This is a genomic window from Gilliamella apicola, assembly GCF_003202655.1.
Classification (GTDB): Bacteria; Pseudomonadota; Gammaproteobacteria; order Enterobacterales; family Orbaceae; genus Gilliamella; species Gilliamella apicola_R.
The window spans coordinates 57,672-115,342 of sequence record NZ_QGLR01000006.1 but is presented as its reverse complement, the minus strand read 5'-3'; the positions used below and the strand labels follow the sequence as shown (position 1 = coordinate 115,342).

Here is a 57,671-nt window from a genome sequence, read left to right as displayed (position 1 = left end):
TCTGCCCAAAAGATAGAAATATTGATATTAACTTAATTGAGGTTGAAAAAAGTAATGATAATTTTTATCTGTGTTTGCTATTACTGTTTAGCTATAATTGGATGCTTTTTCCGTTATTATTTTTCTAAATTTACCCGTGAAGATTTTATTTATAATAAATCTTTAAATCGTAAAAGAGTATATTGTATTGCATATAATTATTTTGTTTTAGCTGTCAATCTATTTATATACATGTTAGTGGATGACGGAGTTATAGAGAGTGCGTTTATTGCATGGTCTACAATTTTCATAGGAGCTTTGTATATATTTATAGAAGATCCTTTAAGTAGCAGAAAAAAGAAGAGAAAATAAACTTTATCATAATAATGTCTTGTTATAGAGGAAAATTAAAAACAATGATTATTCAATGGATTCTTTTTATTTTTTTAATTATATTTAACTTTTTTGTGTGGATTTATTTTTACTTTTTTGCTCCTATAAATTATCACAATAAGATATCGTTAACTCTTGTACGTATAGGTGCTGCCCTTTATTACTTTTTTACATTTGGTTATCAGTTTTATATGGCGCGGCTGCGTGCGATACATTTTGATCCACATCAAAATAAAATCTTATCTACGTTCATTAATTGGGTATTTGTAGTTAATTCTATTTTAATTATTTTCTTTCTTGTTTGCCTGATCCCGCCTCCTAAAAGATAGAAAATCAGATTTAATGGATTATTGAGCTATATACTTTATCAATTTTAGATACTCTTGTTTCAATGTATGGGAAAGTCAAATTTATTCCTAAACTAAATGGATTTGATAACTCAGTATTTAAACTGTTTTATTATAGATTAATAACTAAAAATTTAATAATTTTAACAAGTAAAAAATAATTATCTAATTAGTATATATCAAACAAATCCATAATTAACAATAATTTGTAACATGTTTAAATATATGGTACCGTATGTAATTAATTGTTGTAAAAGAAGTATAATTATTATTTTTATGCGTTCAATACGTAGCCATTTTAATTGTATATAGAAATTGTTTTGATTGAATCAGTGATATAAATTAGTAAAAAGTAACAATAATTTAACCTCACTTAAACGCTACATTGCAATTATAAAAAATGCTACCTATTTGATTATTAGATCATTTAATTATGAATAGGACTATATATTTATGTTAACTACTTTATTTTTAATTTTTATAGCAATTTTAGTGTGGTTATTTTTTGCATATAATAAACTTAGACGTTTAGCTGAAAATGTTAAACAAAAACAATCGAATATATATGCTACCGTCAAAAAAAGACATGATATCGCTCAACGACTTTCAGATATAGCTTCTAGCTATGGTGATCATGAAAAGTTGACTCATTTAACTATTACTGAAAGCGATAGTATCGATAAAGCCAATATCGCTGTCTCAGAGGCATCACATTTAATAGGCAATGTGCAGATGCTTGCTAATAGATTTCCTGATTTAAAAGCTAACACAACATATCAACAATTAATGGTTCAATTAGATGAGATTGAAACGACAATTCTTGAAAGACGTGAAGCATATAATGCTGCTGTACAACTCTATAATTCTACTCGTGGTAGTATTCCTCATCTATTTTACGCCTCTAAATTAGGTTTTGTTGAAGCCACCTATTTTGAGATGGATGAAAATGGTATGGATCAATTAGTATTTTTTAAAACTGATGATGGAAAAATTTTAAGAGATACCATGGGTAGAATGGCATCAGCGGCTAGCGAAAATGTAAAAAGAATAAAAAACAAAATCAATGATAATACAGAAAAAGATTCACCAGATAATCAGCAGTAATTAATTTAACAACGATGGGCATCTTTCTTATAAAAAAAGATGCTCTTTTTTTGATGGTTAATTGACAGAAATTTTATCCCTCCTCCCCACCCTTTCCTCCAAGTTTCATCTATTTTATTCATAAATATTTTATCTATTAGTTAATCTTCTAATTAATTTTAAATGACAATTATCTTGATTTATTGTTTTTGTAAAGATAATTGAGAAGTTTATACCATCTTACCCACAAATTGATATCTAGAATGGTTTAACCATTTTATTTTCTAGAGCTCCTCTAATAGAGAAGATATTTTCAGTTGATTATCTTGCTGATTAGTTTTGTTATTTATGTAGTATCTCTTTTATCCGCTGATAAACCTCTTTACTTGTTTTGGCGGTTTTTATCTTATCAATGTTACTGAAAGCTTCGCCTAATTTAATGAGCTCTTTAAAAAGTTCCAGATACTCAATATCAGATTTTTGCGAAAAAAAGAACAATAAATTCACTTGCTCACCTTCGTCAAAAAAAATGCCATCCTTAGCTACTAATAAGCTAATACCATCTCGATACACTTCAGATGTTTTGCCGGCGTGGGCTAAAGCTACACCGTGACTGATTATGATATAAGCGCCATATTCTTTTACATTATCAATGGCTTCAGTAAGATAATTCTGATCAAAATATCCATCTTTAATTAATTCTTCGGCGGCTTTTTTCATCGCTAGCTTCCAATGGAGTTTTTGATCAGAAGTATAGATATATTTTAGTTTTAACATATCAAGCAATACTGGAGAAGGCGAACTATTAGAATTAATATTTGATTTTTCAAGTAATAATTCTATATTTTCATTAAGATAGGCAATTTTGTGACTGTTTGCCGATTTATAGACGGAATAAAGTTTTGCCAATATTGGATATGCATTCCAAGGCTCTATTTCATTCTGTTTCTTTTTAATATTTAATCGTTGGATTTTATTGATATCGTCAATGGTTATCCAAGGACTAACCACAACTACAGGTAAATTACACTGAGGAATTTTGACAGTTGAAATAATAAAATCCACATTATTAAATTGTCCTTTGGCTCTTTCAATTTGTTTAGTCGTCATTGTATCAACCACATTAAAATTGAAATAGTTCTTAATTTGGACTTCAAGATATTTACTGGTCGCCATACTACCTGGACATGAAATAATTACATTGAAAGGATCCATATTTTGTCGGTTTCGCAAAATAGCCGCACAAATATGAATAATAATGCTATTTTTCATATTGGTATTGAGTGAATATTGTAAATATTTTTCTAATATCAGATATTTATTCTCAGCGATATTTTTTAATCTAAATATTTCTGCTACGCCATAATCTTCATTGATGTCAAAATCAATATCGGTATCATTCCAATTATGCATACTTTTTATATGCGATATTAATGACTTAATTAATAAATCATCCGATTTTAAATCGATATCAATTTCGCTGCTGATTGCTAATAAAAAATGGCAAATAACGCCATAGAGTTCAAAATCATTAATACTTTGGATCTGTGGGGACAGTTGGCTGGCCAGAATAATTCGTTCAATATTAATAATCTTGTCATCGGTAATATCTTTATAATCAAGTTTATTCATTACATATTGAACAATTAATCCTACCGTATCTAGTTGCAACTCTTTTTGCTGTTTGTTGGTTTTAACGGCATAAGGCACCTGAATCATCCTATTTATCAAAACAAATATACAAATTGCAACATAATGAAAGCTTTCTTTGGCAAAAATCATATTATTATCTTTTGCATAGGACTCCATATAAAATGCGACATCAGCAAGCGAATACTTAAATCCGGTTAAGTTAATAATCAATTGTGGAAAAAACGTTTTTTCAAAAGTAAGAGATGGAATTAAATTATTAAAAATATCGATTAAAAGAAGTGTGATGTTTTCTTGGTTATCAACAACAATTTTTATTCCTTTTTTACTTTTTGATTCGAATATAATGTGATGTCTTTTTAAATATTCATCTACATTTTTACAATCATCTACAATAGTGTTGCGTGTCACACACATATCATCAGCTAACTGCTGCATAGCAAAATAATCTTGTTGGTAAAGTAATTTAACGATGATATAAATTTTCCGTTCATCTAAGGACATACGGTAATAGTAGGTATTGAGTTGCTTAAAAATATCTTGCATAGAATGGATGCTTGAATGACCAATAAATTTCAATGTCTGACCATCAAACTCTATAGTAGATTTTAATTTAATAATTTTGATGTAATCTAATATTTCTTGAATATCATTCCTTAACGTTTTTTCCGATTTATGCCAACCTTCCATCAATTTGTGAATAGTTAATTCTTGATGAGGATGCTCAATAAGTTTCTGTAGTATTTCCATACTGCGTTTTTTCATATCATCACCAGCCTAAGAAAAAAACGATCCTTGATTTAAAACGTTGATGGCCAATATTTCATTGGCCTAATTATTTATGATTACTCAAGGCTTGCATGTTTATTAGCCATATGCTCATTGGCATTTGATTGCTTGTCGCTGATGATTAAAATAATCGTATCAAACATAATTAATAGCATTTGTTCAAATAAACTACCCAATGGTTGCACACTTACTTGAGAAGTCGTGAATTTTGTTCCTGACTCTACCACCAGATCAGGAGATTGTAATTTGCCGAGTGTTGAACTAGGTGTGGATGTAATAGAAGCAACAGCGACCCCTTGCTTTAATGCCGATTCAACCGTCAGATTGACTGTGCCAGTTTCACCTGAAGCGGAAGCGACGATCAATAAATCACCTTTTTGAACGGCAGGTGTTGTTGTTTCGCCAACCACGTAAGCAATAAAACCCAGTTGCATTAATCTCATAGCAAAAGCTTTCAGCATTAATCCGGATCTTCCCATACCATAAACAAAAATACGTTTATGACTTTCAACTTTTTTAACAAAATTGTCGATGTCTTGTTGATTTAAACAATTAATAGAACGATTAAGTTCATTAACAATGATTTGTGCTTGCATATCTTCATCCCACCTTTAACTAAGCAATTGTCCTGCCACCATCTAATAATATGGTTTGCCCTTGGATATAGGAGTTATCTTTATTCGCTAGAAATAACGTTAAATTAGCCACATCCTCGATGGTACCTAAGCGACGTACAGGAATTTTCTCTAATACTGCATCTAAGCTAGCTTGAGTGGGATAATTAACACGCATCATTTTTCCAGAATCGATAAGTCGCGGAGCAATAATATTTACATTTACCCCTTTGGGACCAAGCTCTTTTGCCAGCCCACGCATTAAACCTTCCCCGCCGGCTTTAGAGGCTGGATAAGATACCCCTCCTCCAGTGCCACTAAGTGCAGAACCTGAACTTATATAAACTATTGACCCTTTATTGGTTAGAAAGTCTTCATAGAAAGCTTTGACAGTATAAAACAAGCCACTTAAATTAATATTTATGGTTTTTAACCACTCCTCAACAGAAATATTGTCGACTTTATTTGCATAAGCAACGCCGGCATTTAAGACTAAAATATCAATTCGGCCAAAAGCTTTAAAAGTTTCTTCCCTTACTTTTAGCATTGCATCACTATTTGATACATCCGCTTGGACAAAAATAGATTTAACATATTTTTGCGATAGCTGTTCAGCTGTTGCTTTTCCTTGGGTAGAATCAAAATCAACAATGACAGTATGTGCGCCTGCTGAGGCAAATTTTTCCGCAATACCTTTGCCTATTCCATTAGCTGCACCTGTGACTAACACCACTTTATTTTTAAAGTTTTCCATTTGTAATGCCCTCAAAATTTATTTCGCCAACGCTTGTCGTAAACTGGCAATATTTTCACTAATATTTCCGTTAAATAGATAACCACCAGAAACATATACATTGGCACCGGCCTCATGACAAAGTTTGATGGTTTTATTATCAATGCTACCGTCAACTTCCAGATCTATAGCTCTATTACCTATTAGATTGTGAACTCGTTTGATTTTTTCTAACACCGAGGTCAAGAAATGTTGTCCACCTTCTCCTGGGTTGACTGTCATTAGTAAAATCATATCGATATCATCTAAAAGATATTTAATCGAATCTTCGCAAGTACCGGGATTTAAAACTATACCTGCCTTAATTCCGGCTTTTCTAATTTTCTGTAAACAACTTAAGTGTCTTGTTGTGGCTTCTTGATGAAAGGTTATAATATCGGCACCTGCCGCGATTATGGCATCAAGATGAACTTCAGGATTTTGTACCATCAAATGAACATCCAAAGGCAGTTTAGTCATTTTTTTTAAGGCGCGAATATGATCAGCGCCAAAAGCTATTCGTTCAACAAAATGCCCATCCATTACATCAACATGTAACAATTCAATATGGCTATTTTCCAGTTCAGCTAGTTGTATTTTCAGAGATCCAAGATCTGCTGCAAAAACTGATGGCGAGATTTTGTATTCTCTCCTCATTTATCATTCCCTCCTGCATCAAAATATAATTCAAGTAATGTTGGCACATTTTTAATCTCCTCTTTTTCAAGCCGTAATATAAATTCGGCTTTGGAGAAACATTCCATCATTGCACTAAGCATCGCTAAATGGTCATCACCATTTTTAATAGCTAAATTAAAAATATGGCGTGTTACTATTGACTGGGTATCATCATCTAATCGATGGAATTTCACCGGTTGATCCAACCTTAAATAACAGACACCACTGGTATTAATTAGATCAGATTGACAATGCGGTATCGCGACAGGGATCTTGGTATCAAGACCTGTTGGATATTCATTCTCACGATTGATGCAATCGATATAGAAATCCTTTTCAACAAAACCTGCTTGATAAAGCGCGTCTCCACAGAGTTTAATCGCTTCGTCTCGTGATGTTGTGTTCCCTTCAATAGCAATATATTTTTTTAATTTTGGCATCGTTTAAATACTCTTTAATTGTTTATCCAATATATTTGCGGTTTAGGCAAAAAGTTCCATAAATCTGTGAATTAATGAAACTAAAATACTACCCGGATTCCATCCAAAATGACCGCCATCAGTAACCATAGCATTGGGATTATGAGTAAACAGATCTAAACCGGCATACTTCATCATTTGGGTTGCTTCCGGCGCAAATAAATTGGCGAAATAGCAAACAAAGAACATGCAAATAATTGAACAGACCGTACTTCTAAAAACATTGCCTTTACTGGCAAGTACGATCATTGGCGTTAGGTAACAAACCTGAGCTAATAAACCTAGAGGGAAAAACGTCATATTGGGAATAATAAAAGCAAAAGCGATAACAAAAGGAATTGTCATTGCGGTAACTGTAATGCAAGCAGGATCACCTAAACCTAATGCGATATCCATTCCAATATAAAACTTACTATCTTTATCAATATGTTTTTTTATGAAAGCTGTGGCTGCATTACCAATTGGCGTCACGCCCTCCATCATAATTCCTACCATACGAGGAATTAAGATCATTACGGCGGCAAATCCCATACAAATAATTAAAATTGTCGAAATATTTTGACCCGTCAAGATACCTAAAAATGCACCGACGAAAATACCAATAAAAGTCGGATCGCCGAAGATACCTAATTTGCTTTCAATTTTACTCATATTGATTTCAAGTTTGTTAAGACCTGGAATGCAATCAATGACTTTATTAATAAATAGACCAAGAGGATAAATAAATGAAACAAATGCTAGTGTGGTACAGGTAGTCCCTTCCAGTCCAAAATATTCTTCCCATTTAGGCGCAACCCATTGGGCACAAAATAAGGTGATAATAGAGAGTGATATCGTGACAATTACACCAATTAGAATACTATCGAATAAGGCTATAGCTAATGCCCCAGGAATCATAAAGTGAATAAAATTCCAAACATCAATATTGATCACTTTAACTATTTTCAATTTAATCAATAAGATATTTATTAGAATAATAACAGGTATACAAAATACTACCACTGGGATTGACCAAGCCGCACCACCTATAGCGGCAAAGCCGACATCAATTGTGGTAAATCCAGATCCCATTGCTTCATAGTGAGCAATAATTGGACTAATGGTGGACATCAACAAATTAAGTGCTAACACTAAACCCTGAAAACCAATACCAACCATCAATCCTGATTTAATTGCTGGCCCTATTTTCATTCGAAAAAAAAGCCCTAATAACGCTATCACAATAGGGAGTAGTACTACTGCCCCCAATTCAGAAATGGTATGAAAAAAACTGACAAAGAAATCAACCATGATTTTATCTCCTTACTCGTTATTTAATAACTCAGTACAAATTTGAATCAATTTTTCTTTGGTTGTTTCGACATTAACCCCAGAAACTAGATTAAAAACATTTAAGTGATGAGTTTTCAGCGGTTTCTTATAATTTGCAGTAGTTAAAATCAAATCGACATCATTCTGTTTTGTTTCTAATTCACCTAAACTGCATTTGAAAAGTTTTGCTGCTATATTGGTTTCTTTTAAAATCTCCTTAATTGCGTTAACAGCAATGGTTGAAGTTGCAACGCCACTACCACAAGCAACCAAAATATTTAATTCTTTCGCCATACTTTGCCTCCAATTCCTAATTAAAATTTAAATCGGTAATGATTTAAAAAGTGCTCTAGTTCCGTTGTTAAAAACTATCCCATAGATGAAAAAATGGGTAAAGCCAACTTTATTTCCTCAAGTTGGAAAGAAATTGTGCTAATTATTGAAAGGAAAATAATGAGATGAATGTTGGATGTTTGAAGAAAAGCCGTTGATGGAACTATCTAACATATTGACTTTAAACAAATTTTTATTAGCAATAAGACGAATAAGGTTAATCAAAAACCCCATTGCTCAACTTTTTGTTAATTAAAACTGCTTACTGTTTTTTTAGTTGATGAGCTGTCTTATAATACTGTTTTTTAAACCGCAATAACGCTAATTGTTCGTTTAATAACGTAATAGTATCCATTAACGTCTTTTCTTGTTGATTGATGATAGCTAAACGTTCATCTAACGTTTCGTCACCTTGTAAGCAGAGCTTAACATAGTGTTGCACATCTTTAATTGACATATTGGCGTTACGTAAACATTCAATCAATTTTGCCCATTGTAAATCGGCATCAGAAAATAACCGTTTTTCATTTTGATCGCGTTGTAAAAATGGAAATAGATTAAGTGAGTCATAATACCTAAGCGTGTGGGCTGACAAGCCTAATAGTTTTGCAGCTTTAGTCACCGAGTATTTAGGTGTTTGGTTTAGTTCACCATTTTGGGCTATTGATAAAATACAATCATTAATATTTACCATATTTATCCTTATATAGTTATAAATCAATTAAATAGAGTGTTAATTATGATGTGTCTCTAAACTTGACTTAGAGTTACTCTAACCATTATAGTTCACGCCAATTGTTAAGAAAAGTATGGGAGAAATGAACGTGAACCCAAACAGTATAAGAAATTTTTGTATTATTGCCCATATCGATCACGGTAAATCAACACTGGCAGATAGATTAATTGAGATGACCAATACTGTCTCTGAACGTGATATGAAAGAGCAATTATTAGATAACATGGATCTTGAAAGAGAACGTGGAATTACTATTAAGTTGCAAACTGTACGTATGTATTATAAAGCATCCGATGGTATTGAATATGAATTAAACCTAATTGATACCCCAGGTCATACTGATTTTAATTATGAAGTCTCACGCAGTTTAGCCGCTTGTGAAGGTGCGTTATTGCTTGTCGATGCAACACAAGGCGTGCAAGCACAAACCATTGCTAATTTAAAATTGGCTCAGGAGCAAAATTTAACAATTATTCCGGTAATCAATAAAATCGATATGCCTAATGCCGATGCTCAAAGTGTAATGCAAGAACTTGAAGAACTTGACGGCATAAATTTAGATAAGGTGATTTTAGCCTCTGCTAAAAGTGGGGTTGGGGTTGATAATATTTTGGCATCAATCATTGAAAATATTCCTGCACCCAAAGGTGATCAAGAAAAACCGTTGCAGGCATTAATATTCGATTCTCACTATGATGTCTATCGAGGTGTTGTATTACATGTGCGCATTTTTAACGGCTCAATCCATACCGGCATGAAAATTAAAATGCTCAAAAGTGATCTTGAGTTCGAAGCATTGCAAGTTGGGGTATTTTTACCCGCGATGAAATCGGTTGATGCACTTATGGCAGGTGAAGTCGGATTTATTTCAACGAATATTAAAATTGTATCCAATGTAAAAGTTGGTGACACTTTAATCGATCCTAATCAACCGGATACCGAAGCCGTACCCGGCTATAAAGAAGTTAAACCAATGGTTTATGCTGGGTTGTTTCCTATAAAAAATGAAGACCAAGAAAAATTGAAAGATGCGGTGGAAAAATTATCGCTTAATGATTCGGCTTTCATTTATAAACAAGAAAATTCCATGGCATTAGGGGCTGGTTTTAGGTGTGGTTTTCTCGGTATTTTACATATGGAAATTATTCAAGAAAGGCTTGAACGAGAATATGGTATCGAAATTCTCTCTACCTTTCCGAGTGTTGAGTATCGGGTAACGTTAAAAAATGGTGAGATGCTTAGCGTTAATAATCCTATGTTACTGCCAAGTTTTGAAAAGATTGCCTACATTGAAGAGCCTTTTATTGATGCTGCCATTATCATTCCAATGGAAAATATTGGTGAAATAATGGAACTTTGTCAGGAAAAACGGGGCATTTATGTGGATATGGTTTATCTGAATAATAAAATGGCAGAGTTAACCTTTAAATTGCCTATTTCGGAAATTGCCTACAACTTTTATGATTCTCTCAAATCGATTACCCATGGTTATGCATCAATAGATTATCGTGATCGAAGCTATATTGTCTCTGATTTGGTAAAAATGGATATCTGGTTGAATGATGAGATTGTCGATGCGTTTTCTTTTATTTTGCCACGCGATAAAAGCTTTGAACGAGGCAAGCAAATTGTGCAGAAGATGAAACATGTCATTCCACGTAAACTCTACCCAATGCCGGTGCAATCGGTAGTTGAGAATAAAGTTATTGCACGCGAAGATATTCCACCATTACGCAAAAGTGTTACCGGGCGCGGCTATTCCGGCTCAGCATCGAAAAAGAAAAAGATAGCTAAAAATATTAAGGAAAATAAAATTAGACAACGTAAATTTGGCGGTGTTGATATTCCTCAAGAGGCCTTTCATGCCGTGTTGGATATTCATTAATGATGTAGGCTAGTTGAAATTAACCATTGCTTACATAATTAATCAACATTAAATAACAATTTCGCCGGCATTTGCCGGCGAAACTGTTTTTAGTCAGTAATGACTAAGCAAAGCCTTTCAAGCCAACAACATGTACGTGTTCTTGGTTGTTGATCACTTTACGCACTAATTTATAGGTGGTACCTTTTTCCGGGCTGATATTTTCTGGAGCGGCGATAATAAGTTGCATTTCTAATCGTTCACAAAGCTCAAAGAGCGTCGCAATCGATTTAGCATCCAGACGTGCCGCTTCATCTAAGAATAATAAGCGACATGGCGAAATATCCTTATTGCGCAGACGTTTAGACTCTTCTTCCCAACTTTGAATAACCATTAATAGAATGGACATCCCCGTACCAATCGCTTCACCGGTTGATAATGCACCACTTTCAGCGCGTAACCAACCATCAGCGCCACGATTAACCTCAACATCCATCTCTAAATAGTTTCGATAATCGAGCAACTCTTCACCAATATTTTGCGCTGTGCGTTGTCCCATATCGATATGTGGATTTAAGCGCTGATAGAGTTTAGCTAATGCTTCTGAGAAGGTAATACGATTATTACTAAACAGATCTTGATGCTCATTTTGTTCCTCAGCTAAGGCTGCGAGTAATGAAGAGTGAGCTTCTCGGATACTAACATTTAAACGCACCCCATTAACCTGACCAAATGCCACCTGCTGTAGGCCTTGGTTGAGCATACGGATACGGTTTTGCTCACGTTGAATGGTTTTACGAATAATGTTGGCCACACTTTTTGAGCTAATTGCCAATTGCTGTTCGCGTGCAGTGAGTTCCTCAGTTAATCGAGATAACTCAATTTCCATTTGCTCAATAGCCTCAATTGGATCATCAGTTTTAACAATATCCTGACGGATTCGTTCACGAAGATGTTTATAAACCGCAATATAAAATTGAACTTTACTTTCTGGTCGCTTAGGATCTTCTGATAAGCGTAACGCATCACGTAAATGTTCATTATCATTTACCGCTAAACGTAATGAACCGAGCGCCTTATCTGACATTGAGCGCAATTCATCAGCGCTTAAATAAGCTAATTCGCGACGATGTAATCTTCGTTCAACACTATTTTCTTTGACTAATCGTAAAACTAAGCACCACGCAGCTTTCGCGTCCACAACTTGTTCACGTAACTGTTTATAATCACGTAGTGTTTGTGTTAAACGTTTTTGCATTTGGGTCATTTCGCTTTCACACATAATCAATTGTTTTTCAAATGATGTACATTGCTGACGATTAGTATTAAGTTTTTGATGAATTTCATCTCGGCGAATGCGCGCGCGCTCTTCGGTCACGGCATCGGCTTTAACACCAATTTGTTCAATCTCTTTGTGTAGCTCATTAAGCATATCGCGTTTAGTTTCATATGCACTTTTAAGCGATGCTAGCGTTTGGTTATATTGATTATATTTATCTTGGTACTGCTGCATCTGACTACGTGCTTCATTGCGTTGTGCTTCCACCACTTCGAGCCGAGAACGTAGTTTTTCATTTAGATCACTATTTTCATTTAGCATACCTGCCGAATCTTCATAACTAAAATGTGCACGGCGTTGCATGACTTCAGTTAAAGCAAAAACTTGTTGACGAATAGTCTGCTGTTGATTCTTGATGGTACTATATTGCTCACGCAGTGACTCATTTTGCTCTGGGTCACTTTGCAACACAGCAATAAGCGGTTCTAATTCTGAAATAGTATCACGATTACGGTTAACATATTGCGCAGCTTCTTGCGCTTCAATGACTTGTTCGCGTAAATCATCAACCCGATCAGCTAAGTCATCATCAGCTAATAGATGCATCTGAGCAACCAATCGATTGACCGTAGCTAACTGCTCTTTACAATTTGCCACCTGTTGTTGGTTTTGTTTATCAATGCTTTCTTGCGACAATAATTGCCGTTCGATTTCATTGCGTCTGGTTGTTAGTTTTTGCGCTTCAGCTTCGGGATCAATATCAAACGCTACTGATAGGTATTCACCAATAAACTGGCCAACATTTTGCTCAATACGTTGCAATTTTTGCAGATCAAACGAAATCGTTGCATAATTTTCATGTAGTTCATCACGTTCAGCTGATAATTTTTCCAGATGAATTTCACGGGCAGCGCGTCCAAATAATGGCACTTTAGGGAAACTTGAGAAGCGCCATTGGCGATCACCGGTTTTAACCAGAACAGATTTATCCATCTCTTCACAATCAAATACGCTATCATCAAATGAGGATGGATCGCCTTCGATAAAATAGATATCTTCCGGATAGTCTTCTTCACTACTGGTCAGGCTTTCAAGTTGTGCTTTAACTAACGATAAATCCGGTACCACAATAGCTTGTCTTGATGGACCATATAATGCGGAAAAGTAAGGTGCATCATCAATGGTGACATCTTCATAAATTTCAGAAAGTAATACACCATTGAATCGTTCGGCTAAAGCGGATAAACGACTATCATCAACTCCACTTGGTTGATTAAGTTGCTCTATTTGTGTATCAAGTTGATTGCGTTTGAAATTTATTTGGTCACGTTGAGTAACAAGCGTGCGCTCTTGTTCAAGCAGTTGTTGTAAATGCTGAGTAACAGATTGACTATTAGTAAAGGTCTGTTCTGTCTGCTCTTGTAATGCAATAAGAGCATCTTGAGCTTTTAACCATAATGGTGCTTTTTGCCGATATTCACTAATTTTAGTTTGGATTTGCTCAAGTTCTTGTCTAAATTCAATCCGTTTTTCACTTGATTCATTAGCAAGTTCAGCATTTTGATCCAATTGAACTTCAAGTTCTTGTTTAAATTCATCAAGTTCATCATAATTGAGTTGACGACCAAGGCGCTTACAGAATTGAGTTAGTAATGATTCAGCTTCTTTTTGTTCAAAAAAGCGTTGCTCTAATTCTTCTAATTGTTGTTGTAGATGTTCAGCTTGCTCAGCTTGGTAACATTGAGAAGGCCACTGCTTTAAGGCTTCTCTTGCGGCATGCCATGCATCGCTTCGCAGCACATCACCAACCAATTTAACCACCAGTTTATAGGCTCTATCGAATTGACTAATTGCCGCATCAGAAACACTAACTCTTTGTTCCAACTCTAATAATTGTTCAGTAATCTCTTTTTGTTTTTCTTCAAAAACTTCATAATGATCTTCAACATTATTGATAGTTAAGTTAGGTAATTGACATAATTGTTGGGCATTTTTTAACGCTTGAATTGCTTGCTGATATTGAATAGCGCGTGTTTGTTGTACATCCAAAGCTTGTTGATAATCAGCTAATTGCGTTTTTATCTCATCAACTTCTTGTTCAGTTTGCTCAACCCGATCGCGATAGGTTTGATGCTGTTCATTTGCTTCAATTACGACTTCATTTTGCTCTTCAAGTTTAACGTTGAGCTCATCTAAATCTGCTTGATAGCGGTCAATTTTTTCTTGTTGACGTAGAGCAGTTTGCACCAAATTAAGATGATCATTCGCCGCTTGAAGATCGGTCTCTAAATCCCCTTGCACATCTTGATATTCTTTCAGCTCTTTGGCCATTTCAACTTGGCGGTACTGATTACTGATAAGCTGTTCTTGGGTTTTAAACATATCGCGACGTAGCCCTAAGACCGATTCGATATGTACCCGACGCTCATTAGCATGACGCATATAATCAGCCGCAACATAGTTGGTCGATTCAGTAATTAGGTGTTTGAATAGATCACGATCGGATTGTGTGACACGAATAGCTTCCAGTGTCATGCGATTTTCACGTAGGGCGGCTTCCATATCTTGGAATGCTTTTCTAACGCCACTATTTTCTGGTAATAGATAATCACGTAATGAACGCGTAATGGCGCTGGAAATCCCACCGTAAAGTGAAGCCTCAATCAGACGATAATATTTACTGCGATCTGATGAAGAACGCAAACGTTTAGGTAATACGCCAAAATCAAACATCACTGAATGGTAATCAGTGATAGAGTTAAATTGTTTAAAAATAGCGCCTTCGGTTTTTTCAATTTTATCTTTTAACTCTGGTAAAGACAAAATTCGAGCTTGTTTGTCATTTAAGCGTTCAGTCACTAATTCAGTCGGGCGAATACTGACAGGTAAGCCTTGAATTAAGAAAGGTTTAATATCAACCTTTTTATCACGACCGGCAACTTGCTGTAAACGCACACCACAAATAATCCGTTGATTTCGAGAGTTAATGACATCAAGCATGGAGTAACACACCCCTGGTTTTAACTTACCGTGTAAACCTTTATCGCGTGAACCCGAGGTTGCTCCTGCTTCTGTAGTATTTCTAAAATGTAATAAAGTTAAATCTGGAATTAATGCTGTGACAAATGCGGCCATAGTGGTTGATTTACCCGCACCATTACCACCCGATAGGGTAGTTACCAGCTGATCGAGCTCAAACGTTCGAGCAAAAAAACCATTCCAGTTAATTAAGGTTAATGAGTGAAATTTACCGTGTCTCATCATTATTCAATCTCCTCATTAACATCTTCATCTTGTTCTTCACCATTATCATCATTTAACATCAGTGATGATTCAATTTTAATCGCTTCACCATCGCGAATCAGGCGTAATTGCGCCTCTTGAGCATCATCACTGCTACGCACATCAGCGCCAAAGCGGAAAATTGATTCATTAATCCGGAAACGACTACTATCATTACCGACGATAAAAAAGATCATACCGAGGCGACGTAGTCGATTGAGTGAGGTTTTGACTTTATCAAATAATTTTTGGCGATCTAAGTCAGAACCTGTAGAGCGCTGATTGACTATTTTCAATAATTTACTTTCATCAGCTAATGACACAAGTTCTTCAAAGAGTTCTTGTAAGGTAAATATACCCTCATGAACTAATCGTTCTGGACTTAGGTAGAGATAACATAATACTTTACCGACTAACATATCCAGTTCAGATAATACCGAACGTGGAATTAGCGTGGTTGAGCGCGGACGAAGATAGAAAAATCCTTCTGGCGCACGAATAAGTTCAACATTGTAACGTTGATAAAATTGCTCAAGCTCTAGTTGAAAATCCATTAAAAAAGCATGATTATCAAGCTCATCGATGCCAATATGACGACCGGATCTTAGTTGACTATCAAGCTCAGGAAAGAGCCGGTTAGCGATAGCTTGAGCCAATTTAACAGGCATATATTTATCAATTGACGCTTGAGAACTGCTTGCAATACGTCCCATAACTTCATCAAGATGATGAGCGGTTTGTTCTATTTCTAAATCTTTAGTATCTGTTGATGACATGTGCTTGTACCTTAGCTCCATAATCGTTAATAGGTTTCCATTCGGCAGGAATACCAAGTAAATCACTTTCGGCAACACCTAATCGAATAGCCTGATCAATAAACAATCTAGCAATATCAAAATGTTGTTCTTGTGGGAATTGAGCTAAATAACTATGAATAGCAATACTCATATCAAGTGGTTTGTTTTCCTGTTTGAAGACTGATAAATTTTGTTCAATGTGTGCAATAATATGTTCTTGAATTTCTTGAATCATTTCAAATTCAAGCTCAGATGGTAATTCACCCGTCACTTCTGCTTCATGCAGTGCTAATTCCTCATCACGCATATCAAGCAAACGTTCAGCGTTTGCAAAAGTCAGTGCCCATGGTGAGTCAAAATAACCTTGAATCGATTTGCGTAAGCGTTGTGAGAACACGCGATTCTTATCTAAGTCAATTGCGGTACGGATAAACTTATGAATATGTCTATCATAACCTATCCATAGATCGATTGCTTTTTGTCCCCAGCCAATAATTCGATCGAGCTTTCCTTGCAGATCAAGCACTATATTGTTAATTTTATCCAGATCAGGATTATCTAATGTGGCATCTTGTATCAAAAGCAAACTTGCTTGTAATTTATCACCCGCAGCTGCCAATGTGTCTTGCAATTCACGCAATGTTTGCGATGTTTCCGTAAGTAAACCTTCACAACTACTAATGGCTGCTTGCCAATCTTGGCTTAATAACGCGGAGATATTCTGTTTTACTTCAGTTTGTTGCTCATCCATCACTCGTTGTGTGATATCGATACTGTCAAAGATTTCAGCAACTGAATATTTTAATGGGGCAAAAACATTACGATGCCAATGTAAATCATCACCACCTTCAAGCGCTGCATCTGCTGCTCGTTTTAACTCTTGAGCAACAATAGAAAGCTGGATTGATAAGCGTAAGGTTGAAAATTCTCGTTGACGAATATAGTAATCAGAAATACCGATTCCCAGAGGTGTCAGCCGATAAATGGAATAACCATCCGTCATTTCGCTAGCAAAGCGAGTTATCAAGCGTTGACGCACTAAATCATTAATAGCATTGTTAGCACGAACAGCAATAGTATCTTCGCTTTGCTCAAAGATTTGTGAAACAAATCTGAAACCATCAATCAATTCAGATTCAGTCATTTCGCCATCAAAGCGTTCACTATTTAATACAGCAATCGCTAATAAAAAGGCCAATCGCTCAACTGGTAAAGCAATCGAAAAATCATTCTTTTTTGCCCAAGAGACCAGTTCTGGCACTGATTGGGAAAAATCGATCATAGTGATTCCTTAATAAAGATGTCTAGCATAACGACATCTCAAATAATATGAGAAACACAATATATTGTGTTGTGGACAAAATTATGTCGATTATATAACAAATCCCATTAGTTAAAAATAGCCAACTTTAGGATTTATTATTAGATGTGATAATCAAAACTTAATTTCCACCAATACGGCTATTACTATGATAAAAACGGCCTAATTATTATCCAATTACCTCTATATTTGCATTGACTTCTATAAATATAAGAACAATAATGATTATCATTTTCATTTAAAGAGATAGAGGTATCTATGCGTAAAGTATTGTTATCCGTTTTATTGGGGACTTTAATTGGTTTAATTTCACAATCCGTAACAGCACATGGTATATGGATAGCTAATCGAGTCGATCAAAAACAGATTGTTTTAGGTGAAGGGCCATTAGACAATGGTTATCATCCTGAAAGCGTAAAACAAGTTAAAGCTTATAATGGTGATTGGTCTGTACTGCCTGTTTCTAAAAAAGTACATAATAACTTTGTAACTATCGAAGCTGCTAATGAAACTGCGGTTGTAACAGTCGATTTCGATTATGGTTATTGGACCAAAAATTCGGAAGGTAAATATGTCAATTTACCGATGAATGAAGTTAAAGGAGCTAATAATGGCACGCACGCCATAAAATATAGTGTTAACTATTTATCATCCGTTAAGCAACCTAAAATGATACAAGATATTCCGCTGCAAATTGTGCCTTCTGTTGATCCAACAAAATTGAAGCGTGGTGATAGTTTACCAATTACTGTTTATAAAGATGGAAAACCGTTGACCAACACTGCGGTTATTGTTGATGTGGTTAATAACTTAGATAAAACAGTGAAAACTGATGATAAAGGCCAAGCTACTATTATAGTGCCAAATCAAGGTCTAAATGTTATTGGTGTTGAAATTGGTTTTCCGCTTAAAGATAATCAATTAGCGACACAAGATAAATTCTTTACCACTCTAGTTTTTACCCTAATTCCTGAAGAAGATTAAATTAGCAATAAAAAACGGGATAATAGTCCCGTTTTTTATTAATTCTCTTACTGAACTTCAGCATTGAGCGGACGCGGTATTAGGAAGCTAGTAACTAAAGCTAACACCGTAATGACTAATCCCAAGAATATGCCATTGAAGTAACCATCAACTGAGTTACCATTTAGCATTTGAATTGCTGGCAATAGGGCAAAACTCAATCCGGCACCTAAATTAAACGCCCCAGCATTCATGCCCGGTAAGAATCCAGGATTCTCTTTAGGTGATAAAACAACGCCTAATCCATTTAAAATGATATTGGCCATACCTGCATAAAAAATACCAAGTAGAATAACGCCTAGCGATAAAATAGGTAAAGAGTGAATGCCATAAAACATAATAATCAAAATACCAATAATACAGCCGACTAAACCAAATTTGAGCACTTGGTTATACCCCATGGTTGGTGCCAATCTTCCTGAAAATGGTCCCACAAACCAACCGATTAAAGCATAAGGTGTGAGAAAAATTAATGAGGCCCAATCTGCTTCTAGTCCAAAGCCAATCTCATGATTTTGTGCAATTGACATTACTAAACCATTAACAATAGCAAAAATGCCGGTCATGGTTAATGTGGTAGTTAATAACAAAGCCCAAGTAGCGCGTTTTTTCAAATGGTGGGTGGTAACTAAAGGTTGTTTATTTGTTTTTTCAACCTGCCAAAATAGTATAAAACATATAATAGCAAACAGTGTTAACCCTATAACAATCAACCAATTTGCATTACTTAGTTTACCCGCTTCGTTAAGAGCAAGTAATAACGCAGCTATAGTTAGAACAATGAGTAAGACACCTAACCAATCCATTTTAGTGCCTGCCGATGGTTTAGATTCGGAGGCGAAACGATAAACCAAAACAGTAGAAATTGCGGCAACAATAGCAATAACCCAAAATACAGACCGAAAACCGAAATACGTAGCAAGTAAACCACCTGCGATAGCATCAACCCCAGCAATGCCACCATTTACGGCGGTTATTATTCCCATTAACATGCCATATTGTTTAACATCTTTTACTTCAAAACTTAACATTAATAAACATAATGGTACTACTGGTCCCGATACCCCTTGAATAATGCGCGCGACATATAAAACTTCTATATTAGGCGCAATAGCAGCTAACACAGTACCTAATGTCATTATAAGTAACATACCGGTTAATACTTTTTTTCGTCCTTTTATATCACTCAATCGAGGTAAAAATAGTGAAAATAGTGCAGCTGCTGTAAAAAAAGCGGTTTGTGATAACCCAACAGCAGCATCATTAGTTCCTAACTCTTTTGCTATAGTTACTAATACAGGGCTTAACATACTGGCATTGAGTTGGAAAGCAACACATGCTGCTAGTAAAGCGACCATTAAAGCCAAGATTTTATTTTTTTTCTGGCTTAAATCTGCCATATTTTACCTCATTAAATATTTTTATTGATCTACATTTGAACTCTAGTAATGACTATATACGAATAAGATGCTTTGCTATATATCCAATCAACACGCTTAAAAAATAAATATTTTCAATATGTTATACGTAAATTAACCCCAGCTTATTGATATATTGATATGCTTTACTAGATTAGTGATGTTAACTTTTTTAATTATGACTATGCGGTATTAATTAAAACTGAAGTTAAGATTGTTAACATATTGGTTAACAAACGAAAATTTAGTTAAATAAATTACACGCGAGTTGAATGGGTTCAAATCTAATTAACATTTAGCTATAAAATTAATATTTAGCTATAAATAGAAGAAAACCCATTTTTGGCAAACAGATGAGTTCTTAACGATTATTAAGATAGTTCACTTTTAACACAAACTATTCACACTGATTACAAAAGAAATATTCTAATTTCAATTTTCAGATTTAAAATCCACTTATTATTAAATTTAATATTAAGATTTCGATAATAAAAAATAAATTACCTACTCGCACTGACGGTAATTTGTGCTAAAATCGACGCTATGAATAATCTTTCTTAACATAAGGATGTAACGCAATGCATATCGGTATACCAAAAGAACGGTTAGCCAATGAAGCTAGGGTTGCAGCAACGCCTCAAACAGTTGGTCAACTGTTAAAACTTGGATTTACAGTTTCAGTAGAACAAGGTGCTGGACATGCTGCTCATTTTGAAGACCAAGCTTTTATTGATGCTGGAGCCACAATTCAAAACACTAAAGATATTTGGCAAAATGATCTTATATTAAAATTTCATGCACCTTCTGATGATGAAATCGCTTTAATGAAAGAGGGATCATCAATCATTAGTTATATTTATCCAGCTCAACATAAAGAGCTTTTGGAAAAGCTTGCCACTAAAAATATCACTGTAATGGCTATGGATTGTGTGCCTCGTATTTCACGAGCTCAATCACTCGATGCTTTAAGCTCAATGTCTAACATTGCTGGTTATCGCTCTGTTATTGAAGCGGCTAACCAATTTGGTCGATTCTTTACTGGACAAGTAACTGCTGCTGGTAAAGTACCACCAGCAAAAGTATTGGTAATTGGTGCTGGCGTTGCTGGTCTGGCGGCGATTGGTGCGGCAGTTAGCTTAGGTGCGATTGTTCGTGCTTTTGATACTCGCCCAGAAGTTGCCGAACAAATTAATAGTATGGGTGCTGACTTCTTAGAATTAGATTTTGAAGAAGAAGCTGGTTCTGGTGATGGTTATGCTAAACAGATGTCTGCTGCGTTTATTGAAGCTGAAATGGCATTATTTGCAGAACAAGCCAAAGATGTTGATATCATTATCACTACCGCATTAATCCCAGGTAAACCTGCACCAAAACTTATCTCTAAAGAGATGGTTGAATCAATGAAACCAGGTAGTGTTATTGTTGATTTAGCAGCCTTAACAGGTGGCAACTGCGAATTAACCAAACCAGGTGAAGTATTTGAAACAGATAATAATGTTAAAATTGTTGGTTACACAGATTTAGCCAACCGTATGCCAGCTCAAGCATCGCAATTATACGGAACTAACATTGTTAATTTATTAAAATTACTTGCCAAAGAAAAAGATGGAAACATCGACATCAATTTTGAAGATGTAGTGATTCGTGGTGTAACTGTAGTTAAAGATAAAGAAATAACATGGCCTGCGCCTCCAATTCAAGTTTCTGCACAACCTCAGAAAAAAGCAGCTGAGCCTATTGCTAAACCTGAACCTAAGCCAATGCAACCAGCCAAAAAATATGGCATTTTAGCTTTATTGATTATTGCTTACTTCTGGCTAGCAAATTCAGTACCTGAAAGCTTCTTAGGACACTTCACCGTATTTGCATTATCATGTGTAGTTGGTTATTACGTGGTATGGAATGTTACCCATTCTTTACATACACCACTAATGTCAGTTACCAATGCGATATCTGGTATTATATTAGTTGGTGCAATACTACAAGTTGGTGATGATAATGGCTTAACTACGGCAATTGCCTTTGTTGCTATTTTAATTGCTAGTATCAATATTTTTGGTGGATTCTTTGTTACTCAAAGAATGCTAAAAATGTTCCAACGTGGCAAGTAAAGGAGATTATTGATAATGCTTAGTCAAGGAATCATTCAAGCAGCTTACGTAATTGCTGCACTTCTTTTTATCTTTAGTTTGCGAGGACTATCAAATCAAGAATCAGCCAAATCTGGGAACATTTATGGCATGATTGGTATGGCAATTGCACTTATTGCTGCTGTAGCAAGTATAAAAGGCGGACTTCACTGGATCATCATTGCAATGATCATTGGTGCAGTTATTGGTCTCTACCTTGCTAAAAAAGTAGAAATGACTCAAATGCCAGAACTCGTTGCCCTACTCCACAGTTTTGTTGGTATGGCTGCTGTTCTTGTTGGGATAAACAGCTTTTTAGATCCACACGGGGTTCCAGCGAATGAAGTAACAATTCATTTAGTTGAAATTTTTGTAGGTGTATTTATCGGTGCAGTTACTTTCTCAGGATCAATTGTAGCCTTTGGAAAGTTAAATGGAAAAATTAGCTCAAAACCATTATCTCTCCCAAATAAACACTATCTAAATTTAGCAGCAATAGTTGTATCAGTTATCTTGATGTTTACATTTATCAAGGTAGAAACTGGCGCAGGTGCCTTAATTAGTTTACTTATCATGACAATTATTGCTCTAGTGTTTGGTTTCCACCTTGTAGCATCAATTGGCGGTGCGGATATGCCAGTTGTTATCTCAATGCTTAATTCCTATTCTGGTTGGGCGGCAGCAGCGGCAGGCTTTATGTTACAAAACGATCTTCTAATTGTAACTGGTGCGTTAGTGGGTTCTTCAGGTGCAATCCTCTCTTATATTATGTGTAAAGCAATGAATCGTTCATTTATCAGCGTAATTGCGGGTGGTTTTGGGAGTGACGGTAGTTCATCAAGCTCATCAGAAGAAGAACAAGGTGAATACCGTGAAATGCAACCAGTTGAAGTTGCTCAAACTTTAAAAGAAGCTCGTTCAGTGATTATTGTACCAGGTTATGGTATGGCTGTAGCTCAAGCTCAAGGTGCAGTAAGCAATATTACTGAAAAACTTCGTGGTATGGGTATTGAAGTCCGTTTTGGTATTCACCCAGTCGCAGGACGTTTACCTGGCCATATGAATGTATTATTAGCCGAAGCCAAAGTTCCTTACGATATTGTATTAGAGATGGATGAAATTAATGATGACTTCCCGGATACCGATGTTGTTTGGGTAATTGGTGCTAACGATACAGTTAACCCAGCAGCTGAAGAAGATCCAAATAGCCCTATCGCAGGTATGCCTGTTTTAGAAGTATGGAAAGCCAAAACAGTCATTATTTCTAAACGTTCAATGAATACCGGCTATGCTGGCGTGCAAAACCCACTATTCTTTAAAGAAAATAGCTATATGTTATTTGGCGATGCCAAAGATAGTGTTGAAAAAGTGTTACAAAATTTATAATGATTTTACTATTATAAATATGCTAAATGAACTGCGACTTTTGTCGCAGTTTTTTTTGAGCATTAATTTTTATTATTTGAAAATGTATCTGACAAAAAGTTAACTACAAGATGAGTAATTTCACTATGTATTTCACTTCTCTGACGAATTCCTCCATCTTTACAAATAATTCCTTCACCTTGTTTTTCTTGGTTTAATATCTCTATTGCATTAGTTTTACACATTTGGATAAAACTAAAATGCATTGCATCCGGAATAGTAATATAAGTGGTAGATGACTTTGCTAAAAATTGTTGAAGGTAGCCGGATTCAAGTTGAACATTTGTATCATCAAGATCAATACCTGCACCAATAATAAGAGAAGGTATTTTAATTTCTTGCAAGCTTTCAATTGTAAATCCTCTTGTCAAACCGGCATCTAAAGATATAAAAGCTTTTATTCTTGGGTCTAACATACTTTTATTCAGCTCTGAATTTGCTAAACCAAGTTCAGATAGCAAATGACAACCTTTCAAATAAGAATGTATCTTACAATCCTGATTAAATAAATTAGTCGAAAATCTAGCGCCAGAAAGCGCAATTACAGACCAACCACCAAGAGAATGCCCTATAGCGGCAATCTGATTAAAATTAACAATATTTGAAAATGTTTGATTGCCAATTAAAGCCTCAATTGTTTTACTTAAATCTTGTGGACGTAACCATAGTTTAGATGATTGTTCAATATTACGATCAAATATGGTTGTTCCTGGATGATTTGGAGCAGCAACAATATAACCTTTTAAAGCAAGTTCATTAGCAAGCCAACTTAAATTTTGCCAACTTCCACCATAACCATGTGAAAGCAAAGCTAATGGATATTTAGTCGTACTGATTTTCGGTTCAGCATCAGGAGTAACATCATGACCATAAAAAATAGCATTTTCAGCTATAGTAACAGCGCCATGTTTATTGTTAATAGGATACCAAACAGCAATATCAAGCGGTCTGCCATCTTGGATATCATAGTGAATTCGCTTAAAACCAATATATTCTGATGCAGAACAAATAAAAGGAAAAAATAGAATAATAAATAAGTTCGTTAATCCTAAAAGGAATTTAGCCATGACATCCAACTTAATAAGGTTCTTTTTATAGTAATTTGAAATATTATAATAAGAAATAGCTTAAAGCCATGATAAAGTGAAGTGATAAACTTTATTTATAATAATTATTATAGTTAAATTCTAAATTAAAATTCGGTAATAAATTAACAACTTGAAAAAATCATTTTTTTTCAAGTTTTACTTGTTCTTTATGATAAAGGTAATAAGCCCCTCGGGAAACCATTCTAAGTTGAAAAATAAGATCTTCAATTAATTTTTGCCGTTGAATAATATCAAAATCAATAGCTTCTGCCCCGGCATTAAAAGCAATAGTAACCATGGCTTCCGCTTGTGCTTCATTATAATGATGTGGCATTTGATTAGCATTATCTAAATAATCGACCAACTCCACAATAAAGTGCTGAATTTCTCGTGCAATTGCCGATCGGAATGCTGAAGATGTTCCTGCTTTTTCTCTAAGCAATAGCAAGAACACTTTAGGATTTTTATCAATAAATTCAATGAATGTCGTTACTGATGTTCGAAGAACACTCCCACCTTTTTCAATACGCTTTCTGGCTTGGCGTAGTAATTGCCGGAGTGTTAAGCCACTTTCATCAACCATCGCTAAACCTAACTCATCCATATCTCGAAAATGTCGATAAAAGGAAGTGGCCGCGATGCCCGCTTCACGAGCAACCTCACGCAGACTAAGACTTGCAAAACCTTGTTCCGCGTTAAGTTGATTAAACGCAGCATCAATTAAACTTCGACGCGTTCTCTCTTTTTGCTGCGCTCTAACTCCACAGGTTTTAACATTTTTCATTTTTTAATTCAGCACTATAAAAAATATAAATTATTTATTCGTTTGTCCTAATAATCGTTCTTTTTCAGCAAATACTTTTGGCATATGATCTCGAATGGTTTTCGCAATTGTTTCATAACGCGCACGTAAAGGCGAACCTGGTCGATAAATTAGGGCTATACTTCGTGTTGGAACCGGATCAGTACACGGAATATAACAGATATTATCTCGAGTACGTTCATTTGGAGCGGCTAATTCAGGAAATAAGGTAATTCCACGTCCTGCTGATATCATACTTCGCAATGTTTCTAAACTTGTTGCTTTAAATTGTTTATCTTCGTCAATTCCTACCTGAAAACAATACCCCATCGCATGTTCACGCAAACAATGACCATCTTCCAACATTAAAAATTTTTGACCTTTTAAACTGGAAAGTTTAACCGTTGGTTTACTGGCTAGTTCATCATTTGCCGGCACAGCTAAAAACATTGGTTCATTAAATAATGGCAGTTCAATAAATTGTGCGGTTTCTTTTACTTGAGCGATAATGGCACAATCCAATTTACCACTTTCAAGTTGAGCAACAATATTAGCGGTTTGCGCTTCATGTAGATAAAGTTCCAGTTGTGGAAAAGATTCATGTAATACGGTAATGACATGTGGTAGCAAGTAAGGTGCAATAGTTGGGATTAAGCCAATATGCATAGGACCGGACATCTCTTCACCTTGACGGCTAGCCATCTCCTTTAATATCTGAATATTACGTAAAATCTCTTTGGCTTGCTCAACAAGCATCATACCTGTTTGAGTAAATAATACTTTACGACTAGTGCGTTCAAGTAACATTACACCTAATTCATCTTCAAGCTTTCTAATTTGACCACTTAATGTTGGTTGACTAACATTACAAGCATCAGCTGCTTTACGAAAGTGCCGAAATTCAGCTAACGATACAAAATATTCCAAATCACGAATATTCATAGAGTCCCCAATAAGTTATCAGTTAAAGGTTATGTTTGCGAAATAAAAAAATAGAGATATTAACTATTTTATTAAAATTAATTTATAAATAAGTGCAATCAAACTAATGAATCATTTAAAACAAAATTTAAAAACATATTGATTAAAATCTTATTGTTTTATTTTTCTAAATTAATCTAGCTAATTGTACTATATAAAGTACTATTGTTGATAGTTATGTTCAAAAAATCAAACAGATTATTTAATGATTGCGATGTAAAACGCACTATTCTACATGTTATAGCCTTTCTAAGAAAAATGGAAAATTAAAGTAAACTAGGATATAATCGCGCGCTAGATTACTATATAACCATATTCCTATATAACCATATTCAATAGAGGTGCGCTATTTTTAAACAAGTTTCTCGCTTTTATCGTAAAATGTTCCATCACCAAGAACGACAAGAGTCGCACTATATTTCCATCTCACGTAAAGAGCATAATATTTCTCATAAAAATATAAGCGAAAATGCGTTAAAAGTACTATATCGATTAAATAAACAAGGTTATGAAGCCTACTTAGTTGGTGGTTGTATTCGTGATCTTCTTTTAGGCAAAACACCTAAGGATTTCGATATTGCGACCAATGCGACGCCTGAACAGGTTCAAAAGATTTTCCGTAATTGTCGCTTAATTGGTCGACGTTTTCGTTTAGCGCATATTATGTTTGGTAAGGAGATAATCGAGGTTGCTACCTTTAGAGGAGAGCATGATGATCAAAGTGAACAAAAAAATATCTCAAAACGTTCACAATCGGGGATGTTATTGCGTGACAATGTCTATGGGACAATAGAACAAGATGCTGTTCGTCGTGATTTCACGATGAATGCACTTTATTATAATGTTAAAGATTATACTATTCGTGATTATTGTGGTGGCTTAAGTGATTTGCAAAATGGTATTATTCGATTAATAGGCGATCCACAGACAAGGTATCGCGAAGATCCAGTCCGGATGTTAAGAACAATCCGTTTTGCCGCAAAACTTAATATGAACATTGAGTCTGCTACTGCTGAACCAATAAAAAAACTTGCGCCATTGTTAAAGAATATTCCTTCTGCACGTCTCTTTGATGAATCGTTAAAATTATTGCAATCAGGGTACGGTTACGATACCTATATATTATTAAAACAGTTTAACTTATTTGAGCAATTGTTTCCTGTGGTTGAACGTTTATTTATACAAAATCATAATGGAAACGTGGAAAAAATAATTGCTCAAGTATTAAAAAATACAGATTATCGAATAGCCAATGAGCAACGTGTCAATCCTGCTTATTTATATGCTGTATTTTTTTGGTACCCAATTATAGAACAGACACAATTAAACTGTGTAGAAAGCGGTTTGCAATATTATGACTCTTTTTCAATGGCAATTAATGATATATTAAGTGAGCAATGCCGCATCATTGCTATACCAAAGCGTTTGACGGCAGTAATGAGTGATATTTGGCGCTTACAATTGCGAATGAAAAAACGTGAAGGGAAACGTGCTTTTGTCATTTTAGAACACCAAAAATTCCGTGCAGCTTATGATTTATTAGAAATGCGTGCTTCAGTTGAAAAAGGTGAACTTTTAGATTTAGCTAAATGGTGGGATGAATTTCAACATGTATCATCTGAAAGGAAAATTGCCATGGTAAAACAACTTGGTAAATCCAATAAGCGATTTACTAAACGCTAATTTTTTCATTCGCACTTTTATAAATAACCGCTATAATGTTGAAATAAAATAATCATAATTAAACTCTGATCATTAATGAAAAAATTACCGCTTTCTCGTATTGCTATAGCTGTTACATTTTCCTTATACAATTGTAGCAACCAAAGTTATGCAATAGGCTTATCACAAAATGACGCTACCAATCCGCAGTGTCTTATTGATGTACCAAGATTTGATCGACCAATCGTTCGTGAAGATATCAATCAATTACCAATTAATACTGAAGCAGATGAATTTGAGACAGTTCGCACCAATCTAGCGACTTATACTGGTCATGTTAATGTTACACAAGGTAATCGCACTGTTCTATCGGATAAAGTTACGATTGATTCTAATGATGCAAATAATCGAATGGCAATATTAGATGGCAATATTACTTATCAAGATAATTTGATACAGGCAAAAGGTGACCATGCATTAATAAATCTTAATAATTATGATTCCAGTATGAATCCAAGTGAATACCATCTAGTTAATAAACTTGGACGCGGTGATGCTGATGAAGTTAAACTTGAAAAGAATCGCTATATAATTCTTAAAAATGGTAGTTATACTTCCTGTCCAATAGGTGATAATGCATGGAATATTAAAGGGTCAACCATTATCCATGACAATGAAGAACAATTATTAGAAATTTGGAATGCAGTATTTAGAATAAAAAAAGTTCCTGTTCTCTATTCGCCTTATTTACAATTGCCAACTGGTAATAAAAGACGTTCTGGATTATTAATACCTAATTTTGGCTACGATAGCGTCGATGGTATAGATTTTTCATTACCTTATTATTGGAACATCGCCCCGAATTATGATGCAACAATAACACCAAGAATCTTACAACATCGTGGCGTACAATTACAAACCGAATTTCGCTACTTAAATCAATTAGGATTAGGGACTTTCTCTTTTGACTGGTTACAACATGATAGTCAATACAGTGAAGATAGGAAAAAAGCCACCAACGGTAATAAATATGATAATAATCGTAATCGATGGTTATTCTATTGGAAAAACGATGAACTAATTAACTATAATTGGCGTTTCATTGCAGATGTTACCCGAGTGAGTGACAACCAATATTTAACCGATCTCAATTCTAAGTACGCATCTCAAACAGCTGGATATTTAACCCAGTATTATAAAGTTGCTTATAACGATGAAAATTGGGATATCGCTTTAGGTTACAAACATTTTCAACCATTCCACTATGATATTCTTTACCAAACTCAGCCACAATTAGATATCAACTACTACAATTATGAGCTGGGACCATTAAAATTTAAGACATTCTCTCAATTGTCACATTTTATTAATTCCACAGAGAATGAACCTGAAGCTTGGCGAGCCCATATTGAACCAACGGTTAGTTATACGGCGAATAATTCTTGGGCAAATTTATCTACTGAAACAGGGTTTATGGCAACCCATTATAATCAGAAAAACATATTCAAATATAATAAGGAACACGAAAGTCAAGGAGTTAGATTAGACCGTAATGTAAATCGTTTTATACCTAAATTTAATATTGATGGTAAAGTTATTTTTGAAAGAGATGTCGATTTGATTGATGGCTATAGCCAGACACTTGAACCAAGGGTGAAATATACTTATATTCCTTATCGCAATCAATCAAATATTAGAAGTTATGATTCAACTCTTTTACAGGCTGATTATATTGGTTTATTTAGAGATCTGACTTATAGTGGTTTAGACCGTATTGCATCGACCAATAAACTTGCCAGTGGTGTCACGACACGTTTTTATAACAGTAATAAAATTGAAAAATTTAATATGTCTATAGGACAAATAACTTACTTCACTAAATCGAAAACGGGTGATCATAATAATGATTTAGATAAAAATTCTGATACCGGTAGTGTCACTTGGGCTACCGACAATTTCTGGCGAATTAGTGATGATATTATTTTCCGAAGTGGCCTTCAATACGATACGCGTATAGATGCTATCTCACTGGCTAATACAACGTTTGAATTTCGACCGTCGAGCGATAAATTAATCCAATTATCTTATCGTTATGCTAATCGTGATTATATTGATACGGTAGACGATAGATATAAATATTCCGCATATAAAGGTTATAAACAAGATCTGTCCCAAGCTGGAATTATGGCAAGTTGGCCACTATCTGAAAAATTTAGTGCTGTGGGTTCTTATTATTATGATATGAAACAAAAGCAAATTTCAGATGGTTTTATTGGCATAAATTACAATGATTGTTGTTGGGGAGTAACCGTACAATATGGTCGTAAATTGATTGATTGGGACAATATGGCACAAATAAGTAAATATAAAAATAAACTTTCAATTATCTTTGAACTTAAAGGTTTAGGTATTAATCGAGATACAAAAGCCAAAATGTTAAATTATGGAAAATTACCTTATACAACAACATTTGAATAAACATACTGATAAATTTATTAAGATAAATTCAAAATCGCAACAACATAATGAGTTGATTAAATATGAAATTATTAAAACTTTTTATTGCATTAAACTTGAGTGTTAATTTAATGCTTTTTACACCTCTTTCCGCAAATGCAGCACCGAAAGTGGTAGAACAAGTTGCTGCTGTTGTTAATAATAACGTCATTTTAGAAAGTGATGTCAGTGACATGCTAAAAACCATTAAAGCCAGTAGCGATCCAAGTTCTTTACCAAATGATAAAATACTTAGACAGCAAATTATTGATCGTTTAATTATTGAAAAACTTATTTTACAAAGAGCAGCTATAGCTAAAATTACCATTAGTGAAGATCAAGTTACTGCAGCCATCGAGAATATTGCTGATGAAAATGGTATGACAATAGATGAACTAAGAAGCCGATTATCAACAATGGGAATGAGTTATAGTACATATCGGGATCGAATTCATAATGATATGCTAATTGAACAAGCGCGTTTACATGAAGTTAGAAACCGAATCCAAATCTCGGATAGAGAAGTAGAAAATTTATCTAAAACAATGGCTAGTCAACCAACCAGAAATATTGATGTCAAAATAAGTCATATCTTAATTGCTATTCCGGAAACGGCTTCGAAACAACAAATTGACAATGCTACCAACAAAGCTATAGATATCATCAACCGAGCTAAAAAGGGTGAAAATTTTGCTAAATTAGCAGCCTCTTTTTCTAATGATGACCTCGCCTTGAAAGGTGGTGCTATGGGATGGAAAAAGATAAATGAGTTACCGACAATTTTTGAAGAACGACTTATTCGCGCACCAAAAGGAAGCGTTATAGGACCAATCCGTTCAGGTGTTGGACTGCATGTATTAAAAGTGGACGATACTCGTGCTGAAGCACCACAAAAAATCACACTTCAAGAAGTTAATGCGCGCCATATTTTAATTAAAACCAATGTATTAGTAACGGATCAAATAGCTAAACAAAAACTCAACGATCTTCGTAAAGCTATCATCAGCGGGGCAACAACGTTTGCGGCGGCGGCAAAAGCTAATTCTGAAGATACCGGCTCAAAAGATAGTGGCGGTAATTTAGGTTGGAATAGACCTGAAATTTATGATAATGGATTTAGAATTGGATTATTAAAATTGAAAAAAGGTGAAATCAGTCAACCTATAAAATCATCTTATGGTTGGCATTTAATCCAACTAATTGATACAAGGCAGACTGACGGTACTAATTTAGCGAAAAAAGATCAAGCTTATCGACTTATTTTCAATCGTAAATTTGCTGAAGAAGCACAAGTTTGGGTTCAAGAGTTAAAAGGTGATGCATATATCAAAATTACAGGTGAAGGCAAGAATGAATAATCGTGTTCATCAAGGGCATTTTGCTCGTAAACGATTTGGTCAAAACTTTCTACACGATAATTATATTATTGAAAGTATTGTAGCCGCCATACAACCCAAGCAAGGTGAGGCCTTAGTCGAAATAGGTCCTGGGCTTGCCGCATTGACAGTACCTGTAAGTAAATTAGTCGATCATCTTACGGTGATTGAAATTGATAGAGATTTAGCTAGTCGATTAGTTGAAAATCCTTTTTTACAAAATAAAATCAGTGTAATTGAGCAAGATGCATTAAACTTTGATTTTAATCAGTTATCCGATACATTAGGTCAGCCATTAAGGGTGTTTGGTAATTTACCTTATAATATTTCAACACCATTGATGTTTCATTTATTTGAATATGCTCCGATCATCACTGATATGCATTTTATGTTACAAAAAGAGGTAGTTAAACGTTTAGTTGCTGCGCCTAATAGTAAAGATTATGGTCGCTTAAGTGTCATGGCACAATACTACTGTCAAATTATTCCTGTTTTAGAAGTACCACCTACTTCTTTTAAACCAGCACCTAAGGTTGATTCAGCTGTAGTTAAACTAATACCTTACAAACAAAAACCATATTTAGTTAATGATATTAAAGTGCTGTCACGTATTACTACTGAAGCATTTAATCAAAGACGTAAAACCATTCGCAATAGCTTAGGTAATTTATTTACGGTTGAGCAAATTAGTGAACTTGGTATTGATCCAAATTTACGCGCCGAAAATTTGACGGTAGAACAGTATTGTCTATTAACAAACGCTTGGAAATAACCTTATGGCAAACCTTATAATTGGTGATATTCATGGTTGTTATGATGAATTAATGCGGCTACTTGAAAAAGCAAGTTTTTCGTCATCAGATACCTTATGGTTAACTGGCGATTTAGTTGCTAGAGGACCAAAATCACTTGAAGTTATTAGATTTGTAAAACATAACAGTGCACAAATTAGGTTGGTTTTAGGTAATCATGACTTACATCTATTATCGATTTATGCCAATGTTTCACTATCGAAAAAGAAAGATAATCTTGACGAACTCATCCGTGCCGAGGATTTCGATGAATTAATGAATTGGTTACGCAAACAACCATTAATTCAAATAGATGAAAAATTAAAGCTAATTATGACTCATGCCGGAATTTCGCCCCAATGGGATCTTGAAACATTAAAAAAATGTGCTCTTGATCTCCATGTGGTGTTAAGCAGTGACTCATATCCCCTTTTTCTTGACAAAATGTATGGTAATTTTCCTGATGAGTGGTCAGCAGAGTTACAAGGATTAGACCGATTACGCTATATTGCCAATGCATTAACCCGAATGCGTTATTGTTACGAAGATGGAAGGCTTGATTTTTACTGTAAAAATCAACCAGATGAAGCACCTTCAAAATTAAAACCTTGGTTTACATTACCCAGTAAAATTCCTCCAGAATATAGTATTGCTTTCGGCCACTGGGCTGCGTTAAATGGCAAAGGTACTCCTGAAAATATTTACGCACTCGATACAGGGTGTTGCTGGGGTGGAAAATTGACCTGTTTGCGTTTTGAAGATAAAAAATATTTCAAAAAGAAAAATATGGAAACTAAAAGTTAAAAGTAAAAAAACAATTTAAGGGTTATCTTATTATGTCTGTACTATCTGTTATCAAATCAATTTGGAAAGTTATTAACTTATTCAGAGAAATTTTTCTTAACCTTGTTTTTTTAGTTATTATCCTTCTGATTTTTAGTGGTATTGCCTTAATTAAAGAATCACAAAAACAAGACATAATACCTCAGTATGGTACATTAGTTATGGATCTTGAAGGGGTGGTTGTTGATAATTCGCTTTATAGTGATGAGATGTACCAATTACAAAATAAAATATATGGTAAAAGAGTAAATCTATCACGTGAAAATAGTTTATTCGATTTAGTGCAGAAGATATCACAAGCGACATCTGATCCAAATATTAACAATATGGTGCTAAAATTAGACAATTTTGTTGGTGCAGATATGAGCACTTTGCAATATATTGGTAAATATTTAGATAAATTCAAAGCAGCAAATAAACCTATTTACGCTATTGGTTCCAACTTCAACCAAAGCCAATATTATTTGGCTAGCTATGCCAATAAAATTTATCTCACCCCATTAGGCGCTGTTAATGTATTTGGATTATCAGCAAATAATTTATACTACAAAACATTATTAGATAATTTAAAGATTAACACCCATGTTTTCCGTGTTGGAACTTACAAATCAGCTATTGAACCATTCATCCGAGATAATATGTCAGATGAAGCGAGAAGTAATGCTTCTCGATGGTTGAATTTAATGTGGAATAACTACCTGAATGACATTTCCGCAGAGCGAAAGAAAGCAGCAACACAATTAGTCCCTCCAGCCGATAAAATGTTATCCGAACTAAAATCGGTTAACGGCAATATGGCTCAATATGCTTTAGCAAATGGGTTAATTGATGCGATAACTTCTGAATTTGATTTTGAACTCGACGTTAAAATAAAACACAAAGTCAGCATATACAATTATCAGCTTAAGGACGAAGTCGAAGAATCAAATAAAGAGCCTAAAATTGCTGTTGTATTCGTAAATGGCACCATTACCGATGGTGCTAATAATAGTAATATAGCCGGTAGCCAAGATATTGTTAAACAACTAAGAGATATTCGCAAGAACTTAAATAAAAACAACATACAAGCTGTGGTACTTAGAGTAAATAGCCCGGGAGGAAGCGTTGATGCTTCCGAAGCAATTCGTAGTGAATTAGAGACTTTACATCGATACCAGATCCCTATCGTTGTTTCGATGGGTGGAATGGCTGCTTCAGGTGGATACTGGATATCAACCGCTTCTGATTATATCGTTGCTAGCCCAAATACGATTACGGGTTCAATTGGAATTTTTGGCATTATACCAACTTTTGAGAATTCACTTTCACATATCGGGGTTTATAATGATGGTGTTTCAACATCTCCATTGGCAAATAGTAGCTTAACACAAAGTTTATCTGCTGAAATGGAACAATTTATCCAAATGAATATTGATAGTGGTTACAGTACTTTTATCTCTTTAGTTGCAAAAAACCGTAAGATGACGATGGAACAAGTCGATCAAATAGCTCAAGGCCAAGTTTGGTTAGGCTCCGAAGCAAGTAAAAATGGCTTAGTGGATAAGTTAGGTGATTTTGATGATGCTATTGATATGGCTGCAACATTAGCCAATATTTCTGATTACCAAATAGATTGGCAAAAACCGGAAGGAAGTTGGTTCAATGCGCTTTATTCAGATATGATTGCAATGATGCCAAAATCAACAGCTGAGGTATTTTTTGAACAGATCCCAGAAGTTAAACACATCAAACAACAAATATCAGTATGGGATAAATTCAAAGATGCACAAAACCGTTATATATACTGTTTAAATTGTGCCGATATTAGATAATAAAAAAATCCACCTCAAAGGTGGATTTTTTTTATTTTTTTGTCTGGAAAAAATAACGCATATTATCCATAGCCATTTGAATCGTTTTATAATTAGGCGTCTGCTCTACTTGATTATTATGACTATCATAATAATGGCTAATACCAAGACGATTAACAAAATAGATATTATCTTCGGTTCGAACAGCATAAGAACTATAATTCGACATTAATAACCAATCTCGATCTAATATCGGGCTAAACAAATCATAGCCTGTCGAGTAATCACTAATATCATTTTCGACATGTAAATAATGCCGCATTATTGTTGGTACTACATCTTCATGGCTAGTAAATTTATTTATATTATCGCTCATGTGTTGAAGATCTTTCGCCCCAACAATAATAAAAGGAACTTTAGTTTGTGCATCAGTGTAGTTACCATTATGCCCCCAAAAACCTAGTTTATTGTCATTCATTTCTTGTGAATGGTCACCGGTAATAATAATCAAGGTATTATCTAATGAACCAGACTGTTTGAGTTCATCATAGACTTTTTGCAGTAAAAAATCATCATAATAGACACTTTGTTTATAGCGATTAAAAATTGGTTCAGGATCGGTATCGTTACTTAATGTCATGTAATTAAGTTCACCGACTGGTTGGAATTTTATGTCAAAGTTATTAGGAAAATCATAAGCATGTGGAGCATCATAAAATAAGAATGAAAAACTCGGTTTAGATTGATCTCTAGTTTTATACCAATTTAGCCAATCCTCCGTTAACTGTTTATCCCGACTCGATGCTTTACCGTCTCTACTACTAATTCTTAAATTTTTGATAGTCAAAAATGCCGTACGATCAAATTCAGGGGCAGTAACTTTGGCTGAAGTAAAGATACCAATATTATAATTTTCTTTTTGCAAAGTGGTTATAAATAATGATGGGATTCGGTTTCTTAAAAAAGCATCCCAATACGTGCCGGGAATACCATAAAAAAGTCCAAAAATACCAGTTCGAGTTGCATTGCCTGTTGAATAATGATTATTGAAAATTATTCCATTATTCTGTTGTACAAAATTGTAGGTATTAGGAGAGATTTGTTGACTAAAAGTATCAAATCGCCAAGAATCCAAAACAATAAACATGATATTTGGTGTTGTTTTATTACTAGGATTTACTAACAGTTCATTTTTAGGATAATGGATAGTGGCATGTAGGTTATCCTTTTCAAGGAATGTTTTATGTTGACCGGATTTATCAAAAATTCCCATTATCTTTTTTGAGGTAAATGGACGATATAATGGAATATATTCTTTAACAATCATAATAGAAGAATAACCATAATAGAATGCCACCATATGGACCAGATGACTAATAAAAAAACAACTTAGAAGAAATAGTGTCGAAATGACTAATGTTTTAGAACGAACATTGCGTTGGTTAAACTTTTTATCTAACAGATAAATAATCAAATATTCTATCCCAAAAGATACCAATATTAATATAAACACTAAAACATAAGTGATAGTTGAAAAATCGACAACTTGCCCAGAAAAAACCATTGAGAGTACCGACTCATTAATATGAAATCGATATTGTTGGAAGACAATAGTGTCAATGTACAATACAATTTGTAATAAACTAAATATAATTGCTAGGCAGCTATTACTTAAAACTCTTTTTATGCAAATGAGAGGAATACATAAAATGAAAAGTAATAAATAAATCGAGAAAAAATGCCCTAATACGGCAAATAGCGAAAAAAGCCCCCCATCCCAACTAAACGATGCACCAGGTACCCAAAAATATCGGATAGCAATAATAGATGAAATAAAAATATTTACTAATACGAACGAATAGAGTTTTTTCATAGAGAGCCATCGACAAAAGAGATTTAAAAGCTTTTAATAATAGCGATTTTTCTACTTAAAATTGCTGCTTTCCTTAAAATTTTTAACAAAAAAAGATAAATATGTAGAGCTTAATATAAATTTAACAAAAAGGGCTCTTTGCAGAGCCCTTTGTAAATATAATGATCGGTTGGTTATCTACGATCTGCGAATATTCGTAGTAACATAATAAATAAATTGATAAAGTCGAGATAGAGTGTTAATGCACCTAATATCACATAACGTCTAAACATATTTTGATCATCTTGTGATAAGTTGACACCAAATTCTTTAAGTTTTTGCGTATCATAAGCGGTTAATCCGGCAAAAACAAAAACACCAATATAGGTTATAGCCCACATTAGAGGTGCACTTTGCAAAAATATATTAACTAGGGAGGCGATAACAATACCAATTAATCCCATGAATAAAAAGCTACCTAAACCAGATAAATTACGTTTAGTGGTATAGCCATAAACCGCTAATGCACTAAACATTCCAGCGGTTATAAAAAAGACACTGGCAATGGAAGACGACGTATAATAAAGAAAATATATAGAAAAAGTACAACCATTTAGAACTGAATAAAGCATAAATAAAGTGGTTGCTGTAGCACCAGATAAACGGTTAATCATTCCTGAAATAGCAAAAACCAAGCCAATTTCAGCAATCAAAAGCACCCACATTATACGCGCTAAAAACATAACAAGCTGATAATTATTTGATGCAAACCAAGCAACAAATGCAGTTAAAAGTAAACCAACAGCCATCCATCCATACACATGACTCATATATGTTTGGATGCGACTACCAGTCTGTTCTATAATTGAATCATTCGGGTTATAACTAGACATATCCTTCCTCTTATAAAAATAACATAACAACCGTATTATATATTAAATAAGGATTAATACCATTTCTTCAAGGCATTTAAATCGGATTCCTTTGCTTTTACCCAATTTTGCCCGCTAACAGTCTGTTCCTTCTTCCAAAATGGAGCCTCATTTTTTAATATATCCATTATAAACTCTGTAGTTGCAAAAGCATCACTACGATGAGCTGCACTCACACCAACAAACACAATACTTTCATTGGCATAAATTTTACCAACACGGTGGACTATCGCAACTCGATTGATCGCCCATCTACCTCGGGCTTGGTTGATAATATTACCTAACACTTTTTCAGTCATTTCAGGGTAGTGTTCTAACGTTAGACTAATAACTTGATTTTCAAAACTACGCACCTTGCCCATAAACGTCACAACTGCACCATCTGTTGGTGATTCATAAAGCCAAGTGATCAATGAATTCACATCGATGGGAGATTGGTTAACTTGGATAATATTCATATTGTTAACCGCCTGTTACTGGAGGGAAAAAGGCAATTTCATCATCCTCTTGAATAATATAGTCATAGTTAACTAAAGTCTGATTGACTGCACATAATACTGTTTTTTCTTTTAATGCTAATGACCATTTATTACCACGCAAACTCAACTGTTCTAGAAGTTGAGATATTGCCATTTGATCTACCGCTAATTCAAGTTTATCAACCCCAACCAGCTCTCTAGTTTGTGCAAAAAAAATAATTTTATTCATACTATCACTGTGTTATTGCATTATATTCGCCCGATTTACCGCCAATTTTATTGAGTAATCGAACCTGATTAATGATCATATCTTTTTGATTAGCTTTGCACATATCATATATTGTTAATGCGGCTACCGAAGCGGCAACTAATGCCTCCATTTCAACCCCAGTTTGACCTGTTAACCGGCAAATAGATTCAATCCTAATACTATGATTTTCAAATATGGGTTCAATATTGACTTCTATTTTACTCAGAAGTAGTGGATGACAAAGTGGAATCAAATCCCATGTTCGTTTAGCTGCTTGAATACCGGCAATCCTTGCTGTGGCGAAAACATCGCCTTTATGATGTTTTCCTTCAATAATCAGATTAAATGTTTCCGCATTCATTAAAACGATGGATTCTGCCCGAGCTTCTCGTAAAGTTGACTGTTTTTCAGAAACATCAACCATATGAGCATCACCTCTTTGATTTATATGTGAAAATGAGGCTGACATTTTTATTTACCTTTAAATATTATGTTGTAGTTTATTACTAAAGATAGCAAATTTTGTATATGGATACTACTATCCTATAAATTATCATATAAATAAAGTTTTTATATAGTTCACTTAGATATAATCAATTTATCTGCGTAAGTTTTGCGAGTTAAATAAAATCTGCGTACAATAGCAGTTTTTAATAATAGTGATTGTTAATGCTGATTGCTCATGTAGCCTTACCGGTACCCCTTTATCAACTGTTCGATTACAAACTAACCTTACCTGCTGAAATTGGTATGCGGGTTAAAGTGCCTTTTGGTAAACGGGAGATGATTGGTATCATCGTTAAAATTGATCAGCACACAACTTTCGATATTGAAAATTTAAAAGCAATTACCTCAGTTATCGATGGCAAAAAACTCTTTTCGCAACCAATTTGGCAATTATTAAATTGGGCGACAGGTTATTATCATTTTCCAATTGGTGAAGTCATGTTTCATGCCATGCCTGTTCTCTTAAGGCAAGGTCGCCAAGCGATTAATGAAGGCGTAAAACAGTGGCAATTAACACAGCAAGGGCAACAAATTGATTTAGAGCTGTTAACAAAAACCCCAAAACAAAAGCTATTATTAGCTTCACTTAGAAACAATGATTTAAAACAAAGTAATTTTAACCCCAATATTTATCAGGAATTACAAAAAAAACAGCTTATAGAATTAGTCTATCGTCAACCTGAAAAAATTTGCTGGCAGACAAATTATTCAACCAATCCAGCGTCAATCCAATTAAACGATGAACAATCTAACGCTATAGCGACGATTAATCAACAAAATAAACAATTCGCTGTATTTTTACTTGATGGCATAACGGGTTCTGGCAAGACTGAAGTTTATCTGAATATAATTGCAGATGTTTTATCACAAGGGAAACAGGCTTTAGTTTTAGTTCCGGAAATAGGTTTAACTCCACAAACAATTAAACGCTTCAAGCAACGCTTTAATGCTCCTATTGATATTTTACACTCAGGCTTAACCGATAAAGAACGTTTAGAGGTTTGGTTAAGAAGTAAAGATGGTGAAAATGCCATTGTTGTTGGCACCCGCTCTTCACTTTTTACGCCATTCAAAGATTTGGGCATCATTATTATCGATGAAGAACATGATAGTTCGTACAAACAACAAGAAGGATGGCGTTATAATGCTAGAGATTTGGCAATTATTCGAGCAAAAATTGAAAATATACCTATTGTATTAGGATCGGCAACGCCTTCTCTTGAAACCATCAACAATGCACAAACGCACAAATACCAACAACTCAAGCTGACACAAAGAGCCGGTAATGCCAAACTAGCCAAACAATCTATTTTGGATATTCGTGGCATGGCTCTAGCTTCGGGATTATCTCAACCACTAATAGAACAGATAAGAGCACACTTACATAACAATAATCAAGTTATGTTATTTCTTAACCGTCGAGGATTCGCACCATTAATTATTTGTCATGATTGTGGTTGGATTGCCGAATGTCCACGTTGTGATCGCCCTTATACTTTTCATAAAAAGCAAAATAAATTAATTTGTCATTATTGTGATACACCAAGAGAAGTACCCAAGCAGTGCCCTAAATGTGGTTCCACCCAATTATTACCGATTGGATTTGGAACTGAGCAACTTGAAAAACAACTTAATCTGTTGTTCCCCAATATAAAAGTTACCCGTATTGATCGTGATACCATAACTAAAAAAGAGGCATTGAATAGCTATTTGCATGATATTCATAAAGGTGGCGCCCATATCTTAGTCGGTACGCAAATTCTGGCTAAAGGCCATCACTTTCCTGATGTGACATTAGTCGGCATCGTTGATGTTGATGGCGCCTTGTTTTCAAGCGATTTCCGGGCAACAGAAAGATTCGCACAAATCTATACTCAAGTTTCAGGTAGAGCCGGTCGTGAAACCAAAGCGGGCGAAGTTATTCTGCAAACCTATCATCCACAACATCCTTTATTAAACATTCTACTGACTCAAGGCTATCCGGCATTTGCAAAGCAGACTTTACTTGAACGTCAACAAACTTTATTGCCTCCATTTAGCTATCAGGTACTAATCCGTGCTGCCGACCGTAATAACTTACATGCCCCCAAATTTTTGCAGCGCATTCATGATTGGTTAAAGGCGAATTATGACCATAATTTATGGCAACTTGGCCCTATGCCTGCAAGTCAACCTAAAAAAGCTGGCTATAACCGTTGGCAATTATTATTGCAACATACTAATAGGCAATTATTGCAGCAAATATTAGATAACCTACTAACAGTTGTTGAGCAGTGGGATGATGTTTCAAAAGTAAGATGGAGTATTGATGTTGATCCAATTGATAATTAGCAATATCTTCCAACAGCTTCGCTGTTGGAAGATAGAATATTTATAAAGTAATTTTTCCTATATTTTTATCAAGTGTTGCTTGGCCAATTCCTGAAACCTCCTTTAATTGTTCTAGCGAAACAAAAGGCCCAAATTTTTCCCGATACTCGATGATTTTCTGAGCTTTACTCATCCCAATACCAGTTAATACTTTACTTAACTCTTCAGCGGTTGCCGTATTAATATTAACTTGTACAACTTGTTTTTGCTCTCCTTTGGTTGTGATATCGGATTTTGAATCAGCAAAACTTCCAGTTGAAAAAAATAACGATGTGAATAAAAGGCAAAATAATGTAAAAATTTTCATTTAAATTAACTCCAAAATAATTAAGCAACTAAATTTGCATAATCACTATCTCATGGAGTTAATAAGATAAATTTTAATAATTACAAAAATGCGAAAAGCCACCAAAGTGGCTTCTCTTTTATTTAGATATTTACCAAATTTCTTTGATCTTGATCACATATTTGTATCTGGCATAATTTCAATTTTCGCTTTAGAACGAATATCGTTGCTAAGATAATAATAAGTATCTGCCATAGATGCTGGTAATAGTTCTGCTGAAATATCTTGATATTCTTTTGGCGTATTAACATTAACTAGCCTTACAATATAGGCAGTATTATTTTCTAAAAATTGGACTTTAAATAAATCAGATTTAACACCTGGAATTGGTAGTTGCATATTAAAAATCATATCTACTACTTTTTTATCTAAATCTGTCGAATCTCTGTGTAAAACATATTTCTTACTGAAGTTTATTTTATCTGAGTTTCTATTAGTATTTAATTCAGCCAATAAGTTATCAACCGTTTCTTTGAAACGATTTTCAACTTTATCTTTAGTGAGTTTTTTATTGATGGTTTCTTTAACTTCTTCAAATGGCGCTATCCCTTCAGGACGATAATCTGTTACTTGAATAACAAAACTATAACTGCCATAATTTCTTTCAATTGGAATTAGATCCGATATTTTATGGGTCAATTGCCCATCATTGAGCATCTCTTCACTAAAGACTAAATCACTAATTTCAGGATGAAACATGATCGAATTTAAGTCTTTATAGCTTGTCCAATCTGTCTGTACAACACTAAGACCAGTTTTTTCAGCCAATTCTTCCATCGATTTAGGTGACTGAGTTAGCGTTTTTTTGATTTTGTTTTCAATTGCAGTAAATGCTTTTTGCAATTTTTGCTCAAACAAATTTTCTTCAATTTTATTTTTTGCGTGATCAAAGCCCATAGATTGAGATGCTTGCTTACCATCAAGTTTAATGATAACAAATCCACCATCAGTCGCGATTGGTTTTGAAATTTGATTAACGGTTTGCAAGTTGGCTTTTTTGAAGAATTCAGGCAAAGTGTCATCATCAGCAAACCAACCTAATGATCCATTCTTTCCGTAGGCAGAAATATCATTATTTTGATTAAGATCTACTGCTAGTTTTTCAAAATCAACTCCCGAAGCTAACTCTTTAACAACTTTATCAGCTTGTTCTTTATTTGTTACAAAAATGGCACTAAAAGCTTTTTTTGCTGGATAACTATAATTTTTAATATTTTTTTCATAATTTTTTCTGATTTCATCATCAGTAACTTTTATGTCTTTTGCAACGATATCCTTAGAAGTATAGATATATTTTAATTTGACTCTATCTTTTCTGAAAAATTCTTTTTGATGTTCATCATAATATTTTTTTTCATCTTCTTCTGTAATATTGATATCTTTCAGATCATCTACAGAAGAATCAACCATAGTAGCATAAACATCTCTTGTTTGATTTTTTAACATCGCAATTTCAGAATCTGATGGTAACACAAAACTAGATTTTACCAAGGCATCCATAACCTGCTCTTGTTGTAACGATGTCCTTAATATTTCTGCGTAACTATCAGGGGTAAAACCGTTTACTTTAAGTAAATTTAAATAATTTTGATTATCAAATTTACCATTTATAAAAAACACTTTTTGTTGTCTAATATAATTTCTTACTCGTTCGTTACTGATTGCCGCATGAATTTTTTGAGAAAATTGATAAGCTAAATAGTTATCTATTTGCTGAGCTAATACATTTTGCCGTATTTCTTTATTAAGTGAGGCATCACCACCACTAGTGTTACGCAAAATTTGTTGTACCTGAGCTTCAAAACCAGTTCGACTGATACCGTTGCCGTCTACTTTTGCAATATATAATTGCTCATCATTTGTAGCATTACCGCCACCAAAACCCAGAAAGCCAACGCCAGTAAAAATAAAACATAAAATAATAATTGCAAAGATTATTTTAACAACAAGACTGTTCGCAGCAGTTCTAATTGTTTCCATCATAGCTCGCCATTCTCCATACACCTGAAATTGAATTTCGCAAGTATAGCATATTTGCCTAAATTGGCTATTATCTAATTAAAAGCCGATAAAAAAAAGCCAACACAAAGTTGGCTTTTTTATTGTTTGATCTAATTTAATCGAGTTGAAACATTAGCTGTATTTTTGATCTTTTTAACCGTTTTTTTTGTCGGTGACGCTATTTTTACGTTTTGGTTAACTGCTTCAATACCAAATGGGTTATTTTGCAAAGCAATCACCAAAACATCATCTATCCACTTAACCGGTCTGATATCAATTTCAGATTTAACATTTTCTGGAATCTCTTCGAGATCTTTAACATTATCAATCGGAATTATAGCTGTTTTGATGCCACCGCGGTGAGCAGCTAATAATTTCTCTTTTAACCCACCGATTGGTAATACTTCGCCTCGTAAAGTAATTTCGCCCGTCATAGCAACATCTGAACGCACAGGGTTACCAGTTAAAGTCGAAACCAAAGAGGTACACATAGCGATACCTGCACTCGGACCATCCTTAGGTGTTGCGCCATCAGGAACATGCACATGTATATCACGTTTTTCATAAAAGTCGTTATTGATTCCCAACTTTTCAGCTCGTGAGCGAACAACTGTAAGTGCGGTTTGAATAGATTCTTGCATCACGTCACCCAATGAGCCGGTATAAGTCAACTTACCTTTACCAACAACACTCATTGATTCAATCGTTAGCAGATCACCACCAACTTCTGTCCACGCCAAACCATTAACTTGACCAATCCGATTTTCACTTTCAGATTTTCCATAATCAAAACGTGGCACACCCAAATAATCTTTTAGATTATCTTGCGTTACGCTTATTTTTCGTAAACGGTTATTTAAAGCAAGTTGCTTAACAACTTTACGACAAATTTTGGCTATTTCTCTTTCTAAGCTTCGTACACCTGCTTCACGCGTGTAATAGCGAATAATGCTAATTATAGCTGAGTCATCAATGTTAATTTCATTCGCTTTTAAACCATTATTAGCAATCTGTTTAGAAATTAAATGCTGTTTAGCAATATTCAACTTTTCATCTTCGGTGTAACCGGATAGCCGAATTACTTCCATTCTATCAAGTAATGGGGCAGGAATATTCATTGAATTAGCTGTTGCTACAAACATGACATCCGATAAATCATAATCGACTTCTAAATAATGGTCGCTAAATGCACTATTTTGCTCAGGGTCAAGAACTTCTAATAACGCAGAAGCTGGATCACCACGCATATCAGAAGCCATTTTATCGATTTCATCTAACAAAAATAGCGGATTTTTAACCCCAACTTTAACTAAACGCTGGATTAATTTACCTGGCATTGAACCAATATAAGTTCTACGATGTCCGCGAATTTCAGCTTCATCACGGACGCCACCTAATGCCATACGAACATATTCTCTTCCTGTCGCTTTAGCAATTGATTGTCCTAATGACGTTTTCCCTACTCCCGGAGGCCCCACTAAACATAAAATTGGCCCCTTAACTTTATTAACTCGCCCTTGTACAGCCAAATATTCTAGAATTCGATCTTTAACTCGATCAAGGCCATAATGGTCTTTATCTAAAACTTTTTGCGCGTCATGAATATCCTTTTTTACTTTACTGCGTTTATGCCATGGAACCTGTAACATCCAATCAATGTATCCACGAACGACCGTTGCCTCAGCAGACATAGTCGGCATCATCTTAAGTTTATTAAGTTCAGATAATGTTTTTTCCTTGGCCTCTTTTGGCATTTTCGCCTTAGTAATTTTTAAGTTTAACTCTTCATATTCGTCAAGCTTATTATCGATATCTCCTAACTCTTTATGTATCGCTTTGATTTGTTCATTGAGATAATATTCTTTTTGCGCTTTTTCCATTTGTTGTTTCACGCGTTGACGAATATTTTTTTCTACTTGCAACAAATCAATTTCTGCTTCCATTAATGAAATAAGCAACTCAAAACGTTTTTCTAAATCAGAACTGACTAAAATTTCTTGTTTTTGTTCAACTTTTACAAATAATGTTGCGGCAACAGAATCGGCTAATTGTGATGGTTCTTTAATTAAATGAATTGAATCAACAACCTCTTGGGTCACTTTTTTATTAAGTTTGGCATAATCGTCAAAGTTTGATAATAGTACCCTTATCATTGCTTGGTTAACTTTATCATCCTTTTTCAATTCTTTTAGAGGTTTGATGTTTGCGATTAAAAAATCATCTTCTTTTCGTTCAAGAATATCAACTATTTTAGCACGGGCAACACCTTCAACGAGAACCTTTACTGTACCATCAGGTAATTGAAGTAATTGTAAAACATTGGCTACAGTTCCTACTTCATACAAATCTTCAACATCAGGGTCATCTTGCGAAGGGTATTTTTGTGTTACAAGAAAAACTTGTTTATCCATCTCCATTGCACTTTCCAGACAACGGATTGATTTATTACGACCAACAAAGAGAGGAATTACCATGTGCGGAAATACAACAACATCACGCAATGGTAAAATAGGCATTATCATTTGTTTAGTTTGTTTTGTCTTCATTTTGTTCTCTCGGTAGTACAAACTTATCATTCTTATATTGGGGCAATTTTAAGATATTCAAGCTCATCCTGTTATGTTTTAAATAAGCAGTACAAAGATGTACATGCATATTCCACTCTTTTGCAATTAAATGCTACTTACTGTAAATAGCACTCTTCACTTGCCTATTATGCAGAAAGTTCTGTATCTTCACTAAAAATTAATTTAGGTGATTGCAAATGATCTACCGTATCTTTCTCAACAAGCACTTTTTTAACATTATTCAATGATGGTAAGTCATACATTGTATCTAATAATATATTTTCAACAATTGAACGCAAACCTCGAGCTCCTGTTTTACGCTTCATTGCATTGATTGCAATTGCGTCTAAAGCTTCTTGAGTAAATTCCAGTTCTACACCATCCAATTCTAATAAGGCTTTAAATTGTTTAGTTAAGGCATTTTTAGGTTCTGTCAAAATGTTAACTAACGCATCTTTATCTAACTCTGCTAATGTTCCGATAACCGGTAATCTACCAATAAATTCAGGAATAAGACCAAATTTAACTAAATCTTCAGCTTCTATCTGGGCTAATAACTCAGATTCTGTCGCTTTATTTTTTGAGCTTTTTACATCAGCGGCGAAACCAATTCCGGTATTTGTAGATATTCGATTTTCAATAACTTTATCCAAGCCACTAAATGCCCCACCACAAATAAAGAGGATTTTTGATGTATCAACTTGCAAAAATTCCTGTTGAGGATGCTTTCGTCCACCTTTAGGTGGAACTGAGGCAACCGTACCTTCAATAATTTTTAGTAAAGCCTGCTGAACACCTTCACCTGAGACATCTCGAGTGATAGATGGATTATCCGATTTTCTAGAAATCTTATCAATTTCATCAACGTAAATGATACCACGTTGAGCTTTTTCTACATTATAGTCACAACTTTGTAATAATTTCTGAATAATATTTTCGACATCTTCACCAACATAGCCTGCTTCGGTCAATGTCGTTGCATCAGCCATGGCAAATGGAACATCTAAAAAACGGGCTAATGTCTCAGCAAGTAAGGTTTTTCCACTACCTGTAGGGCCAATTAATAAAATATTACTTTTACCTAACTCTACATCACTACGATTAGAGTAGCTACGTAAACGTTTATAATGGTTATAAACAGCGACGGATAATACTTTCTTAGCACGCTCCTGACCGATGACATATTCATCAAGATGGTCTCGAATTTCATGCGGTGTCGGTAACGGTTTACTAATAAATTCTTCATGAGAGAGAAAGCCTTTTGTCTCTTCTTTTAAAATATCATTACATAAACCAATACATTCATTACAGATATAAATAGATGACGGTCCAGCAATTAATTTACGGACTTCATGTTGACTTTTCCCACAAAAAGTACAATAGAGTAATTTTTCTGAATTTTCTTTATCCACTTTTTTCCACCTATTTAGTTTTAAGATCGTTTACTGTATATGGCGTCAACCAATCCATATTCAACTGCTTTCTCAGCTGACATGAAATTATCACGATCTGTATCCTTCTCAATTACACTAATATCTTGTCCGGTATGTTTTGCCAAAATATTATTTAATCGACTTTTTACCTGTAATATTTCTTGAGCATGAATTTGAATATCTGATGCTTGCCCTTGAAATCCACCTAGTGGTTGGTGAATCATAACTCGAGCGTTAGGTAAGCAGTAACGTTTACCGTGAGTTCCTGCAGCTAAAAGTAGCGATCCCATTGAACAGGCTTGTCCAAGACAAATTGTACTTACATCAGGTTTAATAAACTGCATCGTATCATAAATAGCCATCCCAGCTGTGACAACACCACCAGGAGAATTGATATATAAGTAAATATCTTTCTCGGAGTTTTCTGCTTCAAGAAAAAGCATCTGTGCAATAATCAAATTGGCCATATTATCTTCAACTTGTCCAGTCAAAAATATAATTCTTTCTTTTAATAATCGTGAGTAAATATCATAAGCTCTTTCGCCACGAGAACTTTGCTCAACAACCATTGGAATCACACTCATGTATGGTTCTAAAGGCATCTTCATCTCCTAATTAAACAAAATAGCCCAAACAATTGATCCTTATTTGGGCTTATAATGAATTTTAATTAAATAAGTGACAAGCTGCTGCTTAAGCAACTTGTTGATTCATTAATTCTGAAAATGAATAAGTCTTCTCTGTCACTTTTGCACTAGCTAATAATAAATCAACAACTTGATCTTCTAATGCAACAGAACGGATATTATCCATTGCTTTTTTATCTTTACGGTAATAATCAACCACTTCTTTAGGATCTTCATAAGCAGTTGCTATTTCATCAATTAAAGATTGTACTTTCGCTTCTTCAGCTTTTAATTTGTTACTTTCAATAATTTCGCTGAATAGTAATCCAACGATGACCCGACGTTTAGCTTCTGCTTCAAACAACTCTTTAGGTAGATCCATTGGTTGTTTAATATTTCCACCAAAGCGAGCTACGGCTTGTTGACGTAATACTTCAACTTCGCGGTCAATTAACGCTGAAGGAACTTGAATATCATTATTTTTTACTAAACCATCAATAGCTTGTGTTTTGATTTTATTGCGAATTGTTGCATTAAGCTCACGTTGCATATTTTTGCGTACTTCTGCCCGTAAACTTTCAACTGTTCCATCAGCAATACCAAATCTTTTAACTACATCTTCGGTAAGTTCTGGTAATTCAAGTTCTTCAACTTTGTTAAGTTTAGCTGAAAATACCGCTGGTTTACCTTTTAAATTCTCGGCATGGTAATCTTCTGGGAAAGTAACATTAATGTCAAATTCATCCCCTGCTTTGTGACCAATGATGGCATCTTCAAAACCTGGAATCATTCGGCCTTGTCCTAGCACAAGAACAAAATCATCAGCTTTACCACCTTCGAATTCAGCACCATCAACTTTACCTAAAAAGTCTAGCGTGACACGATTTTGTTCTTTTGATTTCTTTTTAACAATTTTCCATGTACCTTGTTGCTTACGTAAGGTTTCAATCATAGTTTCAACATCAGCATCTGCAATTTCAGCAACCGGTTTTTCGACTTCAATTTTATCTAAATCTTTAATTTTAATCTCAGGATAAATTTCAAATTCAACAGTGAAAGTATAATCTTCGCCGTCTTTATATTCTTTAGGCGTATAAATTGGCGCACCGGCTGGATTCAATTTTTCTTGAATAATAGCATCGATAAAATTACGTTGCATTAAATCACTTAAAGCATCTTGTAAAATAGAAGCACCATAACGTTGTTCAACAATTTTTAAAGGTACTTTGCCTTTACGGAAACCATCAATACGTACTTTTTTTGCTGTATTAATAAGTTCTTTATTAACCGCTTTGGTAATATCTTCTGATTTTATTGTAATTGATAAACGACGGCCCAAACCTTCTGTTGTTTCTACCGAAACTTGCATCTTTATACCTCGGAATTATTAAATATATTTGCTCATCATTAAAAATTAATTGAGCTAATTAAATTTACAAAATAGGAAAGCATTATACCGACCGTAATCGTCTACGTCGAGACATTTAATAGCTTCTTCTCAAGTGCTTTCAAACGTTTATTCATTTCATCAATATGCAAAACTAATGAAGCTGTTTTACGCCATACTTTATTTTGTTGCAATGGAATACCGGATGAATATACACCAGGTTCGGTAATTGGTCGCATAACCATACCCATGCCGGTAACCGTTACTTGATCACAAATTTCCATATGTCCGTTAATAACGCTCGCACCACCAATTAGGCAATGACGTCCAATCTTTAAACTACCCGCCATAATAACGCCACCAGCGACCGCTGTATGATCACCAATAATATCGTTGTGGGCAATTTGACACTGATTATCAATTATTACGCCATTACCAATAATAGTATCATCTAACGCACCACGATCTATCGTTGTTGATGCCCCGATTTCAACATTATTACCAATCACTACTCGACCTAATTGGGGGATTTTTATCCATTTACCTTTATCATTGGCATAACCAAATCCATCAGCTCCAATAACTGTCCCTGACTGAATTAAGCAATTTTCACCAATAATACAGTTATGATAAACAGAAACATTAGCCCATAATTTAGTGCCAGCACCAATCTTAGTATTTTTACCGATGAAACAACCTGGACCAATAATACAGTTATCAGCCAATATCACATTGCTTTCAATAACCGCATTAGCGCCGATTGATACATTGTTACCTAATTTAGCAGACGAATCAATAACCGCAGAAGGCGCGATATCTTTAGCTGGGTTTGGTGTGGTATCTAGGTATTGTGCTAATTTTGCATAAGCAAGATAAGGATTGTTAACAATTAAGGCGGCACCGTGCCAATATTTTAGGCTATCTTCAGTCATTACTACAGCTGAAGCTTTACACTCTGATAGATTGCTCTGAAATTTTTTATCTGCCAAAAATGTAATTTGCCCTGATACCGCCCCTTTCATTGATGCAATACCTGTGATGGGTAAAGTCCCATCACCGTGTAATTTAGCATCAATATGCTTAGCTAATTGTTCTAAAAGACAAGCAAACATTATTTCTTAACCTTCTCCAACACTTTATCTGTAATGTCAACAGTATCAGAGGCGTATAAAACTGTATCTGATCTTAAAACAAGATCAAATTTTTCTTCTGCAACAATTTTTTTAACTGCTTGTTGAATTTTCGCTAATAATTTACTAGCTTCTTTTGCTTCACTTTCACGATATTCATTTGAAAAAGCGGCAGCGTTATTTTGAAAATCTGCAATAGTTTTACTTAATTTGGCCTTTTCAGAAGATGATAAAGTTACCCCTTCTTTCTTTAAACGTGCAGCGGCATCATTAGCAAGTTTTTCTTCGTTTTCTAATGATTTTGCTCGAGCTTCAAATTTTTGAGTTAATGCTTTACCAACCGCTTCTCTTTCTGGCATACGATCCATTACAGATTTAATATCGATAATACCAATTTTAGTTTCAGCATATACAAAACTCGTAAAAAATAGCGCAATACTGATACCAATAACAGACATAATTTTTTTCACTTTATTCACCTATGTGTATTTTAGTTATAAACAATATGGTATTACCATGTTGAACCTATATTAAATTGGAATTGCTGAGCCGAATCACCACTATATTTCTTCAATGGCTGTGCATAAGAAAATACCAATGGACCTAATGGAGACATCCATTGAACAGCAAGACCAGTTGATATTCTAATATCAGATGGCGAACTATAATCCGGAATATTTTTGCCTTTTAAATCCCACTCTGTATCCCAAACTGTACCCGCATCAAAAAACACTGATGTTCTAATACTATCTGCATATTTTTCACCCGCAAATGGCGTAGGAACTATTAGTTCTGTACTTGCAAAGACTAATGCATTACCACCTATTGCATCGTTAGATCTGGTGCATTGAGCTGAATCTTCTAACGTTTTACATCCAGTTTTATTAAAATAGACCGCTTTAGGGCCGACAGTATTGGCTTTAAAGCCCCGTAATACTGTTGAACCACCGGCATAGAAGTTTTCATAGAAAGGTAGTTCTTTGCCACCAAATCCACCGCCATAGCCTAATCGGCCTCGAGCTAAAAAGACCCAATTGTGATCTGCATCGATAGGATAATAATAAGATGCATCACTCACCATTTTATAGAATCTATTTTCAAATATTGGCGTTGTTGCTTTTAAATTAGCACTAAGTCTTAGACCATCTGTTGGGAAGTAACCACGATCTAAGGAGTTATATGTCCAATAGGCGTTTAATAGCAAATCATTGGTGTCATATGAATATGATTTACTTTTATTTTTCATATTCTCACCCATAGAATCAAAATAGCGCCACATATTATATTGTGGTTGCATATCGGTTAATTTATGATTAGCATATTCAGCACCAAAGCGGACAAAGTTATTTTCGCTAATAGGGAAACCTAGGTTAGCAGTCGCCCCCCAAGTTTTACTTGAATACTCAGATTCATCATCATCACTATCAGTTTTATATGTATTGTAGTAGACACTACCACCTAAACTGACACCATCAACGGTAAAATAAGGGTCAACAATCGAAATAGAAGCCGTTTTATCACTACTGGTGGTATTAATATCAAATGACACACTATTACCCGTTCCTAACCAGTTATCTTGAGAGATACCGGCATTAAAACTTACACCACTGTCTGAGCCGACACCAACACCAAATTTAATACTACCGGTGTTACGTTCAGCTACTTTATAAATGATATCAACTTGATCATCAATACCCGGAACTCGTTCAGTATTGGCTTCAACACTCTCAAAGAAGCCAAGTCGGTTTAGACGTTCTTTACCAAGTTCAACTAAGCCGTTACTTAACCATGAACCTTCCATTTGGCGAAGTTCACGACGAACTACGCTTTCGCTAGTTACCGTATTACCAACGATTTTAATATTTCGCACATAAAAACGTTGCCCCACATCTACTATCACTACCAATTTAACGGTATGTGTTGAATCATCCATTTCCGGTTGAATAGCAACGTGAGGGTAGGCATAGCCAAAATTAGCAAGCAACCGTTTGATATTATCTTCAATATCGGTAATTTTTTTACCATTATAAAGTTCACCTTCAGTCAGCTTTTCTTTGGCTATGTTTTGGATTTCTTTTTCATGACCAGCAAAGTTGCCTTTAAAATCAAAACCAGATAACTTGTATTGTTCACCTTCATGAATATTAATCGTGACATAAATACCTTTTTTATCTGGAGTTAAACTGACTTGTGTTGACTCAATATCAAATCTAGCATAACCACGATTTAAATAGAAGCTCTGCAACTCGTCTAAATCTGATGCTAATTTCTGTTTTTGATATTTACGATCACCCATCATATTCCACCAAGGTACATTGTCGCGTAGAGAAAAGCGTGAAATAAGCTCTTCAGATGAAAACGCTTTTGCGCCCACAATATTGATTTGATCAATTAGAGCAGATTTACCCTCGGCAATAACTAATTTGAGATCAACTCGGTTACGAGATAATGGTGTCACTACAGCTTTGATTTGCGCATTATATTTACCCACGCTATAGTAAAAATCTTCTAGCCCTTTTTCAATCCCTGAAAGCATTGTTCGATCTAATGCATCACCTTCTCGAATGCCGGTGCTATCTAAATTTTTCTTTAACATATCATCTTTAACAGATTTATTACCTGAAAAAGTTATACTGGCAATCGTTGGGCGTTCTTGCACATGAATAATTAACTTATCACCATCGCGAGATAGCGTAATATCATCAAAATTGCCGCTAGCATATAATGATTTGATAATACGACCTAAATCAGATTCATTTACATAGTCGCCAACTTGAACAGGCATTTCAAGCATTGCAGCGCCAACGGTTACTCGCTGTAAGCCTTCAAATTTGATATCTTTTACCACAAAATCATCAACACAAAATGCATTAGAACTATATGTTACTGTGGTACCAAACAACATAGATGCTATAAGTAATTTATTTATTTTCATTGTATATATTTATAACCTCATCCCATTACAGTCGTAAAATATCATTAAATAATGCAATTCCCATTATTACCATTAATAAAACAAATCCGATTAGAAAAAAACGCTCTTGTGTTTTATTTGATAAGGCTTTTCCTTTTATCATTTCAAAAAATAAAAAAAGCAACTGCCCGCCATCTAACATCGGTAATGGAACAAGATTGATAACCCCTAAATTTATACTAATAAAAGCTAGAAAACATAAGTAAGGGGTAAATCCATAACTTGCTGTTTGCCCTGCGCTTTTTGCTATTGTTATTGATCCTGATAAATATTTTAAACCAACAACACCTGTTACTAATTGGTAAAAAGAACGGAAAGTAAATTCTGTTTCTAACAAGGTTCTTTCCATCGCCTTACCAAATCCATTTAAAACATTATACTGCTTAATTACTACGTCTGAAGTCGGATAAAAACCAGCCACACCTTCACCATTTTTATTTATTGTGGGTTGAAGTGTTAGCTCTACATCTTTATTATTCCTATTTACCTTAATTTTTATGGTTTCAGCTTTTTTTATCGTATCAGTAAAATCTTGCCAATTTTGATAAAGATGATCATTATAACTGATAATTTTATCACCAACTTGTAAACCAGCCTGAGCTGCTGCCGAATTAGCGACAATTTTACTTATAATTGGATAAATTTCCACTTGTTTAGGTATAAATCCAAATGCAGCAATTGCTGATTCCTTCTCTAAATCAAAACTCCAATCGCTAATATTAACATTTCGGCTCACTGCTTGTTGACGATTATTGATAACCGAACTATCTATATAGGTAACATTAATATTGTTTTTACCTAAAGCCGAAATCAAAGCAACTTTTACATCATTCCAACTATTTATCTTTACTTTATCTATCATTTTTAACTCCGCCTCAGCGGGAATATGTATAGATGCAGCTGGAGTTGCCGGTATAGTATTTTTTATTTTAACGGGGTAATCGACTACTCCCATCAAAAAAACAATCCAATAGATAATTAACGCTAAAACAAAATTAGCAAATGGCCCAGCAAAAATAATCGCGGCGCGTTGCCAAATCTTTTTTTTATCAAAAGCTAATTTTTCTAAATTGGGTGATAATTCAGTTGTTCTGCTATCAAGCATTCTAACATATCCGCCTAGCGGAATCATAGCAATAACTAACTCGGTTCCATTTGAAAACCTATGCGACCATATTTTTTTTCCAAACCCAATTGAGAAACATTCTACTTGTACTTTACATAGCCGTGCGACAAAATAATGTCCAAATTCATGTACTGTAACTAATATACTGATAGTGATAAGAAATAACAACAGTGACCAAAGCAAAATCAGCAACCTTTTAGAATAAATGCAAAGATAATGCAGTAAATACAGGAACTGCCGCGGTTAAACTATCAATACGATCTAAAATACCACCATGTCCGGGAATCAGATTGCCACTATCTTTAATGCCAGCTTCACGCTTAAACATACTTTCGGTTAGGTCACCTAATACCGAAACTAAAATAGCCAATAGTGAACTAATTAAAAAATTGATAAAGCTAATAGCAAAATAACCGGTTAAATAAACTAGCAAACAAACTAAAATAGCTAAACTAACTCCACCAATAAAACCTTCTATCGTTTTTCCTGGTGAAACTTTTACAGCTAATTTATGCTTGCCTATCGCCCGCCCAGCAAAATAAGCCCCAGTATCGGTTGCCCATACTAACACAAATACATAGAGCAACCAAACCGCACCAGTATAACGATCAATATCATAATTGATCGATCGTAATTCAAGCATACTAATATAAAAAGGTATTAAGGTAAAAAGCGCAAACAACAGCTTAATTAATATTGATTTAGACCAATATTTTGCTGATTGAGGGTAACTAATTACTAATAGCAAAGCAATTAACCACCAAACGATCGATAGGCAAATTATATAAGTATATAATTTACCTTTAAGTGAAAGGTCAATTGGTATCAGATAAAGTAAAGCTAATAAACTAATGATTAAAACCATAAAGATAGCTTTCTGAGTTTTTTCTACCATTCCTAAAAAATGGCTCCATTCCCAAGTAGCTAATGCACAAACAGCAATGATCAAATATGAAAATATTGATAATGGTGCAAAAAACAGTGCAATAATAACCAAAGGAATAAGTACGATGGCAGTTAAAATACGCTGGATTAGCATGGAAGATCCTCATTTAGAACGCCACCAAAACGTCGTTCTCTAGTATTAAAAATATTTATCGCTTCGTCAAATGAAGCTTGATTAAAGTCAGGCCATAGTATATCGGTAAAATACAATTCTGCGTAAGCACTTTGCCATAATAAAAAATTACTTATTCGGTATTCACCACCAGTACGAATAATTAATTCAACTTCTGGCAAAGTATACATACAAGTCATTGAGGAAAAATAATCCTCATTAATATCTTGAGGTGTTATTTTACCATCTAAAACTTGAGAAGCTATTTTTTGAGCAGATTGCACAATATCCCAACGACCGCCATAATTAGCGGCAATATTCAAGACAAGTCCAGTATTATTTTGAGTTAACCGCTGTGCATTAATAATAAGATTCTGTAGATTTTGATTAAATTTAGATATATCACCAATAATATTTAGCCGAACATTATTTTTATTTAAATTTTTTATTTCACGATTTAATGCATAAATAAACAGCGAAATTAATGCCGAAACTTCATTAGCTGGCCGCTTCCAATTTTCACTACTAAATGCATATAAGGTAAGCACCTTGATACCTATTTGGGCAGCATGAGCTACAATTTTACGTACTGTTTTTAAACCGGCTCGATGGCCTGAAGCTCGCAATTGATTTCGTTGCTTAGCCCATCGACCATTACCATCCATAATAATCGCCACATGGTTAGGAATATATTTTTGTTGTGTCATGTAAAATCTCGTCATATCTCAATCATATTAATGATAATTTCGATAATTCACTAAATCAACGGGTACCATAAACAACAATCGTCTTACCATGCGCTGAAATTAAATGTTGATCTTCAAGCATTTTTAAAATTCTTCCAACGGTTTCACGCGAGCAACCAACGATTTGGCCAATCTCTTGGCGGGTAATTTTTATTTGCATGCCATCAGGATGTGTCATGGCATCAGGCTGTTTGGTTAAGTTCAATAATGTTTGGGCAATACGGCCGGCTACATCTAAAAAAGCTAAATTACTCACTTTTTCAGAAGTAACTTGCAATCGACTTGCCATTTGACTAGCGAGACGCATCAAAATATCTGGATTAACCTGAACCAGTTGCTTAAATTTTTTGTATGAAA

The 57,671-nt window shown here is 34.6% G+C and carries 45 protein-coding genes (1 of these 45 only partly in view); 12 read left to right on the top strand and 33 right to left on the bottom strand.

Annotated elements, in window-relative coordinates; translation table 11 throughout:
• The first annotated feature begins 1,172 nt into the window (after positions 1–1,172).
• The gene (locus tag DKK70_RS02800) at positions 1,173–1,823 is read left to right on the top strand and encodes a LemA family protein (RefSeq protein ID WP_110432646.1); all 651 of its coding nucleotides are present in this window, start codon (positions 1,173–1,175) and stop codon (positions 1,821–1,823) included.
• A gap of 321 nt (positions 1,824–2,144) precedes the next feature.
• Here the strand turns inward: DKK70_RS02800 and DKK70_RS02795 are convergent, their stop codons facing one another.
• The 8 genes from DKK70_RS02795 to DKK70_RS02760 form a co-directional block, all read right to left on the bottom strand.
• On the bottom strand, positions 2,145–4,217 hold the full coding sequence (locus DKK70_RS02795) for a BglG family transcription antiterminator (RefSeq protein WP_110432645.1): 2,073 nt from the start codon (positions 4,215–4,217) through the stop codon (positions 2,145–2,147).
• Positions 4,218–4,297: 80 nt separating this feature from the next.
• Complete coding sequence (hxlB, locus tag DKK70_RS02790) at positions 4,298–4,837, bottom strand: 6-phospho-3-hexuloisomerase (RefSeq protein WP_110432644.1); 540 nt, start codon at positions 4,835–4,837, stop codon at positions 4,298–4,300.
• Between the two features lie 19 nt (positions 4,838–4,856).
• On the bottom strand, positions 4,857–5,609 hold the full coding sequence (locus DKK70_RS02785) for an SDR family NAD(P)-dependent oxidoreductase (RefSeq protein WP_110432643.1): 753 nt from the start codon (positions 5,607–5,609) through the stop codon (positions 4,857–4,859).
• 18 nt (positions 5,610–5,627) lie between these two features.
• Entirely contained in the window at positions 5,628–6,284 is a 657-nt protein-coding gene (gene rpe, locus DKK70_RS02780; protein ID WP_110432642.1) for a ribulose-phosphate 3-epimerase, read from the bottom strand.
• The gene (locus tag DKK70_RS02775) at positions 6,281–6,745 is read right to left on the bottom strand and encodes a PTS sugar transporter subunit IIA (protein WP_110432641.1); all 465 of its coding nucleotides are present in this window, start codon (positions 6,743–6,745) and stop codon (positions 6,281–6,283) included. The genes rpe and DKK70_RS02775 overlap by 4 nt, the downstream gene beginning before the upstream one ends.
• Before the next feature lie 42 nt (positions 6,746–6,787).
• Complete coding sequence (locus DKK70_RS02770; protein WP_110432640.1) at positions 6,788–8,074, bottom strand: PTS transporter subunit IIC; 1,287 nt, start codon at positions 8,072–8,074, stop codon at positions 6,788–6,790.
• Between the two features lie 12 nt (positions 8,075–8,086).
• Positions 8,087–8,389, bottom strand: a complete 303-nt coding sequence (locus tag DKK70_RS02765; RefSeq protein ID WP_110422661.1) for a PTS sugar transporter subunit IIB — start codon at positions 8,387–8,389, stop codon at positions 8,087–8,089.
• 301 nt (positions 8,390–8,690) lie between these two features.
• Positions 8,691–9,122, bottom strand: coding sequence for a MerR family transcriptional regulator (locus DKK70_RS02760; protein ID WP_110432639.1), 432 nt, complete (start codon positions 9,120–9,122; stop codon positions 8,691–8,693).
• 124 nt (positions 9,123–9,246) lie between these two features.
• Here DKK70_RS02760 and lepA point away from each other — a divergent pair, with 124 nt between their 5' ends.
• The gene (gene lepA, locus DKK70_RS02755; RefSeq protein WP_110432655.1) at positions 9,247–11,049 is read left to right on the top strand and encodes a translation elongation factor 4; all 1,803 of its coding nucleotides are present in this window, start codon (positions 9,247–9,249) and stop codon (positions 11,047–11,049) included.
• A gap of 103 nt (positions 11,050–11,152) precedes the next feature.
• Here the strand turns inward: lepA and mukB are convergent, their stop codons facing one another.
• From mukB to mukF, 3 genes are read right to left on the bottom strand one after another with little or no spacing between them, the layout of a single operon-like run.
• A complete protein-coding gene (mukB, locus tag DKK70_RS02750) occupies positions 11,153–15,571 on the bottom strand; it encodes a chromosome partition protein MukB (RefSeq protein ID WP_110432638.1) in 4,419 nt (1,472 codons plus the stop codon).
• The gene (gene mukE, locus DKK70_RS02745; protein WP_110432654.1) at positions 15,571–16,302 is read right to left on the bottom strand and encodes a chromosome partition protein MukE; all 732 of its coding nucleotides are present in this window, start codon (positions 16,300–16,302) and stop codon (positions 15,571–15,573) included. Before mukE ends, mukB begins: the two co-directional genes overlap by 1 nt.
• Before the next feature lie 43 nt (positions 16,303–16,345).
• A complete protein-coding gene (gene mukF / locus DKK70_RS02740; protein ID WP_110432637.1) occupies positions 16,346–17,668 on the bottom strand; it encodes a chromosome partition protein MukF in 1,323 nt (440 codons plus the stop codon).
• 297 nt (positions 17,669–17,965) lie between these two features.
• Here mukF and DKK70_RS02735 point away from each other — a divergent pair, with 297 nt between their 5' ends.
• Positions 17,966–18,691, top strand: a complete 726-nt coding sequence (locus DKK70_RS02735) for a DUF4198 domain-containing protein (protein WP_110432636.1) — start codon at positions 17,966–17,968, stop codon at positions 18,689–18,691.
• Between the two features lie 47 nt (positions 18,692–18,738).
• Here DKK70_RS02735 and uriT read toward each other — a convergent pair whose 3' ends face one another.
• Positions 18,739–20,130, bottom strand: coding sequence for a uridine transporter UriT (uriT, locus tag DKK70_RS02730; RefSeq protein WP_110432635.1), 1,392 nt, complete (start codon positions 20,128–20,130; stop codon positions 18,739–18,741).
• Between the two features lie 596 nt (positions 20,131–20,726).
• Between uriT and pntA the strand changes: the two genes are divergently transcribed.
• Together pntA and pntB are read left to right on the top strand one after the other, a co-directional pair.
• On the top strand, positions 20,727–22,259 hold the full coding sequence (gene pntA / locus DKK70_RS02725; RefSeq protein WP_110432634.1) for a Re/Si-specific NAD(P)(+) transhydrogenase subunit alpha: 1,533 nt from the start codon (positions 20,727–20,729) through the stop codon (positions 22,257–22,259).
• A gap of 15 nt (positions 22,260–22,274) precedes the next feature.
• On the top strand, positions 22,275–23,663 hold the full coding sequence (pntB, locus tag DKK70_RS02720; protein WP_110432633.1) for a Re/Si-specific NAD(P)(+) transhydrogenase subunit beta: 1,389 nt from the start codon (positions 22,275–22,277) through the stop codon (positions 23,661–23,663).
• A 62-nt stretch (positions 23,664–23,725) separates the two neighbouring features.
• On the opposite strand, the gene DKK70_RS02715 is transcribed toward pntB, so the two are convergent.
• The 3 genes from DKK70_RS02715 to oxyR all read right to left on the bottom strand — a co-directional run bounded on the left by DKK70_RS02715 (position 23,726) and on the right by oxyR (position 26,534).
• Positions 23,726–24,769, bottom strand: coding sequence for an alpha/beta hydrolase family protein (locus DKK70_RS02715; protein ID WP_110432632.1), 1,044 nt, complete (start codon positions 24,767–24,769; stop codon positions 23,726–23,728).
• Between the two features lie 160 nt (positions 24,770–24,929).
• Positions 24,930–25,574 (bottom strand): HTH-type transcriptional repressor FabR, encoded by a 645-nt coding sequence (gene fabR / locus DKK70_RS02710; RefSeq protein ID WP_110422652.1) that lies wholly within the window; start codon positions 25,572–25,574, stop codon positions 24,930–24,932.
• 30 nt (positions 25,575–25,604) lie between these two features.
• Positions 25,605–26,534: a DNA-binding transcriptional regulator OxyR gene (oxyR, locus tag DKK70_RS02705; RefSeq protein ID WP_110422651.1), complete on the bottom strand. Its 930-nt coding sequence runs from the start codon at positions 26,532–26,534 to the stop codon at positions 25,605–25,607.
• 420 nt (positions 26,535–26,954) lie between these two features.
• Between oxyR and pcnB the strand changes: the two genes are divergently transcribed.
• The 6 genes from pcnB (at position 26,955) to sppA (ending at position 35,552) form a co-directional block, all read left to right on the top strand.
• Positions 26,955–28,256: a polynucleotide adenylyltransferase PcnB gene (pcnB, locus tag DKK70_RS02700; protein ID WP_110432631.1), complete on the top strand. Its 1,302-nt coding sequence runs from the start codon at positions 26,955–26,957 to the stop codon at positions 28,254–28,256.
• Positions 28,257–28,331: 75 nt separating this feature from the next.
• Positions 28,332–30,713 carry an LPS assembly protein LptD gene (gene lptD / locus DKK70_RS02695; protein WP_110432630.1) on the top strand — a complete coding sequence of 794 codons (2,382 nt, stop codon included), beginning with the start codon at positions 28,332–28,334 and terminating at the stop codon, positions 30,711–30,713.
• Between the two features lie 62 nt (positions 30,714–30,775).
• The gene (surA, locus tag DKK70_RS02690) at positions 30,776–32,089 is read left to right on the top strand and encodes a peptidylprolyl isomerase SurA (RefSeq protein WP_110432629.1); all 1,314 of its coding nucleotides are present in this window, start codon (positions 30,776–30,778) and stop codon (positions 32,087–32,089) included.
• Positions 32,082–32,879 carry a 16S rRNA (adenine(1518)-N(6)/adenine(1519)-N(6))-dimethyltransferase RsmA gene (rsmA, locus tag DKK70_RS02685; RefSeq protein ID WP_110432628.1) on the top strand — a complete coding sequence of 266 codons (798 nt, stop codon included), beginning with the start codon at positions 32,082–32,084 and terminating at the stop codon, positions 32,877–32,879. Before surA ends, rsmA begins: the two co-directional genes overlap by 8 nt.
• Before the next feature lie 4 nt (positions 32,880–32,883).
• Positions 32,884–33,702: a bis(5'-nucleosyl)-tetraphosphatase (symmetrical) ApaH gene (apaH, locus tag DKK70_RS02680; RefSeq protein ID WP_110432627.1), complete on the top strand. Its 819-nt coding sequence runs from the start codon at positions 32,884–32,886 to the stop codon at positions 33,700–33,702.
• 32 nt (positions 33,703–33,734) lie between these two features.
• The gene (gene sppA, locus DKK70_RS02675) at positions 33,735–35,552 is read left to right on the top strand and encodes a signal peptide peptidase SppA (RefSeq protein ID WP_110432626.1); all 1,818 of its coding nucleotides are present in this window, start codon (positions 33,735–33,737) and stop codon (positions 35,550–35,552) included.
• Positions 35,553–35,583: 31 nt separating this feature from the next.
• Here the strand turns inward: sppA and DKK70_RS02670 are convergent, their stop codons facing one another.
• From DKK70_RS02670 to moaC, 5 genes are all read right to left on the bottom strand, one after another.
• The gene (locus DKK70_RS02670; RefSeq protein ID WP_110432625.1) at positions 35,584–37,404 is read right to left on the bottom strand and encodes a DUF3413 domain-containing protein; all 1,821 of its coding nucleotides are present in this window, start codon (positions 37,402–37,404) and stop codon (positions 35,584–35,586) included.
• A gap of 173 nt (positions 37,405–37,577) precedes the next feature.
• Entirely contained in the window at positions 37,578–38,276 is a 699-nt protein-coding gene (locus tag DKK70_RS02665; protein WP_110432624.1) for a Bax inhibitor-1/YccA family protein, read from the bottom strand.
• A 53-nt stretch (positions 38,277–38,329) separates the two neighbouring features.
• Positions 38,330–38,773, bottom strand: a complete 444-nt coding sequence (gene moaE, locus DKK70_RS02660; protein WP_110432623.1) for a molybdopterin synthase catalytic subunit MoaE — start codon at positions 38,771–38,773, stop codon at positions 38,330–38,332.
• Positions 38,774–38,777: 4 nt separating this feature from the next.
• Positions 38,778–39,023 carry a molybdopterin synthase sulfur carrier subunit gene (moaD, locus tag DKK70_RS02655; protein ID WP_110432622.1) on the bottom strand — a complete coding sequence of 82 codons (246 nt, stop codon included), beginning with the start codon at positions 39,021–39,023 and terminating at the stop codon, positions 38,778–38,780.
• Positions 39,024–39,027: 4 nt separating this feature from the next.
• Positions 39,028–39,513, bottom strand: coding sequence for a cyclic pyranopterin monophosphate synthase MoaC (gene moaC, locus DKK70_RS02650; protein ID WP_110432621.1), 486 nt, complete (start codon positions 39,511–39,513; stop codon positions 39,028–39,030).
• Positions 39,514–39,713: 200 nt separating this feature from the next.
• On the opposite strand from moaC, the gene priA reads away from it, so the two are divergent.
• The gene (gene priA, locus DKK70_RS02645) at positions 39,714–41,882 is read left to right on the top strand and encodes a primosomal protein N' (RefSeq protein WP_110432620.1); all 2,169 of its coding nucleotides are present in this window, start codon (positions 39,714–39,716) and stop codon (positions 41,880–41,882) included.
• A gap of 40 nt (positions 41,883–41,922) precedes the next feature.
• Here the strand turns inward: priA and DKK70_RS02640 are convergent, their stop codons facing one another.
• The 13 genes from DKK70_RS02640 to crp all read right to left on the bottom strand — a co-directional run.
• Positions 41,923–42,228, bottom strand: a complete 306-nt coding sequence (locus tag DKK70_RS02640) for a ComEA family DNA-binding protein (protein ID WP_110432619.1) — start codon at positions 42,226–42,228, stop codon at positions 41,923–41,925.
• Positions 42,229–42,381: 153 nt separating this feature from the next.
• On the bottom strand, positions 42,382–44,250 hold the full coding sequence (locus DKK70_RS02635) for a SurA N-terminal domain-containing protein (RefSeq protein ID WP_110432618.1): 1,869 nt from the start codon (positions 44,248–44,250) through the stop codon (positions 42,382–42,384).
• Positions 44,251–44,378: 128 nt separating this feature from the next.
• On the bottom strand, positions 44,379–46,814 hold the full coding sequence (gene lon, locus DKK70_RS02630) for an endopeptidase La (RefSeq protein ID WP_110432617.1): 2,436 nt from the start codon (positions 46,812–46,814) through the stop codon (positions 44,379–44,381).
• Positions 46,815–46,981: 167 nt separating this feature from the next.
• Positions 46,982–48,247: an ATP-dependent protease ATP-binding subunit ClpX gene (gene clpX, locus DKK70_RS02625; RefSeq protein WP_110432616.1), complete on the bottom strand. Its 1,266-nt coding sequence runs from the start codon at positions 48,245–48,247 to the stop codon at positions 46,982–46,984.
• 20 nt (positions 48,248–48,267) lie between these two features.
• Complete coding sequence (gene clpP / locus DKK70_RS02620; RefSeq protein WP_034884667.1) at positions 48,268–48,870, bottom strand: ATP-dependent Clp endopeptidase proteolytic subunit ClpP; 603 nt, start codon at positions 48,868–48,870, stop codon at positions 48,268–48,270.
• Between the two features lie 91 nt (positions 48,871–48,961).
• Complete coding sequence (gene tig, locus DKK70_RS02615; RefSeq protein ID WP_110432615.1) at positions 48,962–50,263, bottom strand: trigger factor; 1,302 nt, start codon at positions 50,261–50,263, stop codon at positions 48,962–48,964.
• A gap of 101 nt (positions 50,264–50,364) precedes the next feature.
• Entirely contained in the window at positions 50,365–51,393 is a 1,029-nt protein-coding gene (gene lpxD, locus DKK70_RS02610) for a UDP-3-O-(3-hydroxymyristoyl)glucosamine N-acyltransferase (RefSeq protein WP_110432614.1), read from the bottom strand.
• A complete protein-coding gene (locus DKK70_RS02605) occupies positions 51,393–51,881 on the bottom strand; it encodes an OmpH family outer membrane protein (RefSeq protein ID WP_110432613.1) in 489 nt (162 codons plus the stop codon). The genes lpxD and DKK70_RS02605 overlap by 1 nt, the downstream gene beginning before the upstream one ends.
• 41 nt (positions 51,882–51,922) lie before the next feature.
• Positions 51,923–54,346 carry an outer membrane protein assembly factor BamA gene (bamA, locus tag DKK70_RS02600; protein WP_110432612.1) on the bottom strand — a complete coding sequence of 808 codons (2,424 nt, stop codon included), beginning with the start codon at positions 54,344–54,346 and terminating at the stop codon, positions 51,923–51,925.
• 25 nt (positions 54,347–54,371) lie between these two features.
• Positions 54,372–55,694 carry an RIP metalloprotease RseP gene (rseP, locus tag DKK70_RS02595; RefSeq protein WP_181415894.1) on the bottom strand — a complete coding sequence of 441 codons (1,323 nt, stop codon included), beginning with the start codon at positions 55,692–55,694 and terminating at the stop codon, positions 54,372–54,374.
• 13 nt (positions 55,695–55,707) lie between these two features.
• Entirely contained in the window at positions 55,708–56,550 is an 843-nt protein-coding gene (locus DKK70_RS02590) for a phosphatidate cytidylyltransferase (protein ID WP_110432610.1), read from the bottom strand.
• A complete protein-coding gene (locus tag DKK70_RS02585) occupies positions 56,544–57,275 on the bottom strand; it encodes an isoprenyl transferase (protein WP_219999663.1) in 732 nt (243 codons plus the stop codon). The genes DKK70_RS02590 and DKK70_RS02585 overlap by 7 nt, the downstream gene beginning before the upstream one ends.
• 55 nt (positions 57,276–57,330) lie before the next feature.
• Positions 57,331–57,671: the 3' portion of a cAMP-activated global transcriptional regulator CRP gene (gene crp / locus DKK70_RS02580; protein ID WP_034884167.1), read on the bottom strand. It continues 292 nt past the right edge of the window; only the last 341 of its 633 coding nucleotides appear in the window; its start codon lies beyond the right edge, outside the window — the gene reads right to left on this strand; its stop codon occupies positions 57,331–57,333.

Excerpts from the sequence above, each read along its gene's own strand:
- lepA (WP_110432655.1), top strand. The coding sequence starts at position 9,247 with ATGAACGTGAACCCAAACAGTATAAGAAATTTTTGTATTATTGCCCAT.
- apaH (WP_110432627.1), top strand. The coding sequence starts at position 32,884 with ATGGCAAACCTTATAATTGGTGATATTCATGGTTGTTATGATGAATTA.
- fabR (WP_110422652.1), bottom strand. The coding sequence starts at position 25,574 with ATGAAAAATGTTAAAACCTGTGGAGTTAGAGCGCAGCAAAAAGAGAGA.
- DKK70_RS02640 (WP_110432619.1), bottom strand. The coding sequence starts at position 42,228 with ATGAAAATTTTTACATTATTTTGCCTTTTATTCACATCGTTATTTTTT.
- pcnB (WP_110432631.1), top strand. The coding sequence starts at position 26,955 with ATGTTCCATCACCAAGAACGACAAGAGTCGCACTATATTTCCATCTCA.
- hxlB (WP_110432644.1), bottom strand. The coding sequence starts at position 4,837 with ATGCAAGCACAAATCATTGTTAATGAACTTAATCGTTCTATTAATTGT.
- DKK70_RS02665 (WP_110432624.1), bottom strand. The coding sequence starts at position 38,276 with ATGTCTAGTTATAACCCGAATGATTCAATTATAGAACAGACTGGTAGT.
- rpe (WP_110432642.1), bottom strand. The coding sequence starts at position 6,284 with ATGAGGAGAGAATACAAAATCTCGCCATCAGTTTTTGCAGCAGATCTT.
- uriT (WP_110432635.1), bottom strand. The coding sequence starts at position 20,130 with ATGGCAGATTTAAGCCAGAAAAAAAATAAAATCTTGGCTTTAATGGTC.
- bamA (WP_110432612.1), bottom strand. The coding sequence starts at position 54,346 with ATGAAAATAAATAAATTACTTATAGCATCTATGTTGTTTGGTACCACA.
- DKK70_RS02735 (WP_110432636.1), top strand. The coding sequence starts at position 17,966 with ATGCGTAAAGTATTGTTATCCGTTTTATTGGGGACTTTAATTGGTTTA.
- moaC (WP_110432621.1), bottom strand. The coding sequence starts at position 39,513 with ATGTCAGCCTCATTTTCACATATAAATCAAAGAGGTGATGCTCATATG.
- DKK70_RS02715 (WP_110432632.1), bottom strand. The coding sequence starts at position 24,769 with ATGGCTAAATTCCTTTTAGGATTAACGAACTTATTTATTATTCTATTT.
- DKK70_RS02635 (WP_110432618.1), bottom strand. The coding sequence starts at position 44,250 with ATGATGGAAACAATTAGAACTGCTGCGAACAGTCTTGTTGTTAAAATA.
- pntA (WP_110432634.1), top strand. The coding sequence starts at position 20,727 with ATGCATATCGGTATACCAAAAGAACGGTTAGCCAATGAAGCTAGGGTT.
- pntB (WP_110432633.1), top strand. The coding sequence starts at position 22,275 with ATGCTTAGTCAAGGAATCATTCAAGCAGCTTACGTAATTGCTGCACTT.
- mukF (WP_110432637.1), bottom strand. The coding sequence starts at position 17,668 with ATGATCGATTTTTCCCAATCAGTGCCAGAACTGGTCTCTTGGGCAAAA.
- DKK70_RS02795 (WP_110432645.1), bottom strand. The coding sequence starts at position 4,217 with ATGAAAAAACGCAGTATGGAAATACTACAGAAACTTATTGAGCATCCT.
- DKK70_RS02785 (WP_110432643.1), bottom strand. The coding sequence starts at position 5,609 with ATGGAAAACTTTAAAAATAAAGTGGTGTTAGTCACAGGTGCAGCTAAT.
- DKK70_RS02670 (WP_110432625.1), bottom strand. The coding sequence starts at position 37,404 with ATGAAAAAACTCTATTCGTTCGTATTAGTAAATATTTTTATTTCATCT.
- moaD (WP_110432622.1), bottom strand. The coding sequence starts at position 39,023 with ATGAATAAAATTATTTTTTTTGCACAAACTAGAGAGCTGGTTGGGGTT.
- priA (WP_110432620.1), top strand. The coding sequence starts at position 39,714 with ATGCTGATTGCTCATGTAGCCTTACCGGTACCCCTTTATCAACTGTTC.
- lpxD (WP_110432614.1), bottom strand. The coding sequence starts at position 51,393 with ATGTTTGCTTGTCTTTTAGAACAATTAGCTAAGCATATTGATGCTAAA.
- lon (WP_110432617.1), bottom strand. The coding sequence starts at position 46,814 with ATGAAGACAAAACAAACTAAACAAATGATAATGCCTATTTTACCATTG.
- DKK70_RS02775 (WP_110432641.1), bottom strand. The coding sequence starts at position 6,745 with ATGCCAAAATTAAAAAAATATATTGCTATTGAAGGGAACACAACATCA.
- DKK70_RS02800 (WP_110432646.1), top strand. The coding sequence starts at position 1,173 with ATGTTAACTACTTTATTTTTAATTTTTATAGCAATTTTAGTGTGGTTA.
- DKK70_RS02765 (WP_110422661.1), bottom strand. The coding sequence starts at position 8,389 with ATGGCGAAAGAATTAAATATTTTGGTTGCTTGTGGTAGTGGCGTTGCA.
- moaE (WP_110432623.1), bottom strand. The coding sequence starts at position 38,773 with ATGAATATTATCCAAGTTAACCAATCTCCCATCGATGTGAATTCATTG.
- tig (WP_110432615.1), bottom strand. The coding sequence starts at position 50,263 with ATGCAAGTTTCGGTAGAAACAACAGAAGGTTTGGGCCGTCGTTTATCA.
- DKK70_RS02770 (WP_110432640.1), bottom strand. The coding sequence starts at position 8,074 with ATGGTTGATTTCTTTGTCAGTTTTTTTCATACCATTTCTGAATTGGGG.
- clpP (WP_034884667.1), bottom strand. The coding sequence starts at position 48,870 with ATGCCTTTAGAACCATACATGAGTGTGATTCCAATGGTTGTTGAGCAA.
- DKK70_RS02585 (WP_219999663.1), bottom strand. The coding sequence starts at position 57,275 with ATGACACAACAAAAATATATTCCTAACCATGTGGCGATTATTATGGAT.
- mukE (WP_110432654.1), bottom strand. The coding sequence starts at position 16,302 with ATGGGACGTATTGCAAGCAGTTCTCAAGCGTCAATTGATAAATATATG.
- oxyR (WP_110422651.1), bottom strand. The coding sequence starts at position 26,534 with ATGAATATTCGTGATTTGGAATATTTTGTATCGTTAGCTGAATTTCGG.
- DKK70_RS02760 (WP_110432639.1), bottom strand. The coding sequence starts at position 9,122 with ATGGTAAATATTAATGATTGTATTTTATCAATAGCCCAAAATGGTGAA.
- rsmA (WP_110432628.1), top strand. The coding sequence starts at position 32,082 with ATGAATAATCGTGTTCATCAAGGGCATTTTGCTCGTAAACGATTTGGT.
- DKK70_RS02590 (WP_110432610.1), bottom strand. The coding sequence starts at position 56,550 with ATGCTAATCCAGCGTATTTTAACTGCCATCGTACTTATTCCTTTGGTT.
- mukB (WP_110432638.1), bottom strand. The coding sequence starts at position 15,571 with ATGATGAGACACGGTAAATTTCACTCATTAACCTTAATTAACTGGAAT.
- surA (WP_110432629.1), top strand. The coding sequence starts at position 30,776 with ATGAAATTATTAAAACTTTTTATTGCATTAAACTTGAGTGTTAATTTA.
- lptD (WP_110432630.1), top strand. The coding sequence starts at position 28,332 with ATGAAAAAATTACCGCTTTCTCGTATTGCTATAGCTGTTACATTTTCC.
- sppA (WP_110432626.1), top strand. The coding sequence starts at position 33,735 with ATGTCTGTACTATCTGTTATCAAATCAATTTGGAAAGTTATTAACTTA.